The sequence below is a fragment of the Roseomonas sp. BN140053 genome, assembly GCF_047690175.1.
Taxonomy (GTDB): domain Bacteria; phylum Pseudomonadota; class Alphaproteobacteria; order Acetobacterales; family Acetobacteraceae; genus Roseomonas.
Genome location: NZ_JBLLEB010000009.1, coordinates 111846 through 166110, shown reverse-complemented (window position 1 = coordinate 166110; position 54265 = coordinate 111846). Strand labels below are relative to the sequence as shown.

The following is a 54265-nucleotide window of genomic DNA, read 5'->3' as shown; positions in this document are numbered from 1 at the left end:
GGCGACCACGCCACCCTCGCCGTGCCGCTGCCCCCCGATGCCGAAGGCCCGCTCTGCTGCCGGCTGTCGGGCATGGTCGCGAAGACCCCCTTCACCCTGCGGGCCAGCATCCGCGGCGCGCCGGTCGGCACCTTCATCTGGCCGGCGGGATCGCAGCATGCCGCGGTGGTCGACCTGCCCCTCACCCTCACGGCGCGCAGCAGCGAGCGTGTCGTGCCGATCGATTTCGCCTTTGAGGGCTTCCTCACGCCTGACCCTTCCGGACCGACCGACCCGCGGCGCCTGGGGATCGCTCTGCAATCCGTGCAGATCTACCCGGCCCGCAGCGGTCCCGATCGGGACGCTTCGGCGGCGAGCATGTTCGACGTCCTGCTGGCTGCCGGCTGCCGGCCCCCCGCACCGATACCGGCCCCGGTGCCCGCCCCGCCCACGCCGGCCCTCCTCCCCCCGGAGCGGACCCGCACGGTGCCGGCAGCGCTGCGGCAGCTCGCCGATCCGCGCGCCCCGCGCCTCGCCCTGCTGCTGCTCGGCTCGCAGGGCGAAGCGCTCGCGGCCGCCCTGCCCCTGTGCGAGGCCGCCGAGGTGGTGCTCGCCGTGGCCGACGCGCTGCCCGCGGCCGCCCCGGACCCGCGGCTGCTCCTGTGGGAAGGCGGCGCTGCTGCGGCCCTGCAGTTGCTGGACGGACTCGCCATCCCGGCGGATCTGGTGGTGGCCTGGAACAGTGTCCCGCTCGGCGATGTCCTGTCGCAGGGCACGGCCGCCGCGCCCCGCCCCTGCTTGGCCCACTCCGTCCTGGTGACCCGCACCGACCCGGACGGAACCATGGAGCGGTTGCAGCGAGCCCTCGACGGCACCGCCGGAAGCCTGCTGGCGTTTCCTCCGTTCGTGGTCGCCCGGCTGGGGCGGCGGAGCGGCGCATGACCCGGCGCCTCGCCGCCGAAGCCACCATGGGGGTGGTGTCGCAGGAGGGAGGCCTGCGCTTCACGCTCCTGTCGGGCGCCCGGGGCCGCAGTTCCCGCACGGTGCCCACGATGCGGATGCTGGAGGCGCTGCTGGCCGGCCGCACCGCGCCGCTGCCGCCGGACGGCACCTTCCTGTTCCAGTACGAGGACTTCGCCTCCCACGACGCTCCTTCGCTGGCCTACGGCAAGTGGCGCGGCGAGTTCCCGGCCGTGCGGCTGGTTCCCGACACGTATTTCTTCGGCAGCCGCGGCTACGACGCCACCCGGCAGGCCGCCGCCGCCGGTGCCCTGCCGCCCTGGCAGGACCGCGAGGACCGCCTGTTCTGGCGCGGCTCGCCGACCACGCGGCGGGTCGGGGATGACGGCGTCGCCATCGACCGGCTGGAACAGGTGCTGCGCGTGCGGCTGTGCCGCCTGCTGCACGGGGTGCCGCGCACCGATGCCGCGATGACGGGGGACTGGGCCCCGATCTGGCCCGCCGAAACGGTGATCCCGCGCTTCACGGAATGGGGCATCCTGCGCCGCGGCGTGCCCATGCTACAGCACGCCCGCTACCGCTATCAGCTCGACATCGACGGCGTGGCGAATGCCTGGAGCCTGTTCGACAAGCTGCTGATGGGCTCCTGCATCCTCAAGGTCGCCAGCCCCTTCGAGCAGTGGTTCTACCGCTGGCTGCGCCCCTGGGAGCACGTGGTGCCCGTGCGGGCGGACCTGTCCGACCTGCTGGAAAAGCTGGACTGGTGCTTTTCTCACCCCGTCGAGGCGGAGGCGATCGGGCGGCGGGGACAGCAACTCGCCCTGTCGCATTCCTTCGAGGATGCCTGCGCCCTGGCCCGGGCGGCCGTCCGGGACTGCACCCTGGTCACCTGAGCCGGGTGGCGCCACACCCGGGAAACGCCTGAAACCGACAACATCCGGGACGGGCGGGCCGCCCCGCCGCCCCGGCCGGCTTCAGCGGATCAGGCCCTCCATCGGGGAGGAGGGGTCGGCGGCGGCGATCCGGGGCATGCGGCCGGCCAGAAAGGCGTCGCGCCCGGCTTCCACGGCAGCCTTCATCGCCCGCGCCATGCGGACGGGATCCCCAGCATGGGCGATGGCGCTGTTCAGCAGCACCGCGTCGCAGCCCAGCTCCATCGCCAGCGCGGCGTCGGAGGCCGTGCCGATCCCCGCATCCACCAGCACGGGAACCCCGGCCTGTGCCTTGATGGTGCGGATCATGAAGGGGTTGCACACCCCCAGCCCGGAGCCGATCGGCGCCCCCAGCGGCATGATCGCGACGCAGCCCATCTCCTCCAGCCGCTTCGTCGCCAGCGGGTCGTCGGCGCAGTACACCATCACCTCGAAGCCGTCGCGGATCAGCGCCTCGGCGGCCTCGAAGGTGGCGGGCATGTCCGGGTACAGGAAGGGCGGCGGCCCCAGCACCTCCAGCTTCACCAGGTTCCAGCCCCCCGCTTCCCGCGCCAGGCGCAGGGTGCGGACGGCGTCCTTGGCGGTGTGGCAGCCGGCGGTGTTGGGCAGGTAGGTGTAGCGGTCGGGGGGGACGAAATCCTGCAGCATCGGCGCGCCGGGATCGGACAGGTTCACCCGCCGCACCGCCACCGTGACCATCTCGGCGCCCGAGGCCTCGATCGCCGCGGCGGTTTCCTCCAGCGACTTGTAGCGCCCGGTTCCCACCACCAGCCGGGAGCGGAAGCGGCGGCCCGCGACCTCCCAGCCCTCATCCTGCGGCAGATGCGTGTCCATGGTGTTCTCTCAGCCCCCGCCGATGAAGTGCACGATCTCGATCGCGTCGCCCGCGGCGAGCGCAGTGTCCGCGTAGGCGGAGCGCGGCACGATCTCCTCGTTGCGCTCCACCGCGACCTTGCGCCGGTCCAGGCCCAGCGCCGCCAGCAGGGTGACCACGGTGGCCCCGGGCTCGACCTCGCGCGCCTGTCCGTTGACCGTGAGGGCGACGAGGCCCGGCAGCGTGTCCGACATGGCCGCCATGTGGCGCAGCGCGGGCCCCCGAACAAGCGCCACCGGCGCCGGCCCGGCATGTGCCGCCGGCACCGCCGACGCTGGACGCGCCTCGCGCACCCTGCTAGCCCCCGCCACTGGCTCGAGAACCCCCGCCGTGTCCCCTCCCCTGATCGCCGTGTTCAACGGCCCCAACCTGAACCTGCTCGGCACCCGCGAGCCCGCCCTGTACGGCGCGGACACGCTGGACGACATCGAGACGCTCTGCGCCGAGGTGGCCGAGGCCTTGGACTTGGCGATCGACTTCCGCCAGACCAACGTCGAGGGCGAGCTGATCTCCTGGGTGCAGGAATGCCGGGGCCGGGCGGCGGGGATCGTGATCAACCCGGCGGGCTATTCGCACACCTCGATCGCGCTGATGGACGCGCTGCTGGCAGCGGACCTGCCCGTGGTCGAGGTGCACCTGACCAATATCCACCGGCGGGAAGCCTTCCGCCACCTGTCCTACGTGTCCCGCGCGGCCACGGGCGTGATCTGCGGGCTGGGTCCCGCCGGCTACGCCCTGGCGCTGCGGGCCATGGCTGGGCTGGTGGGGGGCGCGGCAACCGGCGCCGGACCGGACGACATGGATGACGATGAATGACCGGCCTTACCTTTGACTCCGACGCCATCCGGGCCCTGGCGAAGATCCTGCGCGAAACCGACCTGAGCGAGATCGAGCTGGTCGAGAAGGACAGCCGCATCCGCGTGGCGCGCACCGTGACCGCCGCGCCGGTGGCGATCCAGGCCGCCGTGGCGCCGGCCCCCGCTCCCGCCCCGGCCGCCCTCGCCGCCCCCCCGGCCGCGCCGGCGGCGGAGCCGACCCATGCCGGGGCGGTGACCTCGCCCATGGTGGGCGTGGCCTACCTGTCGCCCGAACCCACCGCCGCCCCCTTCATCACCCAGGGCCAGAAGGTCGTCGCCGGCCAGACCCTGCTGCTGATCGAGGCGATGAAGACCTTCAACCAGATCAAGGCGCCCAAGGCCGGCACCGTCACCCGCATCCTGGTGGAAACCGGCACCCCCGTGGAATACGGCGAACCGCTGGTGGTGATCGAGTAGGGCGCACCCCGATGTTCACCAAGGTGCTGATCGCCAACCGCGGCGAGATCGCGCTGCGCATCCACCGCGCCTGCCAGGAAATGGGCATCCGCACGGTGGCCGTGCATTCCACTGCCGACGCCACCGCCATGCATGTCCGCCTGGCCGACGAGAGCGTCTGCATCGGCCCGCCCTCGGCGCGGGACAGCTACCTCAACGTCGCCGCCATCCTCTCGGCCGCCACCATCACCGGCGCCGAGGCGATCCACCCCGGCTACGGCTTCCTGAGCGAGAATGCCCGCTTCGCCGAGATGGTGGAGGCGCACGGCCTGACCTTCATCGGCCCCTCCCCCGACCATATCCGCATGATGGGCGACAAGATCGCCGCCAAGGACGCGATGCGCCGCCTCGGCGTGCCGCTGGTGCCCGGCTCTCCCGGCGCCCTGGCCTCGCTGGAAGAAGCGCGCGAGGTCGCGGACAGCATCAAGTACCCCGTCCTCATCAAGGCGGCGGCCGGCGGCGGCGGGCGCGGCATGAAGGTGGCCCAGGACGAGAGCGAGCTGGAGGAAGCCTGGCGGGTCGCCCGCACGGAGGCCAAGGCCGCCTTCGGCGACGACAGCGTCTACATGGAGAAGTACCTCGATCGCCCGCGGCACATCGAGCTGCAGGTGATGGCCGACGGCCACGGCAACGTGGTGCATTTCGGCGAGCGGGACTGTTCCCTGCAGCGCCGCCACCAGAAGCTGGTGGAGGAGGCGGGCAGCCCCGTCCTCAGCCCCGCGCAGCGCGACGCCCTGGGCGCCACGGTGACGGCGGCCCTGAAGCAGCTGGGCTACCGCAATGCCGGCACGCTGGAATTCCTGTACCAGGACGAGCAGTTCGCCTTTATCGAGATGAACACCCGCCTGCAGGTCGAGCACCCCGTGACCGAGATGGTCTGCGGCGTGGACCTGGTGCGGGAACAGCTCCGCGTCGCGGCCGGCGAACGGCTCGGCTACACGCAGGACGACGTGCGCTTCAACGGCCACGCCATCGAGTGCCGCATCACCGCCGAGGACCCGCTGACCTTCGCCCCCTCACCGGGCCGGGTGACCACCTACCACGCGCCGGGCGGGCTGGGCGTGCGGGTGGATAGCGCCCTCTACGCCGGCTACGCGGTGCCGCCGCACTACGACAGCCTGGTGGGCAAGCTGATCGTGCACGGCGCCAACCGGGCCGAGGCCATCGCCCGCGCCCGGCGCGCCCTGGACGAGATGGTGGTGGCCGGGATCAACACCACGATCCCCCTGCACCACCGCATCATGGCCGATCCCGAGTTCCAGGCCGGCGACTACAACATCCACTGGCTGGAACGCTTCGTCGCCCGCCAGGAAGAGAACCGCTAGGAGCCGCGGCGGGTCGGACCACCGCCTCGCCGGACCGGGCAGCCCCTCAGGCGGCCCTGGCCCGCTCCGGCGTGTCGGCGCCCTCGATCCAGGGGGCGATCAGGTCCAGGAACAGGGTGGTGTGGGGGGCGGCGAGGTTGGCTGCCAGCGCATCCTCGTCGGTCCAGCGCTCGATGATCGCCACGTCGCGGGGGTCCTCCCCGCCGAAGAAGACGTCGAAGGCCTGGCACCCCGGCTGCAGCCGGACCAGGGGCAGGAACTCGTCCAGGATGCCGCGGAAGGCGGCATCGCCCCAGGGCTGCAGGCGCGCATGCCCCAACACCACGATCTCCATCCGGTTTCCCTTCGAATAGCCCGACGAGCCATTACGGCGCCGGCGCAGCATCGGATGCATGTGCGGCCAAGGCATGGCATCATCCGGGCAATGAGCCGCCGCAGCGTCGCGATCACCCCCGACCTCGTTTTGCGGGCTTATGCCGCCGGGCTCTTCCCCATGGCCGAGAGCCGGCGCTCCTCCCGGCTGTTCTGGCTGGACCCGCAGCGCCGGGGCATCCTGCCGCTGGAAGGCTTCCACCTGCCGCGCCGGCTGCTGCGCACCCTGCTGTCGGACCGTTTCGAAGTCACCGCCGACCGCGACTTCGCGGCGGTGGTGGCGGGCTGCGCCGCCCCCGCGCCCGGCCGCGAGGATTCCTGGATCAACCCGGAGGTGGAAGCCCTGTTCAACGCGCTGCACGCGATGGGCCATGCCCATTCCGTGGAAACCTGGCACGAGGGCCGGCTGGTGGGCGGCCTTTACGGCGTGCGGCTGGGCGGTGCCTTTTTCGGCGAAAGTATGTTCTCGCGCGAAACCGACGCGTCCAAGGTCGCGCTGGCGCATCTCGTGGCCCGGCTGCGGTCAGGCGGGTTCACCCTGCTCGACACCCAGTTCCTGACCGAGCACCTCGCCCGCTTCGGCGCCATCGAGATCCCGCAGGCCGACTACAAGGCGCGTCTCGCCACGGCCCTCGCCGTCCGGGCGGTCTGGGACCCGACGCCACCGCGCCCTGCCTTGGAAGCCGGCTTGCGCGCCTTGCGCACCGGGGCGGACACTCCGTCCGGCTGATCCGCCGGCGGTTCCGGCGCCGCGGCTGGGCCGTTCTCCAGCGCCTGCAGGAAGCCCCTGGCCCATTCCCCCACGGTGTTCTGCTCCAGGCGGCGGAACAGCGCCGCGTGGCGCTCGCGCCGCTCCTCCAGCGGCATGCGCAGCCCGGCATCCAGCGCCGCCGCCATGCCCTCGGCGTCGAGCGGGTTCACCTGCAGCGCTTCCGGCATGCTTTCCGCCGCGCCGGCGAAGCGGGAGAGCACCAAGACGCCGGGATCCTCCGGGTCCTGGGCCGCGACGTATTCCTTGGCGACGAGGTTCATCCCGTCCCGCAGCGGCGTCACCAGCCCGACCTTGGCCACCCGGTAGAAGCCGGCCAAGCAGTCGCGCGACAGGGCGCGGGCGACGTAGCGCACGGGGGTCCAGTCGGGGTCGGCATAGTCGCCGTTGATGGTGCCGGCGAGGCGGTCGATCTCGCGCCGGAGGTCGCGATAACTCTCCACCTCGTCGCGGGAACGCGCGGCGACCTGGAGATAGGTCACGCGGCTGCGGTGCTCCGGGTAGTTCTCCAGCAGGGCCCGGAAGCCCTGCAGCCGCTCCGGCAGGCCCTTGGTGTAGTCCAGCCGCTCCACGCCGATCACCAGCGCCCGGCCGCCGAGGCTGTCCACCAGCCGGCGCGTCTCGTTGCCCCTGGCCGAGCGTTGCGCCAGTTCGGCGAATTCCTGGGTCGCGATGCCGATGGCATGGGCCTGCAGGCGGGTTTCGCGGCCGCGGAAGCGGATGGTCTCGTCGGTGGGGACCTGCATCCCGGTGCCCTGGTTCATGCAGTCCAGCAGCCCCTGCAGGTCGCGGCGCGACTGCACGCCCACGAGGTCATAGGACAGCAGGTCGCCCAGCAGCGCATCCGCGTCCGGCAGCGCCGAGAAAATCGCCCAGGGCGGAAAGGGGATGTGGTGGAAATACCCGATGCGCTGCTGCGCCCCCAGCGCGCGCAGCTCCGCCCCCAGCGGCATCAGCTGGTAGTCGTGCACCCAGATCGTGTCGTCCGGCCGCAGCAGCGGCAGCAGGCGCCGGGCGAACTCCCGGTTCACCTCCCGGTACACCCGCGCCTGGCCGCGGTCATAGGTCAGCAGGCCCAGGCGGAAATGGAACAAGGGCCACAGCACGCCGTTGGCATGGCCCACGTAGAAGCCGCGATAGGCGTCGTCGGACAGGTCGAACACCGCGTAGTCCACGCCGGCGCGGCGCGCCGTCTTCACGCCCTCGGGTGGCTCGCTCACCACCTGGCCGCTCCAGCCGAACCAGAGCCCGCCGCGGGCGCGAAAGGCTTCGGCCAGCGCCACCGCCAGGCCACCCGCCGCCGGGGGGTCGAGCCGCTTGGGAACCGCGACCCGGTTCGACACGACAACTAGACGGCCCACGCCCTTGCCTCCTTCTCGGTCGCCGCCGAACACCCCGTCAGCCCGTTCCGCGCGGTTCCGCCTCGCCGACGCGATGGCACCCCTTCCGCCCACGAACCGGCCGGCGGCACCGCCCCTGCCCCGCCAGCCCGCGCCGTCATGCCCCCCGCTCCTGCCCCAGCTCGGCGGCGAAGCGCGCCAGCCAGTCGCGCAGGATGGCGGGCTGGCCGCCGAAATCCTCGGGCATGCGGTAGCCCAGCCCGCCCAGCGCGTAGGCGGCGGTGATGCCGTCCTCGTCCGTCACGTCGTCGCCGATGAAGATGGGGACGCGCCCGGCAAACGCCGCCCGCTGCATCAGCCGATGCACCGCCCGGCCCTTGTCCGCGAAGCGCGGCCGCAGTTCCAACGCCGCATGGGCAGGCACCACGCGGAAATCATCGGGCTGTTCCGCCGCCAGCTCCTCCACCAGGTGCCGCGCCGCCGTCTCGGCCTCGGGTGCCAGACGGAAATGCAGCACCAGCCCGTGGTGCTTGTGCTCGGCCAGGGTGCCGGGATGCGCGGCGGCGAAACGGTCGGCCGCGTCCCGCCAGCGTGGCGGCGGCACGGGCAAGGGGGGCGAGCCGCCGTCATCCGGGTCGAAGCGCGCCCCATGCTCGGTGGCGGCGGACAGGCCCGGCACCGGCAGCATGGCGCGCAGCACCTCCAGCCCGCGTCCGGTCACCACGGCCACGGCGCCGTTCAGCCCGGCCAGCAACTGGGCCAGGGTTCCCGGCAGCGTCGGCGGCACCACCACGAGGTCGGGGCGCGGCGCGATCTCGATCAGCGTGCCGTCCATGTCCAGGAACAGGGCGGCGTTGCGGCCCGGCAAGGGCGGCATCGGGCCGGCGGGGAGGTCGGTCGGTTGGTTCACGGCAGCAACCCGGAAAACGGCATCCCCGGGAAGTCCGCGGCGGGCCGATCGTTGCGCAAAACTGATCAGACCGTGAACTGTTCGGCGATGATGCGCTCGCTCAGCCCGTGGTCGGGGTCGAACAGCATGGTCAGCCGCACGGTGCGGTCCTCGTGCACTTCCACCCGGCGGACGTCGCGCGCCTCGGTGTAGTCCGCCACGGCGGAGACCGGGCGCTTCTCGGGCTCCAGGATGTCGAAGGTCACCTGCGCCTCGCCGGGCAGCAGAGCGCCGCGCCAGCGCCGCGGCCGAAAGGCGCTGATCGGCGTCAGCGGCAGCAGGTTGGCCCCCAGCGGCACGATCGGCCCGTGCGCCGACAGGTTGTAGGCGGTGCTGCCGGCGGGGGTGGAGACCAGCACGCCGTCGCAGGACAGCTCCGCCAGCCGCACCTTGCCGTCCACGGTGATGCGGATCTTGGCCACCTGCCGCGATTCCCGCAGCAGCGACACCTCGTTGATCGCCAGCCCCTCGACGCAGCCGCCATCGGCCATCCAGGCGTGCATGCGCAGCGGGTGCAGCACGGCAGCCTGCGCCACCGCGAGGCGCTCGATCAGCCCTTCCTCGCGGAACTCGTTCATCAGGAAGCCGACGCTGCCGGCATTCATGCCGTAGACGGGCAGGTTGCGGCCGAGCACGCGGTGCTGGGTTTCCAGCATGCAGCCGTCGCCGCCCAGGGCGACCACCACGGCCGCCTCCTCCGGCTCCACGCCGCCATAGGCCGACAGGAAACGGCCCCGCGCGGCGCGGGCCTTCTCGGTTCCCGCGCAAAGGAAGCAGATGCGGCTGGCGAAGTCGGCGGGCAGCGACGCGGTGGGCGCCGCGGCTTCCGCCGCCAGGGGAGCGTCACTCATGCCGGCCACCGCCCCGGAAAGCACGGGCGCGACACCGACCCCGCTGCGGGAAGGCGACCCTCATCGGCGCGAACCCTCCGGGAACTGGGCGATACCTGGCGTGACCATCGCCCGCATAGAGCCCCGCACCGCCCGGAAGGGCAAGCGGCACACCGGAGCATCGCCGGCGCGTCACAGGTCCAGCCACACCGGGCCGGCACGAAGGCGAGGCGCCACCCTGCCCTGGCCGCTGCTACAACCGGGCGCGGAGCTCCGGCCGCACAGCCGCCACGGCATCCACCAGCGTCGGCGGCCAACGCGTCCCGCGCGGCGGCACGGTCATCACCACGGCGCCGTCCTGGATCAGCACCAACCAGAGATACCCGCCGCCCGGCTCATGCGCGATGAACAGGCCGTTGGCGGCGCAATCCCCGCCGTCGCAACCCCAGGCCCAGGCGAAGCCGTTGGCGGCCTGCGTCGGCGCGCCGGGCGCGTGCAGGTGGCGGTACACCGCGTTCTGCCGGCCGCGCACCACCGTGCGCAGCGTCGGCGACACGTCCGGCAGGCCCGCCAGTTCCAGGATCGTCAGGCCGGCGAGAGAGTCGGCCGAGGGTGGCCGCGCCCCGCCCTGCTGCGCCTGGGCCGGTATCGCGCACAGCAGGACCGCCAGCACGAACAGCCACACGCGAAACGGGGCGGGTGGTTTCCCACCCGCCCCGCGCTTCACTGCCATCAGCCGGGAGATCACGCCCCGGTCTGCTCGCCCTCGTCGCCCATCTGCTCGGGCTTCGGACCGCTGTCCTGGCCCTTGGCGGCCGGATCGCGGTCCACCAGCTCGATGATCGCCATATCGGCGGCATCGCCGTAGCGCACGCCGGCCTTCAGCACGCGGCAGTAGCCGCCCTGACGGTCCGCGTAGCGGGTCGCGATGCTGTCGAACAGCTTGGCCACCACCTTCTCGTCGCGGATCTGCGCCAGGGCCTGACGGCGGGCATGCAGCCCACCGCGCTTGCCGAGGGTGATGATCCGCTCGACGTAGGGCCGCAGCTCCTTCGCCTTGGGCAGGGTCGTGGTGATCTGCTCGTGCTTGAGCAGGGAGGTCGCCATGTTGCGGAACATGGCGAGCCGGTGGGCGGAGGTGACGTTGAGCTTCCGCCCGGCCATCCCGTGACGCATGATACCTGATCTCCTGGGAGCGGCGGCTCAGAAGGGCTCTTCGACCCGACGAGCGAGGTCCTCGACATTCTCGGGCGGCCAGCCGGACACGGTCATGCCCAGGCCCAGGCCCATCGACGCCAGGACTTCCTTGATCTCGTTGAGCGACTTGCGGCCGAAGTTCGGCGTGCGGAGCATCTCCTGCTCCGACTTCTGAACGAGGTCGCCGATATAGACGATGTTGTCGTTCTTCAGGCAGTTCGCGCTGCGGACCGACAGTTCCAGCTCGTCGACCTTGCGCAGCAGGTTGCGGTTGAACGGCAGGTCGTCCTCGACCTCCGCCACCTTGGCCTCGCGCGGCTCGTCGAAGTTGATGAACAGCTGCAGCTGGTCCTGCAGGATGCGCGCGGCGAGCGCCACGGCATCATCCGGCGTGACCGTGCCGTCGGTTTCCACCGTCAGCACCAGCTTGTCGTAGTCCGTGCGCTGGCCCACGCGGGTCGGCTGCACCTGGTAGGCGACGCGGCGGACGGGCGAATAGATCGCGTCCACCGGGATCAGCCCGATCTCCTGGTCCTCGGCGCGGTTCTCGAAGGCCGGCACATAGCCCTTGCCCGTCGCGACCGTCAGCTCCATCGACAGCTTGGCGCCGTCGTCGAGCGTGCAGATCACGAGGTCGGGGTTGGCGATCTCGATGTCGCCGGTCACCTGGATCTGGCCCGCCGTCACCTCGCCGGGGCCGGTGGCCTCCAGCGTCAGGCGCTTGGAACCTTCACCCGGCATCCGGATGGCGAGGCGCTTGATGTTCAGGACGATGTCGGTGACGTCCTCCTGCACGCCCTGCAGCGAGGAGAACTCGTGCAGCGCGCCCTCGATCTTCACGGCCGTGACGGCCGCGCCCTGCAGTGAGGACAGCAGGATGCGGCGCAGCGCGTTGCCGAGGGTCTGGCCGAAGCCGCGCTCCAGCGGCTCCGCCACCAGGGTCGCGGTGCGGGCAGGGTCGACGCCCGGATCGACGTCCAGGCGCTCAGGCTTGATCAGGGAACGCCAGTTGCGATCCAGCACGTTCTTTATCTCCTGTGCCGTTCCCGCTCAGACGCGCCGGCGCTTGCGCGGGCGGCAGCCGTTGTGCGGGATCGGCGTCACGTCGCGGATGGCGGTCACGTAGAAGCCGACCGCCTGCAGGGCGCGCAGGGCGCTCTCGCGGCCCGAGCCGGGACCGGACACCATGATGTCCAGCGTTTCCATGCCGTGCTCGCGCGCCTTCTTGCCCGCATCCTCGGCCGCGACCTGTGCGGCGTAGGGGGTGGACTTGCGCGAGCCCTTGAAGCCCTGCGACCCCGAGGACGACCAGGCGATGGTGTTGCCCTGGCTGTCCGTGATGGTCACGATGGTGTTGTTGAAGGTCGCCAGCACATGCGCCACGCCGGTGGCGATGTTCTTGCGTTCCTTCTTGCGCGGACGGGCGCCCGCGGTCGGCTGACGCGCCATCTTACTTCGTCACCTTCTTCTTGCCGGCGATCGCCACGGCCTTGCCCTTGCGGGTACGGGCATTGGTGTGGGTCCGCTGGCCGCGCACCGGCAGGCCGCGGCGATGACGCAGGCCGCGGTAGCAGGCCATGTCCATCAGGCGCTTGATGTTCATCGCCACTTCGCGGCGGAGGTCACCCTCCACGCGATAGTCGCGGTCCAGCGCTTCGCGCAGCCGGAGGATCTCGTCCTCGCTCAGCTGGTTCACGCGGCGCTCGGCCGGGATGCCCAGCTTCTCGCACAGCTCGGCCGCGTTCTTGGGGCCGATGCCGTAGATGTAGCGCAGGGAAATCTGCACACGCTTATTATCGGGGATGTTCACGCCGGCGATGCGCGCCACGTCTCGCTCTCCTGGAGCAACCGCTCCTGTGGGGGCCGGCGACGGGCAAACAGCCTGGGCCGGCGAGGTGATCAATACCCGGGGGTGAAACGGATATCTTGCAAGCGGAATTGCGGCCGGGCTTTCACCCTACCGCGAGAGGGGCGAGATAGGCCCCTCCCCGGTTCAGGTCAAGCCTTATCCAGCACCGCTTCCAGCTGCCGCGAAACCTCGTCCATGGCAGCCATCCCGTCCACCGCCCGCAGCTTTCCCTGCGCCTGGTAGTAGGGCAGCAGGGGTTCCGTCTGGGCGCGATACGCGTCCAACCGCGCCGCCACCGTTTCAGCCTTGTCGTCGGCGCGCCGGATGAACTCCGTGCTGCCGCAAACGTCGCAGACGCCCGGCACGGCCGTCGGCTTGAAACGGTCATGGTAGCCGGTACCGCAGGAGGCGCAGGTGAACCGCCCGGCGATGCGCTCCACCAGCGCCGCGCTGTCCACCTTCAGCTCCACCACGTGGTCGAGCGCCAGACCCTTGTCCCGCAGCATGACGTCAAGCGCCTCGGCCTGCGGCACGGTGCGGGGGAAGCCGTCCAGGATGAAGCCCCGGGCGGCATCGGGCTTGGCCACGCGCAGGGCCAGCATGGCGGTGATAATGGCGTCGGGCACCAGCCCGCCGCTCTCCATGATCGCCTTGGCCTCGCGCCCGATCTGCGAGCCGGACTTCACCTCGGCCCGCAGCATGTCGCCCGTGGAGATCTGGGCGATGCCGTACTTCTCCTCCAGGCGCTTGGCCTGCGTCCCCTTCCCCGCCCCCGGCGGGCCGAGCAGGATCAGGTTCATCGGCGCCGCCCCGCGGGCTGGCGGGTGGTGGGAACGGCGCGCCCCCTGGCCGTCTGCGGCCCGAGCTGCGCCTTGCGGATCAGCCCCTCGTACTGGTGCGCGAAGAGGTGCGATTGCACCTGCGCCACCGTGTCCATGGTCACCGACACGATGATCAGCAGCGAAGTGCCGCCGAAGTAGAAGGGCACGCCGTACTGGCTGATCAGGAATTCCGGGATCAGGCAGACGATGCAGAGATAGATCGCCCCCACCAGCGTCAGCCGCGTCAGCACCCGGTCGAAATAGTCGGCGGTGGACTGGCCGGGGCGGATACCCGGCACGAAGCCGCCGTACTTCTTCAGGTTGTCCGCGGTTTCCTGCGGGTTGAACACGACGGCCGTGTAGAAAAAGGCGAAGAACACGATCAGCGCCACGTACAGCGCCATGTAGAGCGGCTGCCCGTGCGCCAGCAGCCCCGCTACCCGCGTCACCCAAGTTTCCTGCGTGCCGTCGCCGCCGGCGAAGCCAGCAAAGGTGGCCGGCAGCAGCAGCAGCGAGGACGCGAAGATCGGCGGGATCACGCCCGCGGTGTTCAGCTTCAGCGGCAGATGGGTCGAGTCGCCGCCGAACATACGGTTGCCGACCTGGCGCTTGGGATACTGCACGGGGATGCGGCGCTGCGCCCGCTCCATGAACACCACGAAGGCGATCACGGCCAGGGCGATCAGCAGGAACAGGATGATGAAGATCGTCGACAGCGCGCCCGTGCGGCCCAGCTCCAGGGTCGCCACGAAGGCGCTGGGCAGGTTGGCCACGATGCCCGCGAAGATGATCAGGCTGATGCCGTTGCCGACGCCGCGGGCGGTGATCTGCTCACCCAGCCACATCAGGAACATCGTCCCGCCGACCAGCGTCACCACGGAAGAGATCCGGAAGAACAATCCCGGCGCATAGACGGCCGCGCCCAACGGCCCCTGCATGCCCTCCAGCCCCACCGCGATGCCCCAGGCCTGCACGATGGCGATCAGCACCGTCAGGTAGCGGGTGTACTGGTTGAGCTTCTTGCGGCCCGACTCGCCTTCCTTCTTCATGGCTTCCCAGGCCGGAATGGCCGTGGTCATCAGCTGCACGATGATGGAGGCGGAGATGTAGGGCATGATGTTCAGCGCGAAGACGGTCATCCGCCCCAGCGCGCCGCCCGTGAACATGTCGAACATGCCCAGGATGCCGCCACCATGCTGGCGCAGGATATCGGCCATCACGGCCGCATCCACGCCCGGCACGGGGATATAGGTCCCGAGGCGGTATACGATCAGCGCCCCCAGGGTGAACCAGAGCCGCTTCTTCAACTCCGTGGCGCGCGACAGCACACCCAGGTTGAGATTGGCCGCGAGCTGCTCGGCGGCGGACGCCATGCGTACCCCTCCTCACGACTGCGGCGCCCGGGGAGCAATCCCCGCGGGCGCCGCAGCGAAGACACAGATGGTCAGGTAGCCCCCCGACGGGAGCCGATCAAGCGGCCCTGCGAGGGACCGCCGCATCGGCCCCGGGAGGGAGCCGGTCAGGTGGCCGGGGTTTCCTCGGCCGCAGCCACGGGGGCGGTCACGGTGACCGTGCCGCCCGCCGCCTGCACCGCGGCCGCCGCCGCCGGCGAGGCGCTGGTCAAGGTCAGGGTCACCGCGCGGGTGATCTCGCCCTTGGCCAGCAGCCGGACGCCGACGCGCTTGGCTCCCACGCGCACCAGGCCTGCCGCCTTCAGCGCCGTCTCGTCGATTGGCTGGTCGGCCGGCAGCCGGCCTTCCGTGATCGCCTTGTCCAGCGCGCCCAGGTTCAACGGCGCGTATTCCTTGCGGAACAGGTTCACGAAGCCCCGCTTCGGCAGGCGGCGGTACAGCGGCAGCTGACCACCCTCGAAGCCGTTCAGCGACACGCCGGTCCGGGCCTTCTGGCCCTTCACGCCGCGCCCGGCCGTCTTGCCCTTGCCCGAACCGATACCGCGGCCGACCCGCTTGAACCGGTAATGCGCGCCCTCGTTGTCGCGCAGTTCGTTCAGCTTCACCACGATCTCAGCCCTCCACCTTCACCAGATGGGCGACCTTGCGGATCATGCCGCGCACGGAGGGGGTGTCCTCCAGCGAGCTGGTGCGGTTCAGCTTGTTCAGCCCCAGCCCGATCAGCGTTTCGCGCTGCCCGGGCTTGCGACCGATCGGCGACCCGGTCTGGGTCACCGTCACGGTCTTCTTCTCAGCGGACTCAGACACCGCCAGCCTCCTGGGTCACGGCGGTGCCCTCGTCCTTGCGCGGGCCGATCAGGTCGGAAACCTTCTTGCCCCGGCGCGCGGCCACGGCACGCGGGGAGGTCACCTTCCCCAGCGCCGCGAAGGTCGCCTTGATCATGTTATGCGGGTTGGTGGTGCCGTTGCACTTGGCCACCACGTCGCCCATGCCCAGCGTCTCGAATACGGCGCGCATCGGGCCGCCGGCGATGATGCCGGTGCCCGCCGGCGCCGCACGCAGGAGCACCCGCCCCGCGCCGAAATGGCCGATCATGTCGTGGTGCAGCGTGCGGCCTTCGCGCATCGGCACCCGGATCATGGTCTTCTTGGCGCGCTCGGTCGCCTTGCGGATCGCCTCCGGCACTTCGCGCGCCTTGCCGGCGCCCCAGCCGACGCGGCCCTTCTGGTCGCCCACCACCACCAGGGCGGCGAAGGAGAAGCGACGGCCACCCTTCACCACCTTGGCGACGCGGTTGATGGTGACGAGCTTGTCCTTCAGCTCGTCGCCTTCACCGTGCTGCTGCTGCTGGTTGCGGTCGTTGTCGCGACGCCGGCCGCGGCGCTCGCCGCCACCCTCGCCGCCGCCACCGGACCTCGGTGCATAAGCCATCTGTCAGATGCTCCTCAGAACGACAGCCCGCCCTCGCGGGCGCCGTCCGCCAGGGCCTTGACCCGGCCATGATACAGGTAGGGACCGCGGTCGAAGACCACGGCCGTGACGCCGGCCGACAGCGCCCGCTCGGCCACCAGCTTGCCGATCGCGTTGGCCGCGTCGACATCGGCGCCGCCATTGGCCCGCAGGTCCTTCTCCAGCGAGGAGGCCGCGGCCAGGGTGCGGCCCTGCTTGTCGTCGATGACCTGGGCGTAGATGTGCCGGCCGGAGCGGAACACCGATAGGCGCGGACGCCCCCCGGCCTTCTGCCGCAGCTGATAGCGCAGACGAGACCGCCGGCGCGCCTGGAGTGCGAGCTTGTGCATCACTTCTTCTTACCCTCCTTCCGGCGAATGGTCTCGTTGTCGTAGCGGATGCCCTTGCCCTTGTACGGCTCGGGGCCGCGGAAAGCGCGGATCTCGGCAGCCACCTGCCCGACCCTCTGCTTGTCCGCACCTTCGACACGGATCGCCGTGGGGCGTTCGGTGGTGATCTTGATGCCTTCGGGCACGGCGTAGCGGATCTCGTGGCTGTACCCGAGGTTCAGCACGAGTTCCTTGCCCTGCACCGCGGCACGGTAACCCGTGCCGGTGATCTCCATGGACTTGGTGAAGCCCGTGGACACGCCGGTGACCATGCCGTTGATCAGCGACCGCGTGGTGCCCCACAGCGTCCGCGACCGACGGTCCTCGCCCCGGGGGGCGACGGACACCTGGTTGCCGTCCACGGTCACGTCCACCGCATCGGTCAGCGGCAGGCGAAGCTCGCCATTCTTGCCCTTGGCCACCACGGCGCCGTCCTGCAGCGACACGGTGACGCCGGACGGCACGGTGACCGGATATTTTCCAACGCGCGACATCGATCCGCCCCTTAGAACACGCGGCAGAGGACCTCGCCGCCAACATTGGCGACGCGGGCCTCGTTGTCGCTCATCACGCCGCGCGGCGTGGAGAGGATGGAGATGCCGAAACCGGAGTAGATCTTCGGCAGCTCCTTGATCTTGGAGTACACCCGACGGCCCGGCTTGGAGACGCGGTTGATCTCCTTGATGACCGGCTCGCCCTCGGAATACTTCAGCTCAATGTTGAGCACCTTCACGCCGGGACGCACGTCCTCCAGCTTGTAGGCGCGGATGTAGCCTTCGCGCTTCAGCACTTCCAGCACGTCGGCGCGCAGGCGCGACGCGGGGGAAGCGATGCGGCTCTGCCGCGCGCGCTGGCCGTTGCGGATGCGGGTGAGCATATCACCCAGCGGATCGGACAGGGACATGGTTGCCCTCCGTGCCTTACCAGGACGCCTTCACGACGCCCGGCAGCTGCCCGGACGACGCGAGTTCCCGGAGCATGTTCCGGGACAGCTTGAACTTGCGGTAGTTGCCGCGCGGACGGCCGGTCAGCTCGCAGCGCAGACGCACGCGAACCTTGGCGCCGTTGCGGGGCAGCTGCGCCAGACGCAGCGTCGCCTCGAACCGCTCCTCGACGGGCAGCTCCCGGTCCATCACAATCCGCTTGAGAGCCGAGCGCTTTTCCGCATGCGCCTTGGACAGGTGCACGCGGTGGTTGTTCTTCTCGACAGCCGAAGTCTTGGCCATGCGTAAACTATCCTCCAGAACCTGACCCTGCATGCAGGGTCGGTTTTCCGAGATCAGGCGGCGAAAGGCAGGTCGAAGCCCTTGAGCAGGGCCTTCGCTTCCTTGTCCGTCTTCGCCGTGGTGACGAACTGGATGTCCATCCCGCGAACCGCGTCGACCTTGTCGTAGGCGATCTCCGGGAAGATGATCTGCTCGCGCAGACCCATCGCGAAGTTGCCCCGGCCGTCGAAGCCCTTGTTCGCCGGCAGGCCGCGGAAGTCGCGCACGCGCGGCATCGCGATGGTCACCAGGCGGTCCAGGAACTCGAACATCCGCGCGCGGCGCAGTGTCACCTTGCAGCCGATCGCCTGGCCTTCGCGAATCTTGAAGCCCGCGATGGCCTTCTTGGCGATCGTCTTCACCGGCTTCTGGCCCGCGATCAGCGTCAGCTCGGCCACCGCGGCGTCCAGCTTCTTCTGGTCGCCGGCGGCCTCGCCGACACCCATGTTGATGACGATCTTCTCGAGCTTCGGCACTTCCATCGGATTGGTGTAGCCGAACTGCTCCTGCAGCGCCTTGCGGACCACCTCGCGGTAGTGCTGCTGCAGGCGCGGCAGCTCCTTCTGCGTCTCGCTCATCAGCTGAGCACCTCACCGGACGCCTTGGCGAACCGGACCTTCTTGCCGTCAACGTCCTTGAAGCCGACGCGGGTCGGCTTGCCGGACTTGGGATCGATCAGCGCCAGGTTGGAGAGGTGAATGGTCGCCTCCTTCTCCTGGATGCCGCCGGGCTGGCTCATGCCCTGCGGCTTGCGATGGCGCTTGACCATGTTCACGCCCTGCACCACCGCGCGGCCATCGACCGGCAGCACGCGCAGGACCTCACCCTCGTTCCCCTTGTCGGAACCGGTGATGACGACGACGCGGTCGCCCTTGCGGATCTTCGCGGCCATCACAGCACCTCCGGAGCCAGGGAGATGATCTTCATGTAGCGCCGCGCGCGCAGCTCGCGCACGACGGGTCCGAAGATGCGGGTCCCGATCGGCTCGCCGGCCTTGTTGATCAGCACGGCGGCGTTGTTGTCGAAACGGATCGCCGTCCCGTCCACCCGGCGAACCGGATAGGCGGTGCGGACGATCACGGCCCGGTGGACCTCGCCCTTCTTGACCTTGGCGCGCGGGATGGCGTCCTTCACGGACACCACGATGATATCGCCCACCGACGCCGTCTTGCGCTTGGAACCGCCCAGCACCTTGATGCACTGGACCCGGCGCGCGCCGGAATTGTCGGCGACGTCGAGGTTGCTCTCGACCTGGATCATGCGGCGGCCCCTTCGGCGGGAGCCTCGGCCTCGGCGAACACCTCGTAGCCGGCGGGACGCTCGACGTCCTCACCGTTACGGGCGATCACCAGCCAGCTCTTGCGCTTGCTGATCGGGCGGCATTCCTCGATGCGGACGGTGTCGCCTTCCTTGCACAGGTTGGCTTCATCGTGCGCGGCGTACTTGCCCGAACGCTTGATGAACTTCTTGTAGAGCGGATGCATCACGCGACGTTCGACGAGGACGGTGACCGTCTTCTCCATCTTGTCGCTGACAACCCGCCCGGTGAGGACGCGCTTCGGCATTGCCGGGGTCTCCTCGTCAGGCCTTGGTGGTGGATTGGGCCTGCTGGCCCAGCACCGTCTTAACACGCGCGATGTCGCGACGCACCAGCTTGATGCGGGAAACCGCCTCAAGCTGGCCTGTTGCGCGCTGGAAGCGCAGGTTGAACTGCTCCTTGCGGAGGTCCAGCAGCATCGTCTTCAACTCGTCCGGGCTCTTGGCCCGGACGTCGGCGATCTTGGTCATCGAATTACGCCTCCGCGCCGAGGCGCGTCACGAACTTGGTCTTGATCGGCAGCTTGGCCGCACCGAGCGACAGCGCCTCGCGGGCCGTCTCGGCGGTGACGCCGTCGATCTCGAACATCATGCGGCCGGGCTTCACCCGGGCCACCCAGTACTCGGGCGCCCCCTTGCCCGAGCCCATGCGGACTTCCGCGGGCTTGGTGGACACGGGAACGTCCGGGAAGATGCGGATCCACACCCGGCCCTGACGCTTCATGGCGCGGGTGATGGCGCGACGCGCCGCCTCGATCTGGCGAGCGGTCACGCGCTCCGGCTCCAGCGCCTTCAGGCCGAAGCCGCCGAAGGACAGGGTGAACCCGCCCTTCGCCAGCCCGTGGATGCGGCCCTTATGGGCCTTGCGAAACTTGGTGCGCTTCGGTTGCAGCATGGTTCATTCCAACTCAGCGCTGCGGCGCCTGCTCCGCGGCGCGCTTGTCCTGCGCCGACGGATCATGGGCCAGGATCTCGCCCTTGAAGATCCAAACCTTGACACCGCAGGTGCCGTAGTTGGTCTTCGCGGTCGCCACGCCGAAATCGATGTCCGCGCGGAGGGTGTGCAGGGGCACGCGGCCCTCGCGGTACCATTCCATGCGGGCGATCTCGGCGCCGCCCAGACGGCCACCGCAGTTGATGCGGATGCCGCCGGCGCCCAGGCGCATCGCGGACTGCACGGCGCGCTTCATGGCGCGACGAAAGGCCACGCGGCGCTCCAGCTGCTGGGCGATGCTCTCGGCCACCAGGGTGGCGTCGATCTCGGGCTTGCGGATTTCCATGATGTTCAGGGAAACCTCGGCCCCGGCGAGCTTCGCCAAGTCCTTGCGCAGCACCTCGATATCCGCGCCCTTCTTGCCGATCACGACGCCCGGACGGGCGGCGTGGATCGTCACGCGGGGCTTCTTGGCCGGACGCTCGATCACCACCCGCGACACGCCGGCACCCTTGAGGCGCGTCTTCAGCTTGTCGCGCAGCTTCAGGTCGTCGTGCAGCATCCGGGCATAGTCCGCATCGGCGAACCAGCGGCTGTCCCAGGTGCGGTTGATGCCGAGCCGCAGCCCGATCGGATTGACTTTATGGCCCATGTTACGCGGCCTCCTGCTGCGGCGCGGGCTCGGCGGCAACCGCCTGCTGCTCGGCCACCACGATCTTGAGGTGGGAGAACCACTTCTCGATCCGGGTGGAACGGCCACGCCCACGCGCGTGGAAACGCTTCATGACGACGGCGCGGCCGACCTCGGCGCGGGACACCACCAGCTTGTCGACGTCCAGCTGGTGATTGTTCTCCGCGTTCGCGATCGCGCTTTCCAGCGTCTTCTTGACCGTGTCGGAGATCCGGCGCTTGGAGAAGGTCAGGATCGCGACCGCGTCCTGCGCCCGCCGCCCGCGGATCAGCCCCGCCGCCAGGTTCAGCTTGCGAGGGCTGACCCGGATGTTGCGGGTGACCGCCTGCGCCTCGGTCTCGGCCAGGCCACGCTCGTGCTTCGGCTTGCTCATGGCTTAGCCCCGCTTCGCCTTCTTGTCCGACGAGTGGCCGGTGAAGGTCCGCGTCGGCGAGAACTCGCCGAACTTGTGGCCCACCATGTTCTCGTTGACCTGCACGGGGATGAACTTCTTGCCGTTGTACACCCCGAAGGTCAGCCCGACGAACTGCGGCAGGATCGTGCTCCGGCGGGTCCAGATCTTGATGATCTCGTTCCGCGTAGAGTTCCGTGCCGCTTCCGCCTTGTTCAACAGGTAGCCGTCCACGAACGGCCCCTTCCATACGCTGCGCGCCATCGCCGTCAGCCCTTCGTCGCGTTGCGGCGGCGCACGATGAGGCTGTCCGTCCGCTTGTTGGTGCGGGTCTTGTAGCCCTTGGTCGGCTTGCCCCAGGGCGTCACGGGGTGACGGCCACCGGAGGTCCGGCCCTCACCACCGCCATGCGGGTGGTCGACCGGGTTCATCACCACGCCGCGGTTGTGCGGCTTGCGCCCCAGCCAGCGGGAGCGACCGGCCTTACCGAGCTGCTGGTTGCTGTTGTCCGGGTTGGACACGGCGCCGATCGACGCCATGCACTCCGCCCGCACCAGCCGCAGCTCGCCCGACATCAGCTTGACCTGCGCGTAGCCGACATCCTTGCCGACCAGCTGGCAGTAGGTGCCCGCAGAACGCGCCACCTTGCCGCCCGCACCGGCCTTCATCTCCACGTTGTGGATGATGGTGCCGACGGGGATGCCGCTCAGCGGCATGGCGTTGCCCGGCTTGATGTCCACGCGATCGCCCGCGATCACCGTATCGCCGGCCTTGAGCCGCTGCGGCGCCAGGATATAGGCGAGCTCGCCGTCCTGGTACTTCAGCAGCGCGATCCAGGCGGTGCGGTTCGGGTCATATTCCAGCCGCTCGACCGTGGCGGGCACGTTGAACTTGTCGCGCCGCTTGAAGTCGATGTAGCGGTAGGACTGCTTGTGTCCGCCGCCCCGGAACCGCACGGTGATGCGGCCATGCACGTTGCGGCCGCCCGAGTGCTTCTTGCCCTCGGTCAGCTGCTTGACGGGCGCGCCCTTCCACAGCTCGGACCGGTTCACCAGCACCGTCCCGCGAAGGGACGGGGTGATCGGGTTGAAGTTCTTCAATGCCATGGCTTACGCGAGCCCCGTCGTGAGGTCGATGGACTGGCCTTCCGCCAGCTTCACCATCGCCTTCTTCCAGTCAGAGCGCTGGCCGGGACGACCCTTGAAGCGCTTGGACTTGCCCTTCACCACCAGGGTGTTCACGGCCAGCACGTTGACCCCGAACAGGCCCTCCACCGCCGCCTTGATCTCCGGCTTGGTGGCCGTGATCGCGACCTTGAAGGTCACCTGGCTCTGCTCGTTCAGCGCCGTCGCCTTTTCCGTCACCACGGGCGAGAGGATGGTCTGGTACATCTTCTCGCGCCCGATGATCGGACGCTTGGCCTTTTCCTGCGTCTCGCTCACGCCAGCCGCTCCTTCAGGGCCTCGACGCCCGCCCGCGTCACCGCGAGCACGTCGTGCTTCAGGATGTCGTACACGTTGGCACCGACGGTCGGCATCACCTGCACCTTGGGCAGGTTGCGCGCGGCCCGGACGAAGCCTTCCTCCGGGGTCGCGTCCACCACCAGTGCACTGGTCCAGCCCAGCGCCTTGACCTGCGCGGCCAGACGGCTGGTCTTCGCCGCGTCGCCGGGCAGGTCGATGACCACCAGCTTGCCCTCGGCGGCCTTCTGGCTCAGCGCCGAGATCAGGCCGAGACGACGGACCTTCTTGTTCAGGCTGTAGCCGTGGTCGCGGACCACCGGGCCGTGCACGATCCCGCCGGTGCGGAACTGCGGCGCGCGCAGCGAGCCCTGGCGGGCGTTGCCCGTGCCCTTCTGCCGGTACGGCTTCTTGGTCGTGCCGGACACTTCGCCCATGCCCTTGACCTTGTGCGTGCCGGCCCGCCGCTTGGCGAGCTGCCACTGCACCACGCGCGCCATGATGTCGCGCCGCGGCGTCGCGCCGAACACTGCCTCGGGCAGCTCCAGCTCGCCAGCCTCGGCGTTGTCCAGGGTGATGACCTTGATCTGCATCGCTCTACGCCTCAGGCCGGATACGGCGCATCGGCGTGACGCGCGCGCTTCACGGCATCGCGCACCACGACCCAGCCACCAGTCGCGCCGGGAATGGCGCCCTTGACCAGCAGCAGCCCCTTCTCGGAGTCCACGCCCGCGATCACCAGGTTCTGGGTGGTGATGCGCTCGACACCGAGATGGCCCGCCATCTTCTTGTTCTTGAAGGTCTTGCCCGGATCCTGGCGGTTGCCCGTGGAACCGTGCGAGCGGTGCGACACGGACACGCCGTGGGTCGCTTCCAGGCCGCGGAAGTTCCAGCGCTTCATGGCGCCGGCAAAGCCCTTGCCCTTGCTCACGCCCGTCACGTCGACCTTCTGGCCCTTGACGAAATGCGCGGGGCTCAGCGTCGCACCGGTTTCCAGCACCGCGTCGGCAGCGACGCGGAACTCCACCAGCTTGGCAGGCGCTTCCACGCCGGCCTTCGCGAAGTGACCCTTGTTGGGCTTGGAGACGTTCTTCACCTTGGCCCGCCCGGCGCCGAGCTGGACGGCGACGTAGCCGTCTTTCTCCGCGGTCCGGGTCGAGACCACGCGCACCTCATCGACGTGCAACACGGTCACGGGCACGGTCGAACCGTCCTCATTGAACAGCCGGGACATGCCCAGCTTCTTGGCGATCAGGCCGGATCGGCCGTTAGTCGCGGCCATGGCTATTGTCCCCCGGCCTCAGATCTTGATTTCGACGTCCACGCCGGAGGCCAGGTCGAGCTTCATCAGCGCGTCCACGGTCTGCGGAGTGGGGTCGACGATGTCGAGCAGCCGGCGGTGCGTCCGAATCTCGAACTGCTCGCGCGACTTCTTATCGACGTGCGGAGAACGGTTCACGGTGAACCGCTCGATGTGCGTGGGCAGCGGGATAGGACCCCGCACCCGCGCGCCGGTCCGCTTCGCGGTGTTCACGATCTCCCGCGTGCTGCCATCCAGCACGCGGTGATCGAACGCCTTGAGGCGGATCCGGATGTTTTGCGCATCGGCCATGTCTGATTACACCGTGATGCTGGCGACGACGCCGGCGCCGACGGTGCGGCCACCCTCGCGGATGGCGAAGCGCAGGCCCTCATCCATGGCGATGGGGGCGATCAGCTCGACCTCCATCGACACGTTGTCGCCCGGCATCACCATCTCCACGCCCTCGGGCAGCTTCACCACGCCCGTCACGTCCGTGGTGCGGAAGTAGAACTGCGGCCGGTAGTTGGTGAAGAACGGCGTGTGCCGGCCGCCCTCTTCCTTGGTCAGCACGTAGGCCTCGGCCTTGAACTTGGCGTGCGGCTTGATCGAGCCGGGAGCCGCCAGCACCTGGCCGCGCTCCACGTCCTCGCGCTTGGTGCCGCGCAGCAGCGCGCCGATGTTGTCGCCCGCCATGCCGCTGTCCAGCAGCTTGCGGAACATCTCCACACCCGTGACCGTCGTCTTGACCGTGTCCTTCAGGCCCACGATCTCGACTTCCTCACCCACCTTGATGATCCCGCGCTCCACGCGCCCCGTCACCACCGTGCCGCGGCCGGAGATCGAGAACACGTCCTCCACCGGCATCAGGAAGGGGCGGTCCACCGCGCGCTCGGGCTGCGGGATGTAGCGGTCCACCTCGGCCATCAGCTTCAGCACCGCCTGCTCGCCGATCTCGGGCTGCTTGTCTTCCAGCGCCATCAGCGCCGAGCCCTGCACGATCGGGATGTCGTCGCCGGGGAACTGGTAGGAGGACAGCAGCTCGCGCACCTCCATCTCCACCAGCTCCAGCAGGTCGGGGTCGGCCATGTCGACCTTGTTCAGGAACACCACCAGCGCGGGCACGCCCACCTGGCGGGCCAGCAGGATGTGCTCGCGCGTCTGCGGCATCGGGCCGTCGGCGGCCGACACCACCAGGATCGCGCCGTCCATCTGCGCAGCCCCCGTGATCATGTTCTTCACGTAGTCAGCGTGGCCGGGGCAGTCCACGTGCGCGTAGTGCCGGTTGTCCGTCTCGTACTCCACGTGCGCCGTCGAGATCGTGATCCCGCGCGCACGCTCTTCCGGCGCCTTGTCGATCTGGTCGTAGGCCGTGAACGTCGCACCGCCCTTCTTCGCCAGCACCTTCGTGATCGCCGCCGTCAGCGACGTCTTGCCGTGATCCACATGCCCGATCGTGCCGATGTTGCAGTGCGGCTTCGTCCGCTCGAACTTCGCCTTCGCCATGGTCGTGTCTCTCTAAAGATCGGGGTTCTTGTTACCAGCGGTAGTGGCTGAAGGCCTTGTTGGCCTCTGCCATCCGGTGCGTGTCTTCGCGCTTCTTGACGGCCGTGCCGCGGTTGTTGGCCGCGTCCATCAGCTCGCCCGAAAGGCGTTCTTCCATGGTGCTCTCGCCGCGCTTGCGCGCGCTGTCGATCAGCCACCGGATCGCCAGCGCCTGGCGCCGCTCCGGCCGCACCTCGACGGGCACCTGGTAGGTCGCGCCGCCGACGCGGCGGGAGCGCACTTCCACGGCCGGCTTCACGTTGTCCATCGCCTCGTGGAACACGCGCAGCGGGTCGGCCTGCGGGCCGGCGCGACGCTTCAGCGTGTCCATCGCCGCGTAGACGATGCCCTCGGCGGTGCTCTTCTTGCCGTCGTACATCAGCACGTTCATGAAACGGCTGAGCACGATGTCGCCGAACTTCGGGTCCGGCAGGACTTCACGCTTCTCGGCGCGGTGACGACGCGACATTCCTCTACTTCCTCACTTCGGCCGCTTGGCGCCGTACAGCGACCGGCGCTGACGACGCTTGGCGATGCCCTGCGTGTCCAGCACGCCGCGCAGAATGTGGTAGCGCACGCCCGGAAGGTCCTTCACGCGGCCGCCACGGATCAGGACCACGGAGTGTTCCTGCAGGTTGTGCCCCTCACCGGGGATGTAGCTCACCACTTCGTAGCCGTTGGTGAGGCGAACCTTGGCCACCTTACGAAGCGCGGAGTTCGGCTTCTTCGGCGTCGTGGTGTAGACGCGCGTGCACACGCCCCGCTTCTGCGGGCAGCCCTGCAGCGCCGGCACCTTGTTGCGGCTCGGCTTCGGCTCGCGCCCCTGGGCGATGAGCTGATTGATGGTCGGCATGACGCCCCTTCGTGAACCCGTCCCGGAGGCCGCCAGCCCTCGCCATGCGAGCGGGCCCGAGACGGGCGCGTTTCCGCACCCTTCGGGCCACCGTCTCACCCCCGGCCTCGGGCCCCGAAACGTTGGGGCCGGTACCGGCGACGCAGAGCTGTCGTCCAAGAACACTTTTTGAGGACCGAAGCCCCCGTCGAGGGGCGGAGACCTACGCCTCCCCCCCTTCCGAGTCAAGCGCGAACGCTCTCCTAAACGAAAGGCCGGAACCCGAAGGTTCCGGCCCTGTCATGCGTGCGGCGCAGGGCCGCACGCAGCAGCGAAAACAGCGGCTTATTCGGCCGCCTGCTGGTCCCCGGCACCGGGCAGCGCCGGGGTGGCGACCGGCAGCCGTCCCTTGTCCTTCTGCGCCGCCAGGCCACGCAGCGTGTTCATCACGGAACCCGTACCCGCCGGGATCAGGCGCCCGACGATGACGTTCTCCTTCAGCCCCGCCAGCGTGTCGATCTTGCCCGCCACGGCGGCCTCGGTCAGCACGCGGGTGGTCTCCTGGAAGGAGGCCGCGGAGATGAAGGAGTTGGTCTGCAGCGACGCCTTGGTGATGCCCTGCAGCACCGGCTCGGCCCGGGCGGGCCGCTCCTTAGCTTCCAGGCGACGGTCGTTCTCCTGCTCGAACTCGATCCGGTCCACCTGCTCCCCGATCAGGTAGGTGGTGTCGCCCGGCTCCAGGACCTCGACCTTCTGCAGCATCTGGCGAACGATCACCTCGATGTGCTTGTCGTTGATCTTCACGCCCTGCAGTCGATAGACGTCCTGGATCTCGTTCACCAGGTAGTTGGCCAGCGCCTCGACGCCGAGCACCCGCAGGATGTCGTGCGGGACGCGCGGCCCGTCCACCAGCGGATCGCCCGCCTTGACGTAGTCGCCTTCCTGCACCGACACGTGCTTGCCCTTCGGCACGAGGTACTCGCGCTCGATCGGCGGCTCGCCCTCGGGCACGTCGGCCTTCACCACGATCCGGCGCTTGGCCTTGTAGTCCTTGCCGAACTCCACCCGCCCGTCGATGTCGGAGATGATCGCCGCGTCCTTGGGACGACGCGCCTCAAACAGCTCCGCCACCCGCGGCAGACCGCCGGTGATGTCGCGGGTCTTGGACGATTCGCGCGGCAGCCGGGCGATGACGTCGCCCGCGTGCACGGAGTTCCCGTTATCCGCCGACAGGATGGTGTCGGGGCTCAGGAAGTACCGGGCCTCGGCGCCGTTGGGCAGCTTCACCACGTTGCCGCGCTCGTCCTTCAGCAGCAGCCGGGGACGCAGCTCGGCACCCTTGGCGCCCTGCTTATAGTCCACCACCACCTTGGAGGAGAGCCCGGTCACTTCGTCCGTGCGCTCGACCAGGGTGATGCCCTCGATCAGGTCGGCATACTCCACCGTGCCGTTCTGCTCGGTGATGATCGGCAGGGTGAAGGGGTCCCATTCCGCCAGCTTCTGCCCGCGCGTGACCTGCGCGCCCTCCTCCGTCAGGATTCGGGCACCGTAGGGCACGCGGAACCGTGCGCGCTCGCGGCCCTGGGCGTCGATCAGCGCGACCTCGCAGTTGCGGCTCATCACCACCGGGTTGCCCTGGCTGTTCTGCACCAGGGCGAGGTTGGTGATGCGCACCGTGGCGTCGGTCGTGGCCTCCACCGCCGACTGCTCCGCCCCGCGCTGGGCGGCGCCGCCGATGTGGAAGGTCCGCATGGTCAGCTGCGTACCCGGCTCGCCGATGGACTGCGCCGCGATCACGCCGACCGCCTCGCCCACGTTGACCGGGGTGCCGCGCGCCAGGTCACGGCCGTAGCAATGGCCGCAGACGCCCACGCCCGCCTCGCAGGTCAGCACCGAGCGGATATAAACCTCCTCGACGCCAGCCTTCTCGATGCGGTCAGCCTCGGCCTCCTCCACCAGCGTGTTGCGCGCCGCGACCACAGCCCCGCTTTCCGGGTCCACCACGTCGCGCTGGATGGTGCGGCCCAGGATGCGCTCGCTCAGCGAGGACACCACCTCGCCGCCGTCCAGCACCGCGCGAACGGTGATGCCGCGCTCGGTGCCGCAGTCATTGGCGACGATGATGCAGTCCTGCGCCACGTCCACCAGACGGCGGGTCAGGTAGCCGGAGTTCGCCGTCTTCAGCGCCGTATCGGCCAGGCCCTTCCGGGCACCGTGCGTGGAGTTGAAGTACTCCAGCACGCTCAGGCCTTCCTTGAAGTTGGCGATGATCGGCTGCTCGATGATCTCGCCCGAGGGCTTGGCCATCAGGCCGCGCATGCCGGCAAGCTGGCGCATCTGCGCCGGCGAACCGCGGGCACCGGAATGCGACATCATCCACACGGAGTTGGTGGGCTTGCCCGCCTCCTGCCGCGAGATCTCCTTCATCATCGCGCCGGCGACCTCCTCGGTCGCGCGCGACCAGGCGTCCACCACCTTGTTGTAACGCTCGCCCGCGGTGATCAGGCCGTCGAGGTACTGCTGCTCGAACTCCTTCACCTCGTTCTTGGTGCGATCGATCATCCCGCCCTTGGAGGCCGGGATCATCATGTCGTCCTTGCCGAAGGAGATGCCGGCCTTGGCCGCATTCCGGAAGCCCAGCCCCATCAGCCGGTCGGCGAAGATCACCGATTCCTTCTGGCCGCAGTGACGGTACACCGCGTCCATCACGTCGGAGATGGTCTTCTTGGTCAGCTGCCGGTTGATCAGCGAGTAGGGCACCGCGTGGTGCAGCGGCAGCAGCGCGCCCATCATCATGCGGCCGGCCGTGGTGGCCACCCGCTCCGTCCGCACCTTGCCTTCCGCGTCCACCGCCTGGCGGCGCGCGCGGATCTTGGAGTGCAGCGTGATGTGGCCGGCGGCCAGCGCCTGCTCGATCTCGCCCATGTCGGAGAAGGCCGGGGCCTTCTGCTCATCGGCCTCGCGGTACTCCGGCGTCTCGAGGCTGAGGTAGTACAGCCCGAGCACGATGTCCTGCGACGGCACGATGATCGGCTTGCCGTTCGCGGGGCTGAGGATGTTGTTGGTGGACATCATCAGCACGCGCGCTTCCAGCTGGGCCTCGAGGCTCAGCGGGACGTGCACAGCCATCTGGTCGCCGTCGAAGTCCGCGTTGAAGGCGGTGCAGACCAGCGGGTGCAGCTGGATCGCCTTGCCCTCGACCAGGATCGGCTCGAAGGCCTGGATGCCCAGCCGGTGCAGCGTCGGCGCCCGGTTCAGCATCACCGGGTGCTCGCGGATCACCTCCTCCAGGATGTCCCAAACCTCGGGACGCTCCTTCTCCACCATCCGCTTGGCGGCCTTGATGGTCGTGGCGTGACCGTACTTCTCGAGCTTCGAGTAGATGAACGGCTTGAACAGCTCCAGCGCCATCTTCTTCGGCAGGCCGCACTGGTGCAGCTTCAGCTCGGGACCCACCACGATCACCGAACGGCCCGAGTAGTCGACGCGCTTGCCCAGCAGGTTCTGCCGGAACCGACCCTGCTTGCCCTTCAGCATGTCGCTCAGCGACTTCAGCGGCCGCTTGTTGGCGCCCGTGATCGCCCGGCCGCGACGGCCGTTGTCGAACAGCGCGTCCACCGCTTCCTGCAGCATGCGCTTCTCGTTGCGCACGATGATGTCGGGCGCGCGCAGCTCGATCAGCCGCTTCAACCGGTTGTTGCGGTTGATGACGCGGCGGTACAGGTCATTGAGGTCGGAGGTCGCGAAGCGGCCGCCGTCCAGCGGCACCAGCGGGCGCAGCTCGGGCGGGATCACCGGCACGACGTCCAGGATCATCCAGTCCGGGCGCGCGCCACCCTCGGCGAAGCTCTCGATTAGCTTCAGCCGCTTCACCAGCTTCTTGCGCTTGGCCTCGGAGGTCGTCTCCTTCAGCTCGGCGCGCAGCCGGGTGCTCTCCTTACCCAGCTCGATGCCGGTCAGCATCTGCTTCACGGCCTCGGCACCGATGCCGACGGAGAAGGCGTCCTCGCCGAACTCGTCCTGCTTGTCCTGGAACTGGTCCTCGGTCAGCAGCTGGTGCAGCTTGAGATCGGTCAGGCCCGGCTCGAGAACCACGTAGCTCTCGAAGTACAGGACCTTCTCCAGCTCCTTCAGCGACATGTCGACCATCAGGCCGACGCGCGAGGGCAGCGACTTCATGAACCAGATATGCGCGACGGGGGAGGCCAGCTCGATGTGGCCCATGCGCTCGCGGCGCACCTTGGCCAGCGTCACCTCGACGCCGCACTTCTCGCAAATGATGCCGCGGAACTTCATCCGCTTGTACTTGCCGCACAGGCACTCGTAGTCCTTGATGGGACCGAAGATGCGCGCGCAGAACAGCCCGTCCCGCTCCGGCTTGAAGGTGCGGTAGTTGATCGTCTCGGGCTTCTTGATCTCACCGTAGCTCCAGGAGCGGATCTGCTCCGGGGAGGCGATGGTGATCTTGATCTGGTCGAAGGTCACAGCCTGGCCGGTCTGGCCAAGGATCTTCATCAGCTCGTTCATGGGGCCTTCCTTCTCGTCCAGCCTGCGACGCCCTCCCCTCCTGCGAGGGTTGCGGCACCGCGCGTATCAGCGGCCGGCCCCGCTGGTGTGGGGCCGGCGCGATCCTCAGGAAATCAGTTGCCGCGGGTTTCGAGGTCCACGTTCAGGCCCAGGGACTTCAGCTCCTTGGTCAGAACGTTGAAGCTCTCGGGGATGCCGGCCTCGAAGCTGTCCTGGTCGCGGACGATCGCCTCGTAGACCTTGGTGCGGCCGGACACGTCGTCCGACTTCACCGTCAGCATCTCCTGCAGCGTGTAGGCGGCGCCGTAGGCTTCCAGCGCCCAGACCTCCATCTCGCCGAAGCGCTGGCCGCCGAACTGCGCCTTGCCGCCCAGCGGCTGCTGCGTGACCAGCGAGTAGGGGCCGATCGACCGCGCGTGGATCTTGTCGTCCACCAGGTGGTGCAGCTTGAGCATGTAGATGTAGCCCACCGTCACCTTGCGTTCGAACAGCTCGCCCGAACGCCCGTCGATCAGCTGCATCTGGCCCGACGACTCCAGCCCCGCCTTGCCCAGCATCTCCTCGATGTCGGAGATGCGGGCGCCGTCGAACACCGGCGTCGCGATGGGAATGCCCTTGCTCAGGTTGTCGCCCAGCTCGATCAGCTGCTCCTCGGTCATGTTGGCGACCTGCTCGTCCACGATCTCGTCGCCGTAGATCTCGCGCAGCTTCGCCACCAGCGCCTCGCGGGCTGCCCCGGCGCGACGGTAGTCGTCCACCAGCTCGCCCACCTGGCGGCCCAGGTTGGCGCAGGCCCAGCCCAGGTGTGTCTCGAGGATCTGGCCGATGTTCATGCGCGACGGCACGCCCAGCGGGTTCAGCACTAGGTCCACCGCGCGCCCGTCCTCAAGGAACGGCATGTCCTCGATGGGCACCACGCGCGACACCACGCCCTTGTTGCCGTGACGGCCGGCCATCTTGTCGCCCGGCTGCAGCTTCCGCTTCACCGCGACGAAGACCTTGACCATCTTCATCACGCCGGGCGGCAGCTCGTCGCCGCGCTGCAGCTTCTCGACCTTGCTCTCGAAGCGCTTCTGCAGGCGCTCGACAGCCGCGTCGAACTCGCGCTTCAGCGCCTCAATCTCGGCCATCGCGGCGTCGTCCGCCACGCCGATCTGCCGCCAGGTCGCCTTGTTGAACTCGTTCAGCACCTCGTCGGTGATGACCGTGCCCGACTTGACGCCCTTGAAGCCGCCGGAAGCCTTGCGGTTCAGCAGCCGCTCGCGCAGGCGCGAGTGGAAGCTCCGCTCCTGGATGGCCCGCTCGTCGTCGCGGTCCTTGGCCAGGCGCTCGATCTCAGCGCGCTCGATTGCCATGGCGCGCTCGTCCTTGTCCACGCCGCGGCGGGAGAACACCCGCACGTCGACGATGGTGCCGGACACGCCGGGCGGCAGGCGCAGCGAGGTATCGCGCACGTCCGACGCCTTCTCGCCGAAGATGGCGCGGAGCAGCTTCTCCTCCGGCGTCATCGGGCTCTCGCCCTTGGGCGTCACCTTGCCCACCAGGATGTCGCCCGGGTTCACCTCGGCGCCGATGTAGACGATGCCGGCCTCGTCTAGGTTGCGCAGCGCCTCCTCGCCGACATTCGGGATGTCGCGGGTGATCTCCTCCTGGCCCAGCTTGGTGTCGCGGGCCATCACCTCGAACTCGTCGATGTGGATCGACGTGAACACGTCGTCCTGCGCGATCCGCTCGGAGATGAGGATCGAGTCCTCGAAGTTGTAGCCGTTCCAGGGCATGAAGGCGCACATCACGTTGCGCCCCAGCGCCAGCTCGCCCAGCTCCGTGCTCGGGCCGTCGGCGATGATGTCGCCGGCCACCACGCGGTCGCCCACCTTCACCAGCGGGCGCTGGTTGATGCAGGTGCTCTGGTTGGAGCGCTGGAACTTGCGCAGCCGATAGATGTCCACGCCCCGCGTCGTGCCGTCCTCGGCGGACGCCCGCACCACGATGCGCGCGCCGTCGATGCTGTCGATCACGCCGTCGCGCTTGGCCACGATGGTCGCGCCGGAGTCCCGCGCCACCGCGGCCTCCATGCCCGTGCCCACCAGCGGCGCGTCGGACTTCACCAGCGGCACGGCCTGCCGCATCATGTTGGAGCCCATCAGCGCGCGGTTGGCGTCGTCGTTCTCCAGGAACGGGATCAGCGCCGCGGCCACGGACACGAGCTGCTTCGGCGACACGTCGATCGCCGTCACCTCCTCGGGCTTCACCAGGCGGAAGTCGCCGCCCTGGCGCACGCTCACCAGGTCGGAACGGAACTGGCCGCTCTCGCGATCCACGTCCGCGTCGGCCTGCGCGACGACGAGCTTCTCCTCCTCCATCGCCGACAGGTAGCGCGGCGCGCCGACGATCTTGCCGTCCTGCACCATCTGGTACGGCGTCTCGATGAAGCCGTACTTGTTCACCTTGGCGAAGGTCGCGAGGCTGTTGATCAGGCCGATGTTCGGGCCTTCCGGCGTCTCGATCGGGCAGATGCGGCCGTAATGTGTCGGGTGCACGTCGCGCACCTCGAAGCCGGCACGCTCACGGGTCAGACCGCCCGGGCCCAGGGCCGAAAGGCGACGCTTGTGCGTCACTTCCGACAGCGGGTTGGTCTGGTCCATGAACTGGCTCAGCTGCGAGGAGCCGAAGAACTCCCGCACCGCCGCCGCCGCCGGCTTCGCGTTGATCAGGTCGTGGGGCATCACGGTGTCGATGTCGACCGACCCCATGCGCTCCTTGATCGCGCGCTCCATCCGCAGCAGGCCGACGCGGTACTGGTTCTCCATCAGCTCGCCGACCGAACGCACCCGGCGGTTGCCGAGGTTGTCGATGTCGTCAATCTGGCCCTTGCCGTCCTTCAGCTCCAGCAGGGTGCGCACGGTGGCCAGGATGTCGGCCTTGCGCAGCGTGCGCTGCGTGTCCGGCACGTCGTCCAGCTTGAAGCCCAGGCGCATGTTCATCTTCACGCGGCCCACGGCAGACAGGTCGTAGCGCTCGCCGTCGAAGAACAGCCCGCGGAACAGCGTCTCGGCCGTTTCGGGGGTCGGCGGCTCGCCCGGGCGCATCACCCGGTAGATGTCCATCAGCGCTTCGTCGCGGTTGGTGGCCTTGTCCACCGCCAGCGTGTTGCGCATCCACGGCCCCACGGACTGGTCGATCGCCAGCGTCGGCAGCTTGTCGTAGCCGGCCGCCTCGATCGCCGCGAGCTTGGGCTCGGTCAGCTCGTCGCCGGCCTCGGCGTGGATCTCGCCGGTGGTGTAGTCCACCAGGTCCTCGGCCACGAAGCGGCCCAGCAGGTCGGGACGACCCACCAGCACCTCCTTGGTGCCCTCCTCGGCGATCTTGCGGGCCACGCGCGGCGTCAGCTTGGTGTCCTTGGCGGCCACCACCTTGCCGCTCTCGGCGTCCACCATGTCTTCCAGCAGCTTCACGCCGCGGAAGCTTTCCGGCTGGAACGGCCGCGACCAGCCCTTCGGACCGCGCGAGAACATCACGGTGCCGTAGAAGGTCCGCAGGATCTCCTCGGCGTCCATGCCGCGCACCTCGCCCGGCTCCAGAGGCGTGGCGCCACGCTCGGCGCGCAGCTTCTCCGTCGCCTCGCTGTCGAGGGCGTAGAGCAGCGTCGTCGCCGGCAGCTTCCGCTTGCGGTCGATGCGGACGTAGCAGATGTCCTTGGCGTCGAACTCGAAGTCCAGCCACGAGCCGCGGTAGGGGATCACCCGCGCCGCGAAGAGGTACTTGCCCGAGGAGTGGGTCTTGCCCTTGTCGTGGTCGAAGAACACGCCCGGCGAGCGGTGCATCTGCGACACGATGACGCGCTCGGTGCCGTTGATGATGAAGGTGCCGTTGTCCGTCATCAGGGGCATGTCGCCCATGTAGACGTCCTGCTCCTTGATATCGCGGACCGAGCGGGAGCCGGTGTCCTCGTCGATATCCCACACGATCAGGCGCAGGCGCACCTTCAGCGGCGCGGCGAAAGTCAGCCCGCGCTGCATGCACTCCTCGACGTCGTACTTCGGCTCTTCCAGCTCGTACTGCACGAACTCCAACCGGCCGCGGCCGGCGAAGTCGTCGATCGGGAACACCGAGCGGAACACTTCCTGCAGCCCATTCTGCACCCGTACGTCCGGGTCCACGCCCATCTGCAGGAAAGCTTCGTAGGAGGCGCGCTGGACATCGATGAGGTTGGGCATCGGCGCCACTTCGGGCAGGCGCCCGAAGGACTTGCGGATGCGCTTCCGGTTGGTGAGGCCCTTGCCCTCGAACGGCTTTCCGATAGCGTTCATGCGCGCCTTGCTTCCTTCTCTACTCCGGCCGGCCGGTGCGGACACCGAACCCGCCGAGGGGATGCACCCTGGAGTGATGCCCCGCGTTTACCGGGACCAGTCGCCCCCGAATGGAGAACTGGTCCGGGAAAACGCAGGCGAGGGCGGGACTCCGACCGTTTCGGAATTCCACCCTGCCCTTCGCAAAACCTTCGCCGGCCCCGGCGCTCGCGCACTGGGGCCGGAAGCTGCCTTCGGTCTTACTTGACCTCGACCTTGGCACCGTTCTCCTCGAGGACCTTGCGGATCTTCTCCGCCTCGTCCTTGGAAGCGGCTTCCTTGATCACCTTCGGAGCGCCCTCGACCAGGTCCTTGGCCTCCTTCAGGCCCAGGCCGGTGATCGTACGGATCTCCTTGATCACGTTGATCTTCTTGTCGCCGGCGGCGGCCAGCGTCACGGTGAACTCCGTCTGCTCCTCGGCGGGGGCAGCGGCGGCGCCACCGGCGGCCGGAGCGGCGGCCACGGCCACGGGAGCGGCGGCGGAAACGCCCCACTTCTCCTCGAGCATCTTGGAAAGCTCAGCGGCCTCGAGAACCGTGAGGGTCGACAGCTCGTCAACGAGCTTCGCGAGATCAGCCATTTCGTGTGTCCTTCGATCTAGTGGCTTGGCTTGGTGTTTGCAAGCCCGGCCCGGCGCCGCGGGGGCAACCGGCCGGACCGCGACGCGTTAGGCGGCTTCCGCCCCGTCCTGCGCCTCGTCCTTCTTGGCGTACGCCCCGAAAACCCGCGCCAGCTGCCCGGCGGGCGCCTGCAGCACGCCGGCGATGCGCGTCGCGGGGGTCTGGATCAGACCCACCAGCTGCGCCCGCAGCGTTTCCAGCGACGGCAGCTCGGACAGCGCCTTGATCCCGTCGGGGGCAAGGCTCTGGGTCCCGAGCGCACCGCCGAGGATCACGAACTTGTCGTTCGTCCTGGCGAATTCCACGGCGGTCTTCGCCACGGCCACGGGGTCCTTGGACCACGCGAGCGCGGTCGGACCCTTCAGCAGCGGCGTGATGCCCTGGAAGCGGGTACCATCGAGGGCGAGGCCGGCCAGGCGGTTCTTCGCGACCTTGTAGGTCGCGCCCGCGCCGCGCATGCGCCGCCGGAGATCGCTCACCTCGGCCACGGTCATGCCCTTGTTCTGGGCGACCAGGACGAAGGAGGTCTCGGCGAACACGCCGGCGAGGTTCGCGACAAAGTCGCGCTTCTCCGTACGGTCCAACTCCCGTCTCCATCGGTGACCGGGGCCTGGTGGAGGGGCTCCGGCCGGTTCAAGCGGAAGGGCGGCAGGTGCCGCACTCCCTCAATCAGCCTGCGAGAGGGAAAACCAAGCCGAACAGCCTAGGCGGGACCGGAGCCCCGCCGCGAACCAGATCAACATCGGCACCCCATCTACCGTTGGCGCGGCCTCCGCCGCATCAAGGCCCACGCCCGGGCCACCCACGGTCTTCGACAGGTCTTCCGGGCGCGGCACGCTGGGCGCCGCACCCTGCCCGCCTCCCCCGGGGGGGAAGCGTATTCCTTGGGGTCAGCCCGCCAGGTTGGCGATGTCGACCTTGACGCCCGGACCCATGGAGGAGCTCAGCGCCACCTTCTTCACGTAGGTGCCCTTGGCCCCCGTCGGCCGCGCCTTCTGAATGGCGTCCACGAAGGCCCGCGCATTCTCCAGCAGCTTGCCGTCGTCGAAGGAGGCCTTGCCGATGCCGGCATGCACGATGCCCGCCTTCTCGGCCCGGAACTCCACCTGGCCGGCCTTGGCCGCCGTCACGGCGCCGCGGACGTCCATGGTGACGGTGCCCAGCTTGGGGTTCGGCATCAGGCCGCGCGGGCCCAGGATCTTACCCAGCCGGCCCACCAGCGCCATCATGTCGGGCGTGGCGATGCAGCGGTCGAAGTCGATCTTGCCGCCCTGCACGGCCTCGGCCAGGTCGTCGGCGCCCACCACGTCGGCCCCGGCGGCCGCGGCCTCCTCGGCCTTTGCGCCGCGGGCGAACACGCCCACGCGCACGGTCTTGCCGGTGCCGTTGGGCAGGCCGACCACGCCGCGGACCATCTGGTCGGCGTGGCGCGGGTCGATGCCCAGGTTCATCGAGATCTCGACGGTCTCATCGAACTTGGCGTTGGCATTGGCCTTCACCAGCTTGATGGCCTCGTCGAGGCCGTAGTTCTTCTCCAGGTCCAGCCCTTCGACGAGCTTCTTCAGGCGCTTGCCGGCCATCGCGTCAGCCCTCCACCACGGTCATACCCATGGACCGGGCCGACCCGGCGAGCATGCGCACGGCGGCCTCCACGTCCTCGCAGTTCATGTCCTTCATCTTCACGGCCGCGATCTCGCGCAGCTGCGTCTTGGTCACGCGGCCCACCGTGGCGCCCTTGCCCGGGGTCTGCGTGCCCTTGTCGATCTTGGCCGCCTTGAGCAGGAAGTAGGTGTTCGGCGGCGTCTTGGTGATGAAGGAGAAGGAGCGGTCCGAGAACGCGGTGATCACCACCGGCGTCGGCGTGCCGGGCTCCATACCCTGGGTCGCCGCGTTGAACTCCTTCACGAACTGCATGATGTTCAGGCCGCGCTGACCCAGCGCCGGGCCCACCGGCGGCGACGGGTTCGCCTTGCCGGCCGGGATCTGCAGCTTGATATAGCCGACGATCTTCTTCGCCATGAGAAATCCCCTGGAAACCGGGGCGCGCGGTGGTGGCGGCCCCAAAAGGGGGCCTCCCGCGTCCGTCGGTGCGAGTGAGGGGCGGGGTCTACACCCCCTACCCCACCCCGTCCACCACCAAATGACGATCCCGGGACAGGGCAGCCCTGCGAGACGGTCTGGGGTGCCGAAATAAACAGCAAGTCGGGGGGAAGTATCCCCCCGAGCCCCCTTCTATTTTCGTGAGTTCGGGGGTGCGCCCGTGGCCGGTGGCGCTCTTACCCTCGAAAAAAGGAGGGGGACTGGGGGAGTTCACTCCCTCGGCCTTCCCGCCCCAACAGGATCAGACCTTCTCGACCTGCCCGTATTCCAGCTCCACCGGGGTGGCGCGCCCAAAGATGGACACCGACACCTTCACCCGGCCCTTCTCCTCGTCCACTTCCTCCACCGTGCCGTTGAAGCTGGTGAAGGGCCCGTCGGCGACGCGGACCTGCTCGCCCACCTCGTAGACCACCGCGGGACGGCGCGGCTTCTCCACGTTCTCCTGGACCTGCTTCAGCATCCGCTGCGCCTCGGCCTCCGGGATCGGGGCGGGCTTGTTGCGGGCCCCCAGGAAGCCGGTGACCTTGGGCGTGTCCTTGACCAGGTGCCACGCCTCGTCGGTCATCTCCATCTTCACCAACACGTAGCCGGGGAACAGCTTGCGCTCGGAGTTGACCTTCTGCTGCCGACGGACCTCGACCACCTCCTCGGCGGGCACCAGGACCTCGTCGAACTTGTCGTCCAGCCCCTTCTGGCGGGCCTGCTCCTTGATCTGCTCGGCGATCTTCTTCTCGAAGCCCGAGTAGACGTGGACGACGTACCACTTCTTGCCGGCCATGGCCGTGAAACTCCCTTTGTCCGGGCGGTCCCCCTGCCCCGTGTGCCGCGCCGCGGGCGCGCACGGGGATGGGGTCCGCGCTCAGCCGAAGCCGAACAGCAGGCTCATCGCCAGCTGGATGATCTTGTCCGTCGCCAGAAAGAACACCGCGGCCAGCGCCGACAGCGCCAGCACCAGGCCGGTGGTGATCAGCGTTTCCTTGCGCGACGGCCAGGCAACGCGCCCCACCTCCTGCCGCACCTCGCGAAAGAACTGCACGGGGTTCAAACTGGCCAAGGGCGGCCTCTCTCCAACGCTTCGCGGGCGATGCCGACACCGGCACCGCCCGCTGAGGAAAACGCCCGATAAGAGGAGTGGCAGGGGCGGAGGGTCTCGAACCCGCAACCTCCGGTTTTGGAGACCGGCGCTCTAGCCAATTGAGCTACGCCCCTGCAGCGCCTCGTGACCGCGCGAGGCCAGCCCTATAAGTCAGCCGAACCGCGCTGTCGAGGTCCGGTCGGCAACAACCACCACCACCGTGCCGCCCAGCTTGTCGTGCAGGCATTGCCGGCGGGGGTCGCGCAGCATCCACAGGTAGCCCAGCGCCAGGGCAAAGGCCCCCACCACCCAGCCCTGGGTCAGCAGCAGCCAGGGCAGCCACCAGCCGGCGTAGCGCAGCAGCAGCGGCCGGAAGGGCGGCGGCCCACCCGTGCGCGCATCCACGATCCGCAGGTTCAGCGCCGCCTTGCCCGGGGTGGTCCCGCGCGCCACCCAGAACAGCAGCACGGACAGGGCGGTGATCGCGGCGATCAGCGGGCCGGCACCCGATGTCAGCGGCCCACCCTTCAGCCCCGCCCCCAGCGCGCCCAGCACCCAGCCCAGCGGCAGCAGCCAGGCCGCGTCGAGGATCGTGGCCAGCAGGCGCAGCCTGAAGCTGGCATAGAACAGCCCGTCCTCCGCCCTGCCCTCGCTCAAGCGCCCCGGCCTCCCCTGGCGACTCCAGGCTAGCGCGCCCGGGGATCGCGCACGACCCCGAAACGAGAAGGGCGGGCCGCGTTCCCGCGACCCGCCCTTCCCCGCTCACCCCGGCCGATGGCCGGAGCGGATCACACGATGCTGGCGACGACGCCGGCGCCGACGGTGCGGCCACCCTCGCGGATGGCGAAGCGCAGGCCCTCATCCATGGCGATGGGGGCGATCAGCTCGACCTCCATCGACACGTTGTCGCCCGGCATCACCATCTCCACGCCCTCGGGCAGCTTCACCACGCCCGTCACGTCCGTGGTGCGGAAGTAGAACTGCGGCCGGTAGTTGGTGAAGAACGGCGTGTGCCGGCCGCCCTCTTCCTTGGTCAGCACGTAGGCCTCGGCCTTGAACTTGGCGTGCGGCTTGATCGAGCCGGGAGCCGCCAGCACCTGGCCGCGCTCCACGTCCTCGCGCTTGGTGCCGCGCAGCAGCGCGCCGATGTTGTCGCCCGCCATGCCGCTGTCCAGCAGCTTGCGGAACATCTCCACACCCGTGACCGTCGTCTTGACCGTGTCCTTCAGGCCCACGATCTCGACTTCCTCACCCACCTTGATGATCCCGCGCTCCACGCGCCCCGTCACCACCGTGCCGCGGCCGGAGATCGAGAACACGTCCTCCACCGGCATCAGGAAGGGGCGGTCCACCGCGCGCTCGGGCTGCGGGATGTAGCGGTCCACCTCGGCCATCAGCTTCAGCACCGCCTGCTCGCCGATCTCGGGCTGCTTGTCTTCCAGCGCCATCAGCGCCGAGCCCTGCACGATCGGGATGTCGTCGCCGGGGAACTGGTAGGAGGACAGCAGCTCGCGCACCTCCATCTCCACCAGCTCCAGCAGGTCGGGGTCGGCCATGTCGACCTTGTTCAGGAACACCACCAGCGCGGGCACGCCCACCTGGCGGGCCAGCAGGATGTGCTCGCGCGTCTGCGGCATCGGGCCGTCGGCGGCCGACACCACCAGGATCGCGCCGTCCATCTGCGCAGCCCCCGTGATCATGTTCTTCACGTAGTCAGCGTGGCCGGGGCAGTCCACGTGCGCGTAGTGCCGGTTGTCCGTCTCGTACTCCACGTGCGCCGTCGAGATCGTGATCCCGCGCGCACGCTCTTCCGGCGCCTTGTCGATCTGGTCGTAGGCCGTGAACGTCGCACCGCCCTTCTTCGCCAGCACCTTCGTGATCGCCGCCGTCAGCGACGTCTTGCCGTGATCCACATGCCCGATCGTGCCGATGTTGCAGTGCGGCTTCGTCCGCTCGAACTTCGCCTTCGCCATGGTGGTCCTCGTTCCTCGTGGGGCCGTGTTCCCCGTGGGGTGGCCCGAAGGGGTTGGATTCAGGGTTACAGTGTTGGAGCGGCGTTGCCTGGAGCGGGTGACGGGGATCGAACCCGCACAACCAGCTTGGAAGGCTGGGGCTCTACCATTGAGCTACACCCGCGCCGCACCGGCGCTTCCGCCAGCAGAAGCCAGCTCGCGCCAGCAGATATGGAGGGGGTTGGATTTGAACCAACGTAGGCGTGAGCCAACGGATTTACAGTCCGTCCCCTTTAGCCACTCGGGCACCCCTCCGCATGGGCGGCGGTTATCCGGGAAGCGCCCCCGCTGTCAACCGCGCTGCCCCCGGAGCGGCCTTCCCGCCTCCCCCAAAGCCGCCCTTTGACCCATTCCCGACCGCCGCCGCCGCAGTTGCCGGCTTGTGGCAGCGCGGCCAATGCGCGAGATGCGTGCATGCCCCCGCCTCGCCGTCCGTCCGGCCCAAGCCGCACCCGCCCTCCCGCCGGCAAGGGCGGCCCGCCCCGCCCCCCGTCCCAGGGCCGCAACCGCCCCGCGTCCCGCCAGAGCCGCACGGCGGAGCCCGACGACAACCACCCGGAACCCTTCGAGGAACGCCCGCCCAAGGCGATCGGGCGCGGCGCCGCCCCGCTTCCGGCCGAGCACCGCGACTCCGGCCGCCACGGCGCCCGCCAACCCGCCCCCGGCCCGGCGCCGCGCCGCGGCGACAGCCCCGCCGCACCGCACCGCGGCGGCAGCCCTGCCGCCCCGCGCCGGCACGAGGACCCGCCGCAGGGCAGCTTCGCCCGGCGCGGCGACGACTCCGGCGGCTACGCCCCGCGCCCGGCCCTGCCGGCCGAGCGCCCGGAGCCCGGGACGCTGTGGCTGCACGGCCTGCATGCCGTGGCCGCCGCCCTGGTGAACCCGCGCCGCCGCCTCAAGCGCCTGCTGCTGACCGCCGACGCCCAGGCGGCCCTGGTGGAGCGCTGCCCGCCGCCCTGGAAGCTGCCCGTGGAGCGGGTGGAGGAGCGCAGCCGCTTCCACACCTTCCTGCCCGAGGACGCCGTGCACCAGGGCGCCGCCCTGCTCTGCCACGCCCTGGCACCGATGCCGCTGGAGGAAGCCCTGGCCGCCTCGTCCGGCCCGGTGGTGCTGCTGGACCAGGTGACGGACCCGCGCAACGTCGGCGCCATCCTGCGCTCGGCGGCGGCCTTCGGCGCCGCGGCGGTGGTGATGCAGGACCGCCACGCGCCGCCGGAAACCGGCGCCCTGGCCCGTGCCGCCTCCGGCGCGCTGGAGGTGGTGCCGGTGGTGCGGGAGGTGAACCTGTCGCGGGTGATCCAGCTGCTGCAACGCCAGGGCGCCTGGGTGATGGGCCTGGCCGGCGACGCCACCCGCAGCCTGGCCGAGGCCGCCCCGCGCGACCGCCGCGCCGCCATCGTGCTGGGGGCCGAGGATGCCGGGCTGCGCCGCCTGCAGCGCGAAACCTGCGACGAGCTGGTGCGGCTGCCGATCTCCCCGGCGATGGAGAGCCTCAACGTTTCGGCCGCCGCCGCCGTGGCGCTGTACGAACTGGCCCGCGACCGCCCCGCGACGGACTAGGGCCCGCCGAGCGACCGCACCGTCGCCGGCGAGCCGGCCGGTTCACCGCGACCTGCCCCAGCGCTGCGGGCAGGCCGCGCCGGCGCTGCACCGGCCGTTAAGCCCTCCCCGGCGAGCATGCCCCGGCCCGCCGCGCGACTAGACCGGGGCGGCCACGGGAAAGGGGACACCGAACTCCATGCAGCCCGCCGAATGGCACCTGTTGAGCGACGACGCGCAGCTCTCGATGGCGCAGCAGGCGCTGCGGCACGCCGCGGGGCTGGTGGCGCGGCGCGCCGAATGGCTGGCGGCGGAGATGGAGGCGGGAACCCTGGCCGATCGCGGCGGGCCGGACGCGCTGCGGCTCCTCGCCGCCCTGTTGCAGGGAGACGACCCGGACCGGCATGGCGGCCCCATCGGTCACGCCTGACCGCCGCATCCCCCGGACGGAACCGGCCACCAGCCCAGCCCGGACACGCCGGGTCGGCCGCGCGATGAGCAAGCCCGGCGAGGCTGGCGAGACCGGAGGCGGGCCGTGGTGGCCATCCACGTGCGGCCGGATGACACCTCCGCCGAAGGTGCTATGAAGCGGTTGCAGGCCGCCAGCCGGCCGGCAAGTCGAAAACGTCGGTTCGGAAGAGTTGAACGGATCGACAGCAATGCCGGGTTAGCACAGCGGTAGTGCAGCGGTTTTGTAAACCGAAGGTCGGGGGTTCGATCCCCTCACCCGGCACCACGCCCCGGACATGCCCCAAACCCGTCCCGCGGCCACGGCGCAGCGCCCCACGCCGCGCCCCACACCGGAACGCCCCGCCTGTGCCCCCGGCGCCACGCGACGAAGAACGTTCCTTCCGCGTGCAACTCACGCCCCAGGCCCGCGCTCAGGCGAACAGGATTCGGGAGTTTTCCACCTATGGGTATCATCTGGACCATCATCATCGGCCTCCTGGCCGGCATCGTCGCCAAGTTCCTGATGCCCGGGCGCGACCCCGGCGGCTTCATCATCACCACCATCCTCGGCATCGTCGGTGCCGTGGTGGCGACCTATCTCGGCCAGGCCGTCGGCTGGTATCGGCCGGGTGAGGGCGCCGGCTTCATCGGTGCGGTGGTGGGCGCCATCATCCTGCTGGTGATCTACCGCTTCACGCTCGGCCGCTCGGCCACCCGCTAAGCGCCAAAACTGTTCCGGACGCCGGCGGCTCCTGGGCTGCCGGCGTTCCGGCCGTTCCGGGGGCCACCGCCCCCCGCCGCGCAGCCCGCCGGCTCCGTTCCCCCCGCCGCAGCGCCGTCCCGCCCAGCGCGCAGCAGTTCCTCGCCGACTGGCGATTCCGGCCCGGCATCCCCAGCTAACCGCGGCCTGCGCGGATACCGGCCTGCCCATGAACCTGATCACCTCTCCCCTGCTGTTCGAGCCCGTGAAGCGCCCTGCCCCGGCCTTCGCGCACCCCTTGCGCGTGGAATCGCCCTTTCAGCCCGGCGGCGACCAGCCCCGCGCCATCGCCGACCTGGTGGACGGCCTGCAGCGAGGTGAGCGCGACCAGGTGCTGCTGGGCGTCACCGGCTCGGGCAAGACCTTCACCATGGCCAAGGTGATCGAGGCGGTGCAGCGCCCCACCCTGGTGCTCGCCCCCAACAAGACGCTGGCGGCGCAGCTCTACGGCGAGATGAAGTCGTTCTTCCCCAACAACGCCGTCGAATACTTTGTGTCCTACTACGACTACTACCAGCCGGAAGCCTACGTTCCGCGCACCGACACCTATATTGAAAAAGACAGCCAGATCAACGAGCAGATCGACCGCATGCGGCACAGCGCTACCCAGGCGCTGCTGGAACGCGGCGACGTGGTGATCGTGGCCTCCGTGTCCTGCATCTACGGCATCGGCTCGGTGGAAACCTACGGCAACATGACGGTGCGCCTGGAAAAGGGCGGCCGCATGGACCGGGAGGTGCTGCTCAAGGCGCTGGTGGAGTTGCAGTACCGCCGCAACGACGCCGCCTTCGGCCGCGGCACCTTCCGCGTGCGCGGCGAAACCATCGACATCTGGCCTTCCCACCTGGAAGACCGCGGCTGGCGCATCTCGCTCTTCGGCGACGAGGTGGACGGCTTGCGCGAGTTCGACCCGCTGACCGGCGAGGTGGCGGGCGAGATGGAGCGCGTGGCGATCTACGCCAACAGCCACTACGTCACCCCGCGCCCGACGCTGATCCAGGCGATCAAGTCGATCAAGCAGGAGCTGAAGGAACAGCTGGAAATCCTGAACGCGCAGGGGCGCCTGCTGGAAGCCCAGCGCCTGGACCAGCGCACCACCTTCGACATCGAGATGCTGGAAACCACCGGCGTCTGCAAAGGCATCGAGAACTACAGCCGCTACCTGTCCGGCCGCGGCCCCGGCCAGCCGCCGCCGACCCTGTTCGAATACCTGCCCGAGAACGCCCTGCTGGTGGTGGACGAGAGCCACGTCACCGTGCCGCAGATCGGCGGCATGTACCGCGGCGACTTCGCCCGCAAGACCATCCTGGCCGAGCACGGCTTCCGCCTGCCCTCCTGCATGGACAACCGCCCCCTCAAATTCGAGGAATGGGACAGCTTCCGCCCCAACTCCGTCTTCGTTTCCGCCACCCCCTCGGCCTGGGAGATGGAGCGCGCCGGCGGCGTCTTCGCCGAGCAGGTGATCCGACCCACCGGCCTGATCGACCCGGTCACCGAGATCCGCCCCGTGGAAGGCCAGGTGGACGACCTCCTCGCCGAATGCCGCCTGGTCCGGGACAAGGGCGGCCGCGTGCTGGTCACCACCCTGACCAAGCGCATGGCCGAGGACCTGACGGAATACATGACCGAGACGGGGCTGCGCGTGCGCTACCTCCACTCGGACGTGGACACGCTGGAGCGGATCGAGATCATCCGCGACCTCCGCAAGGGCGTGTTCGAGGTGCTGGTGGGCATCAACCTGCTGCGCGAGGGCCTCGACATCCCCGAATGCGCGCTGGTGGCCATCCTGGACGCGGACAAGGAAGGCTTCCTGCGCTCCACCACCTCGCTGATCCAGACCATCGGCCGCGCCGCCCGTAACGCCGAGGGCCGCGTGGTGCTCTACGCCGACCGCATGACCGACAGCCTGAAGCGCGCTCTGGAGGAAACCGACCGCCGCCGCGCCAAGCAGGTCGCCTACAACACCGAGCACGGCATCACGCCGCAGACCATCCGCCGCGACATCGCCGACGTGCTGCAGAGCGTCTACGAGCAGGACTACGTCACCGTGGACGCGGTGGAAGGCGCGGACTCGGCGGAATTCGTCGGCAAGGACCTGCGCGCCTCGGTGGCCGAGCTGGAAAAGCGGATGCGCGCCGCCGCCGCCGACCTGGAATTCGAAACCGCCGCCCGGCTGCGGGACGAGATCAAGCGGCTGGAAGCCATGGAGCTCGGGCTGGACGCCCCGCCCCCCTCCGGCCGCGAAGCCCGCCCCCGGGCCGACTGGAAGCCCAAGCCGCTCGGCCCCGGCGGCGGCGGCTACGATCCGGAGAAGAAATCCGCCCGCGGCCGCGGCCGGCGCAGCAAGGGCGCGCCGCACTGACGACGCCCCGGGGTGCCGCCACCCGGTCGGCGCACCGACCAGGCCGCGGGGTATCACCGCCCCGGCGGCACATTGGGCAGCCCAGGGCCGCACCGGCCCCGGGGCACGCAACTGCGCAGTGCGGCGGGGCGTTGGCCCGGCGGCATTGCCGGAGGAACTTTCCCGTGGAAGAGCATATCTCGATCGCCAAGCCGGCCCGCGATGTTTTCAGCTACGTCGCCGATCCCGCGAACCTGCCCAACTGGGTGCCGCAGCTCCGCCGCGACGACGCCAACCTGCCGGAAGACGGGCTGGAAGCGGATGCCGCGTCGCACCGGGTCCGCTGGTCCTTCGACCCCGCCGGCGAATGGCTGGTGTCCGGCGACGGCGCGGTGGCCACCCTGCGGCTGACCATCCACGCCGAATCCGCCACCCCCTCCGACCCCACGGAGGACGAGACGCCCGCCGAAGCCCTGGCACACGGCATGGAAGCGGCGCTGCAGAGCCTGAAGTCCCACATCGAGGGCGTGGACGGCGGCGACCCTTCCGAGCCCAGCCACGACGCCCCGTCCCGCCTTTACGGCCGCACGGCGACGCAGGACCCGCAGATCTGACGCCGGCCAACCGCCGCGTGAGCGAGCCGGCCGCGTGACCCCCGACCGGTCCCCTCTCGGCCCCTGGCCGGTGCCGGACACCCTGCCGCGCGCCGCCCTGGTCACCGGGGCGGCCAAGCGCCTGGGCCGCGCCCTGGCCCTGGCCCTGGCGCAAGCGGGCTTCGACGTCGCCGTGCATTTCGGCGGCAGCGCGGCGGAAGCGGAGCGGACCGCCGAGGACATCCGCGCCCTCGGCCGCCGCGCCGTGATCCTGCGCGCCGACCTGGCGCGGGAGGCGGAGGTGACAGAACTCCTCCCGGCGGCCAGCGCGGCGCTCGGCCCGCTGGGCGTGCTGGTCAACAGCGCCTCCGCCTTCGAGCGCGACGAGTGGCACGACGCCACCCGCACCAGCTGGGACGCCCATCTGGAACCCAACCTGCGCGCTCCCTTCGTGCTGTCCCAGGCCTTTGCCCATGCCCTGCCGGCGGGCGCGGAAGGCGTGGTGGTGAACATGCTGGACGAGCGGGTCTGGAGCCTGACCCCGCACTTCACCTCCTACACCCTGTCCAAGGCCGGGCTCTGGGCCCTGACCCAGACCCTGGCCCTGGCGCTGGCGCCGCGCATCCGGGTGGTCGGCATCGGCCCCGGCCCCGCCCTGCCCAGCCCCCGCCAGACCGAAGCGCAGTTCCGCGCCCAGTGCGAGGCCGTGCCCCTGGGCCGCGGCACTTCGCCGGAGGAGGTCGGCCGCGCCCTGCTGGCGATCCTGTGCCTGCCCTCGCTGACCGGGCAGATGCTGGCGCTGGATGGCGGGCAGCACCTGCAATGGTCCCCCGCCCGCGGCGGGCCGCAGGCGGAATAACGCCCGGAGTGTTCGGCGGAATGTTTGGTACCACCACCCGGCGGGACGGCCGCGCGCCATGACCTATGCCCCCGATGCCGCGCGCCGGCTACGCCGGGTCTTCCTGCGCGGGCTGGAATTGCAGGCCAACCTGGGCGTGCTGCCGCAGGAGCACGCCGCCCCGCAGCGCGTGGTGATCCATGTCGAGCTGCTGGTGGAGGACCCCGACGCCCCCCACGGCATCGGCGAGGACCGCCTCGCCCGCGTGGTGAACTACGCCGCCGTGGCGGAGGGCGCCCGGGAAGTGGCCCTGGCCGGCCACACCCGCCTGGCGGAAACCCTGGCCGAGCGCATCGCGCTGCGGGCCCTGGAAGACCCGCGGGTGGTGTCGGCCGCCGTCACGGTGGAAAAGCCCGACATCCTGCCCGACGCCGCCGCTGTGGGCGTGACGGTGGAGCGGCTGCGCCCACCCCGCCCTTAGGCCCGGCCGCCCCGCCCGCCTCGCTGCCCCGGCCATCCCCCGCCGGCGCGGACCGGTCCTGGCCGGGCGCGGCGCCCAGCACGGCCCAGAGCGGGTCGCTGCGCCGCCCCGACAGCAGCTCCCGCGCCTCCACGCCCGCGAAGCCCGCCCGTTCCAGGTACAGCGCCACTAGCGCGCAATGCTCGCGGCCCTGCAGCCCCTGCCAGATCCGCACCGCCTTGGTGGGGAAGCAGCGGTTGGAAAAGGTGATCACGACCGGCGCCCCGGGCCGCAGCACCCGCGCCACCTCCCGCAGCACCTCCACCGGCCGTTGCAGGTACTGCACGGACGCGCAGAGGGTCACGGCGTCCAGGCTGTCGGCGGCCAACGGCAGCACGGGGTCCGCATTCAGGTCCTGCACGAACCAGCGGCTGAGCCGGGGATTGGCCGCCAGCTCCCGCGCGTTCATCCCGTGCCCGATCACGGTCGAGAAGGCGACCTCGGCGGGCAGGTGGCTGATCCAGCTGCTCATCAGGTCCAGGATGGCGCCGCCGGCCGGCAGCACCTCCCGGTACAGGCCGGTCACCGCGGCGATGGCCGCATCGTCGAGGTGGGCGACCAGTCGCGGCTCGGCGTAGAACAGGCTGTCCGGCGCCGGATCGGCCTTGAGCAGCGCGCCCGCGGGCAGTTCGGGCAGGTGCGGGACGGTGCTGATTCTCTGGGCCTCCGGCACGGGCGGGAAGGGTCGCGGCGGGCATGTGCGGCCGCCCGCGGCTTCCGCAAGGGCGGGGGACGCGTGCGGCGCAGCGACTCCATCCCCAACCGCCATCCGCGCCGGCGCGTCAACCACATGGCTGGCCCGCTGCCGGAGGGACACGGTGAACACGTTACGTTCTTTCAAGCGAAAACAATGACTTGCCAGGATTGCCTAAGCTGTAGGCAAACGGCAGAACCCTAGGGAAGACGTGGCTTTCCGCTGGAAAGAGCACGTCGCATCCACAAGCTTATCCACAGCATCCGGGGATAAACCCGAGAGCCGCAGGATCATCAACGACATCATGGCCTTCGCCCACGAGGAAACCACGCCGCTGCCGCCCATGGAGGGCCGGGAGGTGATCGAGAAGGCGCTCGCCACCCTCCCCCTTTCGCCCGGCGTCTACCGGATGCTGGATAGCAAGGGGGAGGCGCTCTACGTCGGCAAGGCGCGGCAGCTGCGGAAGCGCGTCTACAACTACACCCAGGTGCAGCGCCTGCCCGACCGGCTGAAGCGCATGGTGTTCGAGACCCGCTCGCTGGAGGTGATCACCACCGCCTCCGAGGCGGAAGCGCTGCTGCTGGAAGCCAACCTGATCAAGAAGCTCCGGCCGCGCTTCAACATCGTCCTGCGCGACGACAAGTCCTATCCCTGGCTCGTCATCACCGAGGATCATCCTTACCCGCAGATCGGCAAGCACCGCGGCGAGCGGCGCAAGGGCGCCTCCTACTGGGGCCCCTTCGCCTCCGCCTGGGCGGTGAACCAGACGCTGACCGCCCTGCAGCGGGTGTTCCTGCTGCGCTCCTGCCGCGACAGCGTGTTCGAGAGCCGCGACCGCCCCTGCCTGCTGCACCAGATCCGCCGCTGCTCCGCCCCCTGCACCGACCGCATCAGCCGCGACGACTATGCCGGCCTGGTCCGGGAAGCGAAGCAGTTCCTGTCAGGCGAAACCCCCTCCATCCAGAAGCGCCTCGCCCACGAGATGGAGGAGGCCGCCGAGGCGCTGGAGTTCGAGCGCGCCGCCGCCATCCGCGACCGCATCCGCGGCCTGACCCACGTCCAGGGCCGCGACCGCATCAACATGGAAGGCGTGGGCAACGCCGACGTGGTGGCGGTGCACCAGGCCGCCGGCCAGTGCTGCGTGCAGGTGTTCTTCTTCCGCGGCGGGCGGAACAACGGCAACCGCGCCTTCTTCCCCTCGCACGCCCGGCAGGACATCCCGCCCGGCGAGGTGCTGGAAGCCTTCCTGGCGCAGCTCTACGACGACCTGCCGCCGCCGCCCCTGGTGCTGCTGAGCCACGAGATCCCCGAGCCCGCCCTGCTGGCCGAGGCGCTGGCCCTGAAGGCCGGCCGCAAGGTGGAGATCCACCACCCCCAGCGCGGCGACAAGCGCGCCGCGGTGGAGCACGCCGCCACCAACGCCCGCGAAGCCCTGGAACGCAAGCTGGCCGAGGGCACCGCCAACGAGGCGCTGCTGCAGGGCGTGGCCAAGGTCTTCGACCTGTCCTCCGTGCCGGAACGGGTGGAGGTCTACGACAACAGCCACATCCAGGGCACCAACGCCTACGGCGTGATGGTGGTGGCCGGGCCGGGCGGCTTCGTGAAGCCGGCCTACCGCAAATACGCCATCAAGGGCCCGATCAAGCCGGGCGACGACTTCGCCATGATGCGCGAAGTCTTCGACCGCCGCTTCGGCCGCGCCCTGAAGGAGGACCCGGAGCGCGAGAGCGGCTCCTGGCCGGACCTGGTGCTGATCGACGGCGGCCTCGGCCAGCTCAACGCCGCGCGGGAGATCCTGGCAGAGCTGGGGGTGCACGACATTCCCCTGGTGGCGGTGGCCAAGGGCCCCGACCGCGACGCCGGGCGGGAATGGTTCCACCGCACCGGCCACGTGCCCTTCCAGCTGCCGCCGCGCGATGCCGTGCTCTACTACCTGCAGCGGCTGCGCGACGAGGCGCACCGCTTCGCCATCACCACCCACCGCGCCGGCCGCTCCAAGGCGCTGGTGAAGTCGGAGCTGGACGAGATCCCCGGCGTCGGCTCGGCCATCAAGCGGCGGCTGCTGAACCATTTCGGCTCCGCCCGCGGGGTCCGCAATGCCGGGCTGGAGGACCTGGAAAACTGCCCGGGCATCGGCCCGTCCATGGCGAAGCGCATCCAGGAACACTTCCACCCGACCTCGGCCGGGGCCTGAGGAACCCCCGGTTTCCCTGCGCCGGGGGGATGCCGCTATGCAGGGCATCGTCATCCCAGCGTCAAGGAACTGCCGTGGAACCGCTGCACCGGCTGGACTACCCCCTTTCCCGGCCCCCGCCCGGTGCGGCGGCCGGGAAAAGGCATTGGATGCGACGGTCGGGACTGTTTCGCGCGGCCCTGCTGGCCACCCTGGGAACCGCGGCCGCCGCCGCACCGGCCGCGGCGCAGGACGGCGCCCGGATCGAGGCGCTGGAACGCCAGCTGCGCGAGATGCAGGCCGAGCTGAGCCGCCTACGCCGCGAGGTCGCCGCCCGCCCTGCGGAACCGCGCCCCGGCCGCCCCGCCGAAACGGCAACCGCCCGCGCCGCCCCGCGCGGCCGGGCACCGGCGGCCACGGCCCAGGCCCGTTCCCCGGCCGATGGCGGGCCGCCCACGGCCACCGCGGCCCAGGCCCCTTCGCCCGCCGCTGCTGCCGGACCGTCCGCGGCCAGGACGGCACAGGCCCGCGCCCCCACCGGCGGCAGCGGCGGCCAGCCCGCGGCCAGCGGCGTGCAGTCCGGTTCCGGCCAGGTGGCGCAGGACACGGACAGCGCCGCCCGCTCCGCCACCACGGCGGGCGCCGACGCCGCCGGGCCGGGCCGGGTGTCCTTCCCCTCCGGCCGCCCCACCTTCACCTCGGGCGACGGGCGCTTCTCCGCGGCGGTGGGGGCGCAGATCCAGTACGACATCGGCGGCTATATCCGCGACCGGCGCAGCACCCCGGACCAGAGGGGCACGCCGCACCTCAACACTTTCGGCGAGAACCTGCGCCGCGGCCGCCTGCCCTTCGTGTTCCGCTACGACGACGTCCAGCTCAACGTCACGCCGGATTTCGGCGGCTCGCCCGACGGCGATCCCAGCCTCTACGAGGCCAGCCTGAACTGGACGCCGCTGCGGGCGCTGATGGTCACCGCCGGCTACTTCAAGCCCTGGCTGACGCTGGGCGACGCCACCAGCTCCAACGACTTCCTGTTCCTGGAACGACCCTCGGTCGTGGAGATCGCGCGCAGCATCGCCGCCGGCGACGGCCGCGCCGCCTTCGGCGCGCGCTGGGCAGAGGAGCGCTGGTTCCTGTCGGGCTACCTCACCGGCGGCAACTACGGCTCCCAGTCCTCCTCCGAGGCGACGCCGCAGCAGACCGGCGCCGCCTTCCGCCTGGCCGGCCGGCCGGTGGCGGCGGCCGACTGGGACCTGCACCTGGGCCTGTCCGGCTCCCTGGCCTTCGACATCGGCCGCACCGCGGGCGGCCAGAACATCACCCTGCAGGACCGGCCGGAACTGCGCATCGACCAGAACCGGCTGATCTCCACCGGCGCCATCCCGGCCGATGGCGCCCACGAGTGGGGCCCGGAATTCGCCCTGCGCTGGCGCAATTTTCTCCTGCAGGGCGAGTACATCCGCATCGGCGTGGACCAGTCCCGCAGCGGCACCGCCCCGCGCCCCGACCTGCGCTTCGAGGGTGGCTATGCCGAGGCGAGCTGGGTGCTGACCGGCGAAGCGCGCAGCTATTCCACCAGCGGCGGCGCCTTCGAAGGCATCCGGCCGCGGCAGCCCTTCAGCCTGCGCGACGGCGGCCTGGGCGCCTTCGAGCTGGTGGGCCGCTACAGCGTGGTGGACCTGAACGACCGCGTGACGCGCGGCCGCGCCGCCGCGGCCACGGGCGGCGTTTTCGGCGGGCGGCAGGAGGTGCTGGGCCTGGGCCTCAACTGGTATCCGAGCAACAATCTCCGCTTCATGCTGGACTGGAACAATGTTTCCGTGGACCGGCTGAACGCCGCCGGCACCACCCAGATCGGCCAGCGCTTCGACGAGGTCGCGCTGCGGGCGCAGGCGGCCTTCTAGGGCGGGACATGGCAGAAATCGCGGAATCTGCCACTTGCGGCGGGATGTGGCAGAAAGCGCCGAATCTGCCACATCGCGCGGCGGGCTTGACCGCCAAGCCGCTGTTGTTGTAGGATTATTTTCTGAAAAACGCCCTGCTGCGAGCGGTCGCGGTAAGGAAGTAAGGTCGTAAGGAAGTAAGGCGAACCGCCGCACCCGACCGGCTCCGCCTGGGCCGGACAGGCCACAGCCCCCGGGCCGCCGGCGTCGCGCGGCATCGGAGCGACGCCCCGGCGCCGTTCGGGCAACCAGCGCCGGCACCGGCCCGGTTGGCGGCGGCGCCGCGGTGTGGCTAGAAGGCAAGCCGGGGAGCCCCCATGCCGACAGACCTGCCCAACCTGCTGACCCTGTCGCGCATCGCGGCGATCCCGCTGGTGATCCTGCTGGCCTATGCGCAGGATGGCTGGGGCGACCTGGGGGCCTGCGCGGTGTTCTCGGCCGCCGCCATCACCGACTATTTCGACGGCAAGATCGCCCGCGAACGGCAGCTGATCTCCGCCTTCGGCCGCATGCTGGACCCCATCGCGGACAAGCTGCTGGTGGGGGCGGCGCTGATGCTGCTGGCCGGGCTGGGCCACCTGTCCCTGCTGGGGCTGCTGCCGGCCATCGTGATCCTGCTGCGCGAGATCCTGGTGTCGGGCCTGCGCGAATACCTCGCCAGCCTGCGGGTCGGCATGCCCGTGACCCGGCTGGCCAAGTGGAAGACCGGCTTCCAGATGGGCGCCCTGGGCGTGCTGCTGGCGGGCGATTCGGGGGCGGCGGTGCTGCGGCTCGACTTCCTGCCGATCTCCCTGCTGGGCGAGGCCGGACTCTGGGTGGCCGCGGCCCTGACGCTGGTGACGGGCTGGGACTACATGCTGTCCGGCCTGCGCCACGCCGAGGCCCAGGACAGCCGCGACCGCGGAACCGCCCGCCACCCGTCGTGACGGGTGCCTTGAGACGGCGGGGGGCCGGGCGCATGTTGCACCGCGACAAGCAAGGATACCGCATCATGAGCCACTGCCTGCGCGCCGCTCGCCAGCCGCTCCGGGCGCTCGCTCCCGTGCTGCCGCTGGCCCTGGTGCTGGTGGGCTGCGGCGCCGACTTCGCCCCCTTCGGCCGCCGCGACGGCGCGCTGGTGGCGCCCGACAGCCTGACCGTGCAGCGCATCACCGGCCAGAACCTCAACGCCGAGCCCCTGCTGCCCGAGGACGGCAACGTGTGGCCGACGGAGGAGCCGGCCCGCACCACCCTG

Annotated in this window: 64 protein-coding genes, 4 tRNA genes and 1 pseudogene (2 of these 69 only partly in view); 18 read left to right on the top strand and 51 right to left on the bottom strand. The window is 69.9% G+C overall.

Annotation, left to right across the window (positions count from 1 at the left end):
* A protein-coding gene (locus ACLIBK_RS11525; RefSeq protein ID WP_415387393.1) for a hypothetical protein crosses the window boundary here: on the top strand, positions 1-921 show its 3' portion. It extends 672 nt beyond the left edge of the window; 921 of the gene's 1593 nt are visible here — the last part of the coding sequence; the start codon falls outside the window, past its left edge; it ends in the stop codon at positions 919-921.
* The gene (locus ACLIBK_RS11520; protein WP_415387392.1) at positions 918-1832 is read left to right on the top strand and encodes a glycosyl transferase family 90; all 915 of its coding nucleotides are present in this window, start codon (positions 918-920) and stop codon (positions 1830-1832) included. Before ACLIBK_RS11525 ends, ACLIBK_RS11520 begins: the two co-directional genes overlap by 4 nt.
* 81 nt (positions 1833-1913) lie before the next feature.
* On the opposite strand, the gene ACLIBK_RS11515 is transcribed toward ACLIBK_RS11520, so the two are convergent.
* Together ACLIBK_RS11515 and thiS are read right to left on the bottom strand one after the other, a co-directional pair.
* The gene (locus tag ACLIBK_RS11515) at positions 1914-2705 is read right to left on the bottom strand and encodes a thiazole synthase (protein ID WP_415387391.1); all 792 of its coding nucleotides are present in this window, start codon (positions 2703-2705) and stop codon (positions 1914-1916) included.
* A 9-nt stretch (positions 2706-2714) separates the two neighbouring features.
* Positions 2715-2948, bottom strand: a complete 234-nt coding sequence (gene thiS / locus ACLIBK_RS11510) for a sulfur carrier protein ThiS (RefSeq protein WP_415387390.1) — start codon at positions 2946-2948, stop codon at positions 2715-2717.
* Positions 2949-3075: 127 nt separating this feature from the next.
* Between thiS and aroQ the strand changes: the two genes are divergently transcribed.
* The 3 genes from aroQ to accC are packed head-to-tail and all read left to right on the top strand — an operon-like array spanning position 3076 to position 5383.
* The gene (gene aroQ / locus ACLIBK_RS11505; RefSeq protein WP_415387389.1) at positions 3076-3561 is read left to right on the top strand and encodes a type II 3-dehydroquinate dehydratase; all 486 of its coding nucleotides are present in this window, start codon (positions 3076-3078) and stop codon (positions 3559-3561) included.
* A complete protein-coding gene (gene accB, locus ACLIBK_RS11500; protein WP_415387388.1) occupies positions 3558-4019 on the top strand; it encodes an acetyl-CoA carboxylase biotin carboxyl carrier protein in 462 nt (153 codons plus the stop codon). Before aroQ ends, accB begins: the two co-directional genes overlap by 4 nt.
* 11 nt (positions 4020-4030) lie before the next feature.
* Complete coding sequence (accC, locus tag ACLIBK_RS11495; protein ID WP_415387387.1) at positions 4031-5383, top strand: acetyl-CoA carboxylase biotin carboxylase subunit; 1353 nt, start codon at positions 4031-4033, stop codon at positions 5381-5383.
* A gap of 46 nt (positions 5384-5429) precedes the next feature.
* On the opposite strand, the gene ACLIBK_RS11490 is transcribed toward accC, so the two are convergent.
* Positions 5430-5717 carry a putative quinol monooxygenase gene (locus ACLIBK_RS11490; protein WP_415387386.1) on the bottom strand — a complete coding sequence of 96 codons (288 nt, stop codon included), beginning with the start codon at positions 5715-5717 and terminating at the stop codon, positions 5430-5432.
* A gap of 90 nt (positions 5718-5807) precedes the next feature.
* Here ACLIBK_RS11490 and aat point away from each other — a divergent pair, with 90 nt between their 5' ends.
* Positions 5808-6485 (top strand): leucyl/phenylalanyl-tRNA--protein transferase, encoded by a 678-nt coding sequence (aat, locus tag ACLIBK_RS11485; RefSeq protein ID WP_415387385.1) that lies wholly within the window; start codon positions 5808-5810, stop codon positions 6483-6485.
* A gap of 26 nt (positions 6486-6511) precedes the next feature.
* Here aat and ACLIBK_RS11480 read toward each other — a convergent pair.
* From ACLIBK_RS11480 to ACLIBK_RS11250, 47 genes and pseudogenes are all read right to left on the bottom strand, one after another.
* Positions 6512-7885: pseudogene (locus ACLIBK_RS11480) on the bottom strand (alpha,alpha-trehalose-phosphate synthase (UDP-forming)); the annotation flags it as partial.
* A 136-nt stretch (positions 7886-8021) separates the two neighbouring features.
* On the bottom strand, positions 8022-8774 hold the full coding sequence (gene otsB, locus ACLIBK_RS11475) for a trehalose-phosphatase (RefSeq protein WP_415387384.1): 753 nt from the start codon (positions 8772-8774) through the stop codon (positions 8022-8024).
* A 65-nt stretch (positions 8775-8839) separates the two neighbouring features.
* Positions 8840-9664 (bottom strand): NAD kinase, encoded by an 825-nt coding sequence (locus tag ACLIBK_RS11470; protein WP_415387383.1) that lies wholly within the window; start codon positions 9662-9664, stop codon positions 8840-8842.
* A 232-nt stretch (positions 9665-9896) separates the two neighbouring features.
* The gene (locus ACLIBK_RS11465) at positions 9897-10391 is read right to left on the bottom strand and encodes a hypothetical protein (protein WP_415387382.1); all 495 of its coding nucleotides are present in this window, start codon (positions 10389-10391) and stop codon (positions 9897-9899) included.
* Entirely contained in the window at positions 10388-10819 is a 432-nt protein-coding gene (gene rplQ / locus ACLIBK_RS11460; protein WP_415387381.1) for a 50S ribosomal protein L17, read from the bottom strand. Before rplQ ends, ACLIBK_RS11465 begins: the two co-directional genes overlap by 4 nt.
* Before the next feature lie 27 nt (positions 10820-10846).
* Positions 10847-11863, bottom strand: coding sequence for a DNA-directed RNA polymerase subunit alpha (locus tag ACLIBK_RS11455; protein WP_415387380.1), 1017 nt, complete (start codon positions 11861-11863; stop codon positions 10847-10849).
* A 27-nt stretch (positions 11864-11890) separates the two neighbouring features.
* Entirely contained in the window at positions 11891-12289 is a 399-nt protein-coding gene (gene rpsK, locus ACLIBK_RS11450; RefSeq protein WP_415387379.1) for a 30S ribosomal protein S11, read from the bottom strand.
* A gap of 1 nt (position 12290) precedes the next feature.
* Positions 12291-12668 carry a 30S ribosomal protein S13 gene (rpsM, locus tag ACLIBK_RS11445; protein WP_415387378.1) on the bottom strand — a complete coding sequence of 126 codons (378 nt, stop codon included), beginning with the start codon at positions 12666-12668 and terminating at the stop codon, positions 12291-12293.
* Positions 12669-12838: 170 nt separating this feature from the next.
* Positions 12839-13489, bottom strand: a complete 651-nt coding sequence (locus ACLIBK_RS11440; RefSeq protein WP_415387377.1) for an adenylate kinase — start codon at positions 13487-13489, stop codon at positions 12839-12841.
* The gene (gene secY / locus ACLIBK_RS11435; RefSeq protein ID WP_415387376.1) at positions 13486-14883 is read right to left on the bottom strand and encodes a preprotein translocase subunit SecY; all 1398 of its coding nucleotides are present in this window, start codon (positions 14881-14883) and stop codon (positions 13486-13488) included. Before secY ends, ACLIBK_RS11440 begins: the two co-directional genes overlap by 4 nt.
* Before the next feature lie 146 nt (positions 14884-15029).
* On the bottom strand, positions 15030-15527 hold the full coding sequence (gene rplO / locus ACLIBK_RS11430; RefSeq protein ID WP_415387421.1) for a 50S ribosomal protein L15: 498 nt from the start codon (positions 15525-15527) through the stop codon (positions 15030-15032).
* A 7-nt stretch (positions 15528-15534) separates the two neighbouring features.
* On the bottom strand, positions 15535-15729 hold the full coding sequence (gene rpmD, locus ACLIBK_RS11425) for a 50S ribosomal protein L30 (RefSeq protein WP_415387375.1): 195 nt from the start codon (positions 15727-15729) through the stop codon (positions 15535-15537).
* Positions 15722-16354 carry a 30S ribosomal protein S5 gene (gene rpsE / locus ACLIBK_RS11420; protein ID WP_415387374.1) on the bottom strand — a complete coding sequence of 211 codons (633 nt, stop codon included), beginning with the start codon at positions 16352-16354 and terminating at the stop codon, positions 15722-15724. Before rpsE ends, rpmD begins: the two co-directional genes overlap by 8 nt.
* A gap of 14 nt (positions 16355-16368) precedes the next feature.
* Positions 16369-16722 carry a 50S ribosomal protein L18 gene (gene rplR, locus ACLIBK_RS11415; protein ID WP_415387373.1) on the bottom strand — a complete coding sequence of 118 codons (354 nt, stop codon included), beginning with the start codon at positions 16720-16722 and terminating at the stop codon, positions 16369-16371.
* Positions 16722-17255 (bottom strand): 50S ribosomal protein L6, encoded by a 534-nt coding sequence (gene rplF, locus ACLIBK_RS11410; protein WP_415387372.1) that lies wholly within the window; start codon positions 17253-17255, stop codon positions 16722-16724. Before rplF ends, rplR begins: the two co-directional genes overlap by 1 nt.
* 11 nt (positions 17256-17266) lie before the next feature.
* Positions 17267-17665: a 30S ribosomal protein S8 gene (rpsH, locus tag ACLIBK_RS11405; protein WP_415387371.1), complete on the bottom strand. Its 399-nt coding sequence runs from the start codon at positions 17663-17665 to the stop codon at positions 17267-17269.
* Positions 17666-17681: 16 nt separating this feature from the next.
* A complete protein-coding gene (gene rpsN, locus ACLIBK_RS11400; protein ID WP_415387370.1) occupies positions 17682-17987 on the bottom strand; it encodes a 30S ribosomal protein S14 in 306 nt (101 codons plus the stop codon).
* Positions 17988-18040: 53 nt separating this feature from the next.
* On the bottom strand, positions 18041-18604 hold the full coding sequence (gene rplE / locus ACLIBK_RS11395; protein WP_415387369.1) for a 50S ribosomal protein L5: 564 nt from the start codon (positions 18602-18604) through the stop codon (positions 18041-18043).
* On the bottom strand, positions 18604-18918 hold the full coding sequence (gene rplX / locus ACLIBK_RS11390; protein WP_415387368.1) for a 50S ribosomal protein L24: 315 nt from the start codon (positions 18916-18918) through the stop codon (positions 18604-18606). The genes rplE and rplX overlap by 1 nt, the downstream gene beginning before the upstream one ends.
* Positions 18918-19286 (bottom strand): 50S ribosomal protein L14, encoded by a 369-nt coding sequence (rplN, locus tag ACLIBK_RS11385; protein ID WP_415387367.1) that lies wholly within the window; start codon positions 19284-19286, stop codon positions 18918-18920. The genes rplX and rplN overlap by 1 nt, the downstream gene beginning before the upstream one ends.
* Positions 19283-19591, bottom strand: coding sequence for a 30S ribosomal protein S17 (gene rpsQ / locus ACLIBK_RS11380; RefSeq protein WP_415387366.1), 309 nt, complete (start codon positions 19589-19591; stop codon positions 19283-19285). Before rpsQ ends, rplN begins: the two co-directional genes overlap by 4 nt.
* 16 nt (positions 19592-19607) lie before the next feature.
* Positions 19608-19814: a 50S ribosomal protein L29 gene (rpmC, locus tag ACLIBK_RS11375; protein ID WP_415387365.1), complete on the bottom strand. Its 207-nt coding sequence runs from the start codon at positions 19812-19814 to the stop codon at positions 19608-19610.
* Positions 19815-19818: 4 nt separating this feature from the next.
* Positions 19819-20238, bottom strand: a complete 420-nt coding sequence (gene rplP, locus ACLIBK_RS11370) for a 50S ribosomal protein L16 (RefSeq protein WP_415387364.1) — start codon at positions 20236-20238, stop codon at positions 19819-19821.
* 13 nt (positions 20239-20251) lie between these two features.
* The gene (gene rpsC, locus ACLIBK_RS11365) at positions 20252-20929 is read right to left on the bottom strand and encodes a 30S ribosomal protein S3 (protein ID WP_415387363.1); all 678 of its coding nucleotides are present in this window, start codon (positions 20927-20929) and stop codon (positions 20252-20254) included.
* Position 20930: 1 nt separating this feature from the next.
* A complete protein-coding gene (rplV, locus tag ACLIBK_RS11360; protein ID WP_415387362.1) occupies positions 20931-21341 on the bottom strand; it encodes a 50S ribosomal protein L22 in 411 nt (136 codons plus the stop codon).
* A 3-nt stretch (positions 21342-21344) separates the two neighbouring features.
* The gene (rpsS, locus tag ACLIBK_RS11355) at positions 21345-21623 is read right to left on the bottom strand and encodes a 30S ribosomal protein S19 (RefSeq protein WP_415387361.1); all 279 of its coding nucleotides are present in this window, start codon (positions 21621-21623) and stop codon (positions 21345-21347) included.
* A gap of 5 nt (positions 21624-21628) precedes the next feature.
* Entirely contained in the window at positions 21629-22465 is an 837-nt protein-coding gene (gene rplB / locus ACLIBK_RS11350) for a 50S ribosomal protein L2 (protein WP_415387360.1), read from the bottom strand.
* A 3-nt stretch (positions 22466-22468) separates the two neighbouring features.
* Positions 22469-22765, bottom strand: coding sequence for a 50S ribosomal protein L23 (locus ACLIBK_RS11345; protein WP_415387420.1), 297 nt, complete (start codon positions 22763-22765; stop codon positions 22469-22471).
* A 32-nt stretch (positions 22766-22797) separates the two neighbouring features.
* Complete coding sequence (gene rplD / locus ACLIBK_RS11340) at positions 22798-23412, bottom strand: 50S ribosomal protein L4 (RefSeq protein WP_415387359.1); 615 nt, start codon at positions 23410-23412, stop codon at positions 22798-22800.
* An 11-nt stretch (positions 23413-23423) separates the two neighbouring features.
* On the bottom strand, positions 23424-24101 hold the full coding sequence (gene rplC, locus ACLIBK_RS11335; protein ID WP_415387358.1) for a 50S ribosomal protein L3: 678 nt from the start codon (positions 24099-24101) through the stop codon (positions 23424-23426).
* An 18-nt stretch (positions 24102-24119) separates the two neighbouring features.
* Positions 24120-24431 carry a 30S ribosomal protein S10 gene (gene rpsJ, locus ACLIBK_RS11330; protein ID WP_019459503.1) on the bottom strand — a complete coding sequence of 104 codons (312 nt, stop codon included), beginning with the start codon at positions 24429-24431 and terminating at the stop codon, positions 24120-24122.
* Between the two features lie 6 nt (positions 24432-24437).
* Positions 24438-25625, bottom strand: coding sequence for an elongation factor Tu (gene tuf, locus ACLIBK_RS11325; protein ID WP_415387357.1), 1188 nt, complete (start codon positions 25623-25625; stop codon positions 24438-24440).
* A gap of 31 nt (positions 25626-25656) precedes the next feature.
* Positions 25657-26133: a 30S ribosomal protein S7 gene (gene rpsG, locus ACLIBK_RS11320; RefSeq protein ID WP_415387356.1), complete on the bottom strand. Its 477-nt coding sequence runs from the start codon at positions 26131-26133 to the stop codon at positions 25657-25659.
* Positions 26134-26145: 12 nt separating this feature from the next.
* Positions 26146-26517, bottom strand: coding sequence for a 30S ribosomal protein S12 (gene rpsL / locus ACLIBK_RS11315; RefSeq protein ID WP_019462398.1), 372 nt, complete (start codon positions 26515-26517; stop codon positions 26146-26148).
* 324 nt (positions 26518-26841) lie between these two features.
* Positions 26842-31023, bottom strand: a complete 4182-nt coding sequence (rpoC, locus tag ACLIBK_RS11310; RefSeq protein ID WP_415387355.1) for a DNA-directed RNA polymerase subunit beta' — start codon at positions 31021-31023, stop codon at positions 26842-26844.
* 113 nt (positions 31024-31136) lie between these two features.
* Positions 31137-35333, bottom strand: a complete 4197-nt coding sequence (rpoB, locus tag ACLIBK_RS11305) for a DNA-directed RNA polymerase subunit beta (protein ID WP_415387354.1) — start codon at positions 35331-35333, stop codon at positions 31137-31139.
* Between the two features lie 239 nt (positions 35334-35572).
* Positions 35573-35953 carry a 50S ribosomal protein L7/L12 gene (gene rplL / locus ACLIBK_RS11300; RefSeq protein ID WP_415387353.1) on the bottom strand — a complete coding sequence of 127 codons (381 nt, stop codon included), beginning with the start codon at positions 35951-35953 and terminating at the stop codon, positions 35573-35575.
* 87 nt (positions 35954-36040) lie between these two features.
* Positions 36041-36577 (bottom strand): 50S ribosomal protein L10, encoded by a 537-nt coding sequence (gene rplJ / locus ACLIBK_RS11295; protein WP_415387352.1) that lies wholly within the window; start codon positions 36575-36577, stop codon positions 36041-36043.
* Positions 36578-36883: 306 nt separating this feature from the next.
* Positions 36884-37573, bottom strand: a complete 690-nt coding sequence (gene rplA / locus ACLIBK_RS11290) for a 50S ribosomal protein L1 (RefSeq protein ID WP_415387351.1) — start codon at positions 37571-37573, stop codon at positions 36884-36886.
* Positions 37574-37577: 4 nt separating this feature from the next.
* Positions 37578-38012: a 50S ribosomal protein L11 gene (gene rplK / locus ACLIBK_RS11285; RefSeq protein ID WP_415387350.1), complete on the bottom strand. Its 435-nt coding sequence runs from the start codon at positions 38010-38012 to the stop codon at positions 37578-37580.
* 322 nt (positions 38013-38334) lie between these two features.
* Positions 38335-38871, bottom strand: coding sequence for a transcription termination/antitermination protein NusG (gene nusG / locus ACLIBK_RS11280; protein ID WP_415387349.1), 537 nt, complete (start codon positions 38869-38871; stop codon positions 38335-38337).
* A gap of 81 nt (positions 38872-38952) precedes the next feature.
* Positions 38953-39147: a preprotein translocase subunit SecE gene (secE, locus tag ACLIBK_RS11275; protein WP_415387348.1), complete on the bottom strand. Its 195-nt coding sequence runs from the start codon at positions 39145-39147 to the stop codon at positions 38953-38955.
* A 78-nt stretch (positions 39148-39225) separates the two neighbouring features.
* Positions 39226-39302 (bottom strand) — tRNA-Trp (locus ACLIBK_RS11270).
* 37 nt (positions 39303-39339) lie between these two features.
* Complete coding sequence (locus ACLIBK_RS11265; RefSeq protein ID WP_415387347.1) at positions 39340-39825, bottom strand: RDD family protein; 486 nt, start codon at positions 39823-39825, stop codon at positions 39340-39342.
* A gap of 131 nt (positions 39826-39956) precedes the next feature.
* The gene (gene tuf, locus ACLIBK_RS11260; protein WP_415387346.1) at positions 39957-41141 is read right to left on the bottom strand and encodes an elongation factor Tu; all 1185 of its coding nucleotides are present in this window, start codon (positions 41139-41141) and stop codon (positions 39957-39959) included.
* A gap of 89 nt (positions 41142-41230) precedes the next feature.
* Positions 41231-41304 (bottom strand) — tRNA-Gly (locus ACLIBK_RS11255).
* Positions 41305-41352: 48 nt separating this feature from the next.
* Positions 41353-41435: transfer RNA gene (locus tag ACLIBK_RS11250), tRNA-Tyr, on the bottom strand.
* A gap of 159 nt (positions 41436-41594) precedes the next feature.
* Between ACLIBK_RS11250 and ACLIBK_RS11245 the strand changes: the two genes are divergently transcribed.
* From ACLIBK_RS11245 to ACLIBK_RS11210, 8 genes are all read left to right on the top strand, one after another.
* Entirely contained in the window at positions 41595-42740 is a 1146-nt protein-coding gene (locus ACLIBK_RS11245) for a TrmH family RNA methyltransferase (protein ID WP_415387345.1), read from the top strand.
* 178 nt (positions 42741-42918) lie between these two features.
* Positions 42919-43149 carry a hypothetical protein gene (locus ACLIBK_RS11240; protein WP_415387344.1) on the top strand — a complete coding sequence of 77 codons (231 nt, stop codon included), beginning with the start codon at positions 42919-42921 and terminating at the stop codon, positions 43147-43149.
* Between the two features lie 231 nt (positions 43150-43380).
* Positions 43381-43455 (top strand) — tRNA-Thr (locus tag ACLIBK_RS11235).
* Positions 43456-43632: 177 nt separating this feature from the next.
* A complete protein-coding gene (locus ACLIBK_RS11230; protein WP_415387343.1) occupies positions 43633-43890 on the top strand; it encodes a GlsB/YeaQ/YmgE family stress response membrane protein in 258 nt (85 codons plus the stop codon).
* A 208-nt stretch (positions 43891-44098) separates the two neighbouring features.
* Positions 44099-46291 carry an excinuclease ABC subunit UvrB gene (gene uvrB, locus ACLIBK_RS11225; protein ID WP_415387342.1) on the top strand — a complete coding sequence of 731 codons (2193 nt, stop codon included), beginning with the start codon at positions 44099-44101 and terminating at the stop codon, positions 46289-46291.
* A 164-nt stretch (positions 46292-46455) separates the two neighbouring features.
* Positions 46456-46884 (top strand): SRPBCC family protein, encoded by a 429-nt coding sequence (locus ACLIBK_RS11220; protein WP_415387341.1) that lies wholly within the window; start codon positions 46456-46458, stop codon positions 46882-46884.
* A gap of 34 nt (positions 46885-46918) precedes the next feature.
* On the top strand, positions 46919-47722 hold the full coding sequence (locus ACLIBK_RS11215; protein ID WP_415387340.1) for an SDR family oxidoreductase: 804 nt from the start codon (positions 46919-46921) through the stop codon (positions 47720-47722).
* Positions 47723-47780: 58 nt separating this feature from the next.
* Positions 47781-48182: a dihydroneopterin aldolase gene (locus ACLIBK_RS11210; RefSeq protein WP_415387339.1), complete on the top strand. Its 402-nt coding sequence runs from the start codon at positions 47781-47783 to the stop codon at positions 48180-48182.
* Here ACLIBK_RS11210 and ACLIBK_RS11205 read toward each other — a convergent pair.
* On the bottom strand, positions 48100-48894 hold the full coding sequence (locus ACLIBK_RS11205) for a class I SAM-dependent methyltransferase (protein WP_415387338.1): 795 nt from the start codon (positions 48892-48894) through the stop codon (positions 48100-48102). The two genes, ACLIBK_RS11210 and ACLIBK_RS11205, sit on opposite strands and share 83 nt — an antisense overlap.
* A 325-nt stretch (positions 48895-49219) precedes the next feature.
* On the opposite strand from ACLIBK_RS11205, the gene uvrC reads away from it, so the two are divergent.
* From uvrC to ACLIBK_RS11185, 4 genes are all read left to right on the top strand, one after another.
* On the top strand, positions 49220-51109 hold the full coding sequence (gene uvrC / locus ACLIBK_RS11200; RefSeq protein ID WP_415387337.1) for an excinuclease ABC subunit UvrC: 1890 nt from the start codon (positions 49220-49222) through the stop codon (positions 51107-51109).
* Between the two features lie 149 nt (positions 51110-51258).
* Positions 51259-52992 (top strand): OprO/OprP family phosphate-selective porin, encoded by a 1734-nt coding sequence (locus tag ACLIBK_RS11195; protein WP_415387336.1) that lies wholly within the window; start codon positions 51259-51261, stop codon positions 52990-52992.
* A gap of 356 nt (positions 52993-53348) precedes the next feature.
* The gene (gene pgsA / locus ACLIBK_RS11190) at positions 53349-53957 is read left to right on the top strand and encodes a CDP-diacylglycerol--glycerol-3-phosphate 3-phosphatidyltransferase (protein WP_415387335.1); all 609 of its coding nucleotides are present in this window, start codon (positions 53349-53351) and stop codon (positions 53955-53957) included.
* Positions 53958-54022: 65 nt separating this feature from the next.
* Positions 54023-54265 carry the 5' portion of a hypothetical protein gene (locus ACLIBK_RS11185; protein ID WP_415387334.1) on the top strand. It continues 453 nt past the right edge of the window, so only the first 243 of its 696 coding nucleotides appear in the window; it begins with the start codon at positions 54023-54025; its stop codon lies off the right edge, out of view.

Coding starts and splice junctions, on each gene's coding strand:
- accB (WP_415387388.1), top strand. CDS start 3,558: ATGACCGGCCTTACCTTTGACTCCGACGCCATCCGGGCCCTGGCGAAG.
- rpsH (WP_415387371.1), bottom strand. CDS start 17,665: ATGTCCCTGTCCGATCCGCTGGGTGATATGCTCACCCGCATCCGCAAC.
- ACLIBK_RS11240 (WP_415387344.1), top strand. CDS start 42,919: ATGCAGCCCGCCGAATGGCACCTGTTGAGCGACGACGCGCAGCTCTCG.
- rpsC (WP_415387363.1), bottom strand. CDS start 20,929: ATGGGCCATAAAGTCAATCCGATCGGGCTGCGGCTCGGCATCAACCGC.
- rpsK (WP_415387379.1), bottom strand. CDS start 12,289: ATGGCGCGTCAGCCGACCGCGGGCGCCCGTCCGCGCAAGAAGGAACGC.
- ACLIBK_RS11515 (WP_415387391.1), bottom strand. CDS start 2,705: ATGGACACGCATCTGCCGCAGGATGAGGGCTGGGAGGTCGCGGGCCGC.
- pgsA (WP_415387335.1), top strand. CDS start 53,349: ATGCCGACAGACCTGCCCAACCTGCTGACCCTGTCGCGCATCGCGGCG.
- secY (WP_415387376.1), bottom strand. CDS start 14,883: ATGGCGTCCGCCGCCGAGCAGCTCGCGGCCAATCTCAACCTGGGTGTG.
- rpsE (WP_415387374.1), bottom strand. CDS start 16,354: ATGGCTTATGCACCGAGGTCCGGTGGCGGCGGCGAGGGTGGCGGCGAG.
- rplD (WP_415387359.1), bottom strand. CDS start 23,412: ATGCAGATCAAGGTCATCACCCTGGACAACGCCGAGGCTGGCGAGCTG.
- uvrB (WP_415387342.1), top strand. CDS start 44,099: ATGAACCTGATCACCTCTCCCCTGCTGTTCGAGCCCGTGAAGCGCCCT.
- rplN (WP_415387367.1), bottom strand. CDS start 19,286: ATGATCCAGGTCGAGAGCAACCTCGACGTCGCCGACAATTCCGGCGCG.
- ACLIBK_RS11245 (WP_415387345.1), top strand. CDS start 41,595: ATGCCCCCGCCTCGCCGTCCGTCCGGCCCAAGCCGCACCCGCCCTCCC.
- rpsJ (WP_019459503.1), bottom strand. CDS start 24,431: ATGGCCGATGCGCAAAACATCCGGATCCGCCTCAAGGCGTTCGATCAC.
- rpsQ (WP_415387366.1), bottom strand. CDS start 19,591: ATGCCGAAGCGCGTCCTCACCGGGCGGGTTGTCAGCGACAAGATGGAG.
- rplK (WP_415387350.1), bottom strand. CDS start 38,012: ATGGCGAAGAAGATCGTCGGCTATATCAAGCTGCAGATCCCGGCCGGC.
- nusG (WP_415387349.1), bottom strand. CDS start 38,871: ATGGCCGGCAAGAAGTGGTACGTCGTCCACGTCTACTCGGGCTTCGAG.
- rpsG (WP_415387356.1), bottom strand. CDS start 26,133: ATGTCGCGTCGTCACCGCGCCGAGAAGCGTGAAGTCCTGCCGGACCCG.
- rplF (WP_415387372.1), bottom strand. CDS start 17,255: ATGTCGCGCGTTGGAAAATATCCGGTCACCGTGCCGTCCGGCGTCACC.
- tuf (WP_415387346.1), bottom strand. CDS start 41,141: ATGGCGAAGGCGAAGTTCGAGCGGACGAAGCCGCACTGCAACATCGGC.
- uvrC (WP_415387337.1), top strand. CDS start 49,220: ATGGCCTTCGCCCACGAGGAAACCACGCCGCTGCCGCCCATGGAGGGC.
- rplA (WP_415387351.1), bottom strand. CDS start 37,573: ATGGCCGGCAAGCGCCTGAAGAAGCTCGTCGAAGGGCTGGACCTGGAG.
- thiS (WP_415387390.1), bottom strand. CDS start 2,948: ATGGCGGCCATGTCGGACACGCTGCCGGGCCTCGTCGCCCTCACGGTC.
- rplC (WP_415387358.1), bottom strand. CDS start 24,101: ATGGCCGCGACTAACGGCCGATCCGGCCTGATCGCCAAGAAGCTGGGC.
- ACLIBK_RS11440 (WP_415387377.1), bottom strand. CDS start 13,489: ATGAACCTGATCCTGCTCGGCCCGCCGGGGGCGGGGAAGGGGACGCAG.
- rplB (WP_415387360.1), bottom strand. CDS start 22,465: ATGGCATTGAAGAACTTCAACCCGATCACCCCGTCCCTTCGCGGGACG.
- rplE (WP_415387369.1), bottom strand. CDS start 18,604: ATGAGCGAGACGCAGAAGGAGCTGCCGCGCCTGCAGCAGCACTACCGC.
- rpsS (WP_415387361.1), bottom strand. CDS start 21,623: ATGGCGCGCAGCGTATGGAAGGGGCCGTTCGTGGACGGCTACCTGTTG.
- rplP (WP_415387364.1), bottom strand. CDS start 20,238: ATGCTGCAACCGAAGCGCACCAAGTTTCGCAAGGCCCATAAGGGCCGC.
- ACLIBK_RS11520 (WP_415387392.1), top strand. CDS start 918: ATGACCCGGCGCCTCGCCGCCGAAGCCACCATGGGGGTGGTGTCGCAG.
- rplV (WP_415387362.1), bottom strand. CDS start 21,341: ATGAGCAAGCCGAAGCACGAGCGTGGCCTGGCCGAGACCGAGGCGCAG.
- ACLIBK_RS11230 (WP_415387343.1), top strand. CDS start 43,633: ATGGGTATCATCTGGACCATCATCATCGGCCTCCTGGCCGGCATCGTC.
- ACLIBK_RS11210 (WP_415387339.1), top strand. CDS start 47,781: ATGACCTATGCCCCCGATGCCGCGCGCCGGCTACGCCGGGTCTTCCTG.
- rpmC (WP_415387365.1), bottom strand. CDS start 19,814: ATGACCAAGATCGCCGACGTCCGGGCCAAGAGCCCGGACGAGTTGAAG.
- accC (WP_415387387.1), top strand. CDS start 4,031: ATGTTCACCAAGGTGCTGATCGCCAACCGCGGCGAGATCGCGCTGCGC.
- rplR (WP_415387373.1), bottom strand. CDS start 16,722: ATGCACAAGCTCGCACTCCAGGCGCGCCGGCGGTCTCGTCTGCGCTAT.
- rpoB (WP_415387354.1), bottom strand. CDS start 35,333: ATGAACGCTATCGGAAAGCCGTTCGAGGGCAAGGGCCTCACCAACCGG.
- rplL (WP_415387353.1), bottom strand. CDS start 35,953: ATGGCTGATCTCGCGAAGCTCGTTGACGAGCTGTCGACCCTCACGGTT.
- rplX (WP_415387368.1), bottom strand. CDS start 18,918: ATGGCCGCGAAGATCCGCAAGGGCGACCGCGTCGTCGTCATCACCGGT.
- rpoC (WP_415387355.1), bottom strand. CDS start 31,023: ATGAACGAGCTGATGAAGATCCTTGGCCAGACCGGCCAGGCTGTGACC.
- rpsL (WP_019462398.1), bottom strand. CDS start 26,517: ATGCCGACCATCAATCAGCTCATCGCCCAGGGGCGCGAGCCGAAGCCG.
- rpsN (WP_415387370.1), bottom strand. CDS start 17,987: ATGGCCAAGACTTCGGCTGTCGAGAAGAACAACCACCGCGTGCACCTG.
- rplQ (WP_415387381.1), bottom strand. CDS start 10,819: ATGCGTCACGGGATGGCCGGGCGGAAGCTCAACGTCACCTCCGCCCAC.
- aat (WP_415387385.1), top strand. CDS start 5,808: ATGAGCCGCCGCAGCGTCGCGATCACCCCCGACCTCGTTTTGCGGGCT.
- ACLIBK_RS11470 (WP_415387383.1), bottom strand. CDS start 9,664: ATGAGTGACGCTCCCCTGGCGGCGGAAGCCGCGGCGCCCACCGCGTCG.
- tuf (WP_415387357.1), bottom strand. CDS start 25,625: ATGGCGAAGGCGAAGTTCGAGCGGACGAAGCCGCACTGCAACATCGGC.
- ACLIBK_RS11490 (WP_415387386.1), bottom strand. CDS start 5,717: ATGGAGATCGTGGTGTTGGGGCATGCGCGCCTGCAGCCCTGGGGCGAT.
- ACLIBK_RS11195 (WP_415387336.1), top strand. CDS start 51,259: ATGCGACGGTCGGGACTGTTTCGCGCGGCCCTGCTGGCCACCCTGGGA.